Below are 56,068 nucleotides of genomic sequence, written 5' to 3'. Positions count from 1 at the left end.
CGGCGTCACCGACGACCCGATGATCGCATCGACATGATCCTCGTCGATCAGCTTGTGGGTGTTCTGCACCGCCTTGCTGGTATCCGAAGCGTCGTCGAGCACGATGTACTGCACGCTCTTGCCGCCGATCTCCTTGGGCAGCAGCGCAATGGTGTTCTTCTCCGGAATGCCGAGCGACGCCGCCGGCCCCGTCGCCGACAGCGTCACGCCGATCTTCACCTGCGCGGCGGCCACGCCCGCCATGCTCATCAAGGCCGCTGCGAGTCCGGCATTGAGCGCTGTCACCGACCACTTCTTCATCGCGAGTTTCGTTTTCATTGCGCGTCTCCAAACGCTTTGTCTGCGTGTCGATATTTGTTGTGCCGCCGTCGTGCCGCGATGCCTTTCAACCTGCCCGCCGCCGCGCCGGCCTTTGAGTGTAGTAAGGGGGATCGCGCGTGTGACGCATGGTTTTCCCTGCCTGCGGCACTGCACAAGCCGCGGCGCGATCCGGCCGTTCTACTGCTTCGTCACTGCTGCCCTACTGCGCTGCTCTGCCTGCTTCACACTCCCGCGCATCGTTGCGACAGCAACAAAAAAGGCACGTCCCTAGGGAGCGTGCCTTTTGATGTCGAGTGCGATGGGTGTGCGTTCCTCGTGAAACTCAATCGCCAGCCAGCTTCCACTTGCCGCCGACGATCTGCACCATCACGCGCGCCCGCTGATCGAGGCCCGCATGATCGGTTGCGCTCATATTGAAGATGCCATGCGCGCCGGCCACATCGTGCGTGCCTTCGAGCGCCTTGCGCAGCGCCTCGCGGAACGCCTGAGTGCCCGGTTGCCCCGCCTTGAGCGCGACGGGAATCGCATGCTGCAGCAACAGCCCCGCGTCCCACGCGTGACCGCCGAAGGTGGAGATGGTGCCTGCGCCATACGCCTTCTCATAGGCGGCCTTGTAGGCGAGCGCGGATTGCTTCACGGGATTCGAGTCGGGCAATTGATCGGCGACCAGCAGCGGACCGGCGGGCAGATACGTGCCCTCGCAATCCTTGCCGCACACGCGCAGGAAGTCGTTGTTGGCGACGCCGTGCGTCTGATAGTACTTGCCCGCGTAGCCGCGCTCCTTGAGCGTTTTCTGCGGCAGTGCGGCGGGCGTGCCGGCGCCTGCGATCAGCACGGCATCCGGATGCTGCGAAATCATCTTCAGCACCTGACCGGTGACAGACGCATCATTGCGCGCGAAGCGCTCATTGGCGACCAGCTTGATGCCCTGCTTCGCGGCAGCGGCGCTGAACTCTCTGTACCAGCTCTCGCCGTAGGCATCCGCGAAACCGATGAAGGCCACCGTCTTCACGCCATGCGCGGCCATGTGTTGCGCAATCGCGCCGGCCATCAGCTGGTCGTTCTGCGGCGTCTTGAAAACCCAGGCGCGCTTCGCGTCCATCGGCTCGACGATCGAGGCGGCGGCGGCCATCGAGATCATCGGCGTGGAGGTTTCGGCGGCGACGTCGATCATCGCCAGCGAATTCGGAACGACCGTCGAGCCGAGCAAGGCGTCGACGTGATCTTCGCTGGTGAGCTTGCGTGCGTTCTTGACGGCCTGGGTGGAATCGGTGGCGTCATCGAGGACGATGTAATCGACCTTCTGACCCGCAATCTCCTTCGGCAGCAGCGCGACGGTATTTTTCTCGGGAATGCCCAGCGAAGCCGCCGGGCCGGTGGCGGACAGCGTCACGCCAATCTTCACGTCTGCGTGCGCCGCGCCGGCCATGGCGGCAAGCATCCCCGTCGCGGCAACGGCCGCGCCCATCCAACGCCAGACCAACTGCATCTCCACTCCTTCGATCGTCGTTTTCTTTATTGCGCCGGAAACGTGACAGTTTCCGGGTTCGAATCAGGCAGGGTTCACGCGCCGATGCGCCAGTCAGCGCAGGTCGTTAATGCTGACCGCATGGTCGGCGAATGGCGAGTGTAACGGAGCGATGTTTCGCGGAGCAAGCGCTTTCCAGCGGCTTACAGCGTGGATGCAACGGTGAGGAAAAACGATGATTGGCGAGTGCCGGAGAACTACGGAAGGGGTGTAGCGGAGAAAAACAGCGAAGGGATAAAACGGGGATGGAGAACGAGGTGTCCGGCGATATAAGCCGAAGCAGAATATTAAAAGCGCAGTTGGATTCTCATCCAACTGCGCTTCCTTGTCCGGGCACTTTGTGCCTCAGTTGTCTCCTCGTTCTCCACCTGCAAATTCGGTGCATCAGAACTAGGTGAAACTTTAACTTTCGCACCCCCGACGGGCAACTAGCATTTACCCTAGTGGTGCAGCGCGGCACCGATTTGGGGCGCACTGACACAGCTTTGTCGCATTTCTCAATCGTCCGACAAGCCGCGTGGGGAGCCGTGTGGATCGCACACGAAGGCACTTATTCTCACGCGAATTTCCACGTGAAGCAAGCTCGCCGCAGCATAAATTCACGCGCGCAGCGGCCGCACCCGCGCCACGATCTCGCCGACAATCCCGCGCCGGAACGCCAGCACGCAAGCGATAAAAATCAGCCCCGTGACGATGGTTGCCGACTCGCCCAGCGAGCGGAACCAGTCCACGCCCGTCACCGACGCCAGTGCGCTGCCGATATCGCCCAGCCGGTCTTCCAGCGCGACGATCAGCGCCGCGCCCAGCAGCGGCCCGAACAGCGTGCCCATGCCGCCCACCAGCGTCATCAGGATCACGAGGCCGGACATGGTCCAGTAGGCGTCGCCGAGCGTCTCGAAGCCCAGCACCAGCACCTTGAGCGACCCGGCCAGCCCCGCGAGCCCGGCGGACAGCACGAAGGCGAGCAGCTTGAAGCGGTCGGTGTCGTAGCCGAGCGAAATTGCGCGCGGCTCGTTCTCCTTGATCGCCACCAGCACCTGGCCAAACGGCGAATGCACGATGCGCACGATCAGCATGAACGCCAGCACCATCACCACCAGCACGACGTAATAGAGCGAGAGATCCGAATCGAGCGACAGCACGCCGAACAGCTTGCCGCGCGGCACGGCTTGCAACCCGTCCTCGCCGTGCGTGAACGGCGCCTGCAGGAACACGAAGTAGACCATCTGCGCGAGCGCGAGCGTGACCATCGAGAAGTAGATGCCCTGCCGACGAATCGCGAAGATGCCGACGATCATGCCGAGCGCCGTCGCCACCGCCGTGCCGATCAACACCCCCAGCTCCGGCGTGAAACCCAGCGTCTGCACCGCGTAGCCGGTGGTGTAGCCCGCGCTCGCCAGAAACATCGCATGCCCGAACGACAGCAGCCCCGTATAGCCGATCAGCAGATTGAAGGCCGCGGCGAACAGCGCGAAACACAGCACCTTCATCACGAAGAGCGGATAAGCGCCCGCGAAAGGCGCCACGATCAGCGCGATCAGCAGCAGCGCATAGAGCACTTTTCTTTGCATCACCGTTCCTTGCCGAAAAGGCCGGCGGGGCGCACCAGCAGCACGATCGCCATGATGACGAACACCACGGTCGCGGACGCCTCCGGCCAGAACACGCGCGTGAAGCCCTCGATCACGCCGAGCAGCAGCCCCGTGAGGATCGAGCCCATGATCGAACCCATGCCGCCGATCACGACCACGGCGAACACCGTGATGATCATCGGCTGGCCCATCAGCGGCGACACCTGGATCACGGGCGCGGCCAGCACGCCGGCGAACGCCGCGAGCGCCACGCCAAAACCGTAGGTCAGCGTGATCATGAGCGGCACGTTGATGCCGAACGCCTCGACCATCTTGGGGTTTTCCGTGCCCGCGCGCAGATAGGCGCCCAGACGCGTTTTCTCGATCACGAACCAGGTGGCGAAGCACACAGTCAGCGACGCCACCACGACCCACGCGCGGTAGTTGGGCAGATACATGAAGCCGAGATTGGTTGCGCCCGCAAGCAGATCGGGCACATCGTATGGTTGCCCGGACGCGCCATAGATCGAGCGGAACACGCCCTCCACCACCAGCGTCAAACCGAAAGTCAGCAGGAGTCCATACAAATGATCGAGCCGATACAGCCAGCGCAGCATCGAACGCTCGATCAATACGCCGATCAGCCCCACCAGCAGCGGCGCGACGAAAATCATCACCCAGTAGGGCAGATTGAAGTAAGCGAGGCCCATCCACGTGAGCATCGCGCCCAGCATGAACAACGCGCCGTGTGCAAAGTTGATCACGTTGAGCATGCCGAAGATCACCGCGAGGCCCAGGCTCAGGATCGCGTAGAACGACCCGTTCACGAGCCCGAGCAACAACTGGCTCAGCATTGCCGGAAGCGGAATGCCAAAGATCATCATGAAAACCGCCTTTAACGGCACGGGTTAATGGTTGACCCGCAGGTTGACGCGCGGCGCTCAGGCGCGCCGCGCGCTTCAGACCTCGCTGGCGACTACTTCCACAGCGCGCACTTCGATTCCGCCTTCGACGTGTAGGCCTGCTCGCCCGGAATCGTCTGCACGACCTTGTAGAGATCCCACGGCCCCTTCGACTCGGACGGCTTCTTCACTTCGACCAGATACATGTCGTGAATCAGCACGCCGTCCTGGCGGATATAACCGTTGCTGGTGTAGAAGTCGTTGATCTTCGTCTTCTTGAGCTGCGCCATGACCTTGTCGGAATCGGTCGACCCCACGGCCTGGACCGCCTTGAGGTAGTTCATCACCACCGAGTAGTCGGCGGCCTGCAGCTCGGACGGCATCTTCTTCGTCTGCTCGTAATAGCGCTGCGCCCACTTGCGCGTTGCGTCGTTCTGGTCCCAGTACCAGCCGCTCGTCAGCACGAGGCCCTGCGTGGTGTCGAGTCCCAGGCTCTTCACGTCGGGCAGGAACATCAGCAGCGCGGCGATCTTCATGGTCTTGGTGATGCCGAATTCCTTCGACGCCTTGATCGCATTGACCGAATCGCCGCCCGCGTTCGCGAGACCCAGCACCTGCGCCTTCGAGGCCTGCGCCTGCAACAGGAACGACGAGAAGTCCGACGCTGACAGCGGATGACGCACTTCGCCCAGCACCTGGCCGCCGTTGGCCTTCACCACGTCCGCGGTATTCTTTTCGAGCGACTTGCCGAACGCGTAATCGGCGGTCAGGAAGAACCACGACTTACCGCCCTGCTTGAGCACTGCGAGGCCCGTGCCCCTGGCGAGCGCGACCGTGTCGTAGCCGTAGTGCACCGTGTACGGCGTGCACTGCTCGTTGGTGAGCGCATCGGTGCCCGCGCCGGTGTTGAAGTAGACGCGCTTCTTCTCCTGCGCAACCTGATTCATCGCCAGTGCCGTCGCCGAATTGGTGCCGCCGAGCAGCATGTCGATGCCGTCACGGTCCATCCATTCACGTGCCTTCGATGCGGCGATATCGGCCTTGTTCTGGTGATCGGCGTACACGATCTCGATCGGCTTGCCATTCACCTTGCCGCCAAAGTCCGCGATGGCCATCTTGATCGCGGTGAGGCCGCCCTGGCCGTCATCGTCCGCGTACAGCCCCGACATGTCCGTGATGAAGCCGATCTTCACCGCGTCGTTCGCGGCCTGCGCGTTCCCCGCGCAAAGCGCCGTAGCTGCTGCCGTGGCGGCTACATAAGCCGCGAGCCGCGCGAACGTGGTCTTCTTCATTGCTGTCTCCTTTCACTGGTGGCGTGGTGATGCGCGTTGTTATTCAGCGTTTTTCAGGCAAGGCAAAACAGGACGGCTCATGCGGCGCAACGATGCCCGCACGCAAAACCGATACGAAAACTAGACCCCAAGCAGATCGTGCAGCACCGGCATCTTCCCCTCGAGCTCGGCGATGCCGAAACGCTCGACGATGCGTCCGTGCTCCATCACGTAGAAGCGGTCGGCGAGCGGCGCGGCAAAACGGAAGTTCTGCTCGACCATAACGATGGTGTAGCCGCGCGACTTGAGCGTGACGATCATGCGCGCAAGCGTCTGCACGATGACGGGCGCGAGGCCCTCGGAAATCTCGTCGAGCAGCAGCAGATTCGCGCCCGTGCGCAGGATGCGCGCAACGGCCAGCATCTGCTGCTCGCCGCCTGACAGACGTGTGCCCTGGCTATGCCGACGTTCGGCGAGATTGGGAAACAGCGTGTAGATCTCGTCGATCGACATGCCTTGCGCGCCCGCTTTTACTCCTATCGCGGGCGGCAACAGCAGGTTCTCTTCGCACGACAGGCTGGCAAAAATGCCGCGCTCTTCCGGGCAATAGCCCACGCCGCAATGCGCGATGCGATAAGTCGGCATCTGGATGGTTTCGCGCGCACCGATGCGGATCGATCCCGTGCGCCGCCCCGTGAGACCCATGATCGCGCGCAGCGTGGTGGTGCGGCCCGCGCCGTTGCGCCCGAGCAGCGTGACGACCTCGCCGCGCTTCACCGATAGATCGACGCCATGCAGGATGTGCGATTCGCCGTACCACGCCTGCAGGCCCGCGATCTCCAGCGCGCTTTCGCCCTCGCCCGCCGCCGCTTGCTGTTCCCCGTGCTGTTCCGTCACCGTGCTCATGCGTGCGCCCCTGCGAGCGCGGCGTCGGCGCTGCCCATATAGGCTTCGGCGACGAGCGGATTCTTCGAGACTTCGGCGTAGGTGCCTTCGGCGAGCACTTCGCCGCGTTGCAGGACCGTGATGGTGTCGGAGATGCCCGCGATCACGTTCATGTTGTGCTCGACCATCAGGATGGTGCGCCCCGTCGATACCTTTTTGATGAGCGCCGTCACGCGGTCCACATCTTCGTGCCCCATGCCTTGCGTGGGTTCGTCGAGCAGCATCAGTTCGGGCTCCATCGCCAGCGTGGTGGCGATTTCGAGCGCGCGCTTGCGTCCGTAGGCCAGTTCGACGGTAGGCACATCGGCGAAATCGGTGAGGCCCACCTGCGTGAGCAGATCCATCGCACGGTCGTTGAGTTCGGCCAGCGTGCGCTCGCTTTTCCAGAAGTGATAGGCGGTGCCCAGTTGCCGTTGCAGGCCGATGCGCACGTTCTGCAAGGCAGTCAAATGCGGAAACACCGCCGAAATCTGGAACGAACGAATGATGCCGCGCCGCGCGATCTGCGCGGGCCGCTCGTTGGTGATGTCGATGCCGTTGAAGACGATGCGCCCGGCGCTCGGCACGAGAAATTTAGTCAGGAGATTGAAGCAAGTCGTCTTGCCCGCGCCATTGGGTCCAATGAGCGCGTGTATCGAACCACGGCACACGCGCAGGTTCACGCCGTTCACGGCGGTGAAGCCCTTGAACTGTTTCGTGAGGCCGCGCGTTTCCAGAATCGTGTCGCCGAGAATCATGTTCCCTTCCACGCGAAGTAAAGGCTGATGCTTCGACTGGCTTCGTTGGGTTCGCGCTCACCTACGCACGACAATGCATGGCGCACTGGCGCATGCCTCCCCCGCTCTTTTCATTCCGCGCCATTGTCTCGCCATTGATGCAGCGCAATCATTGGGATTTGCACTTACGGGTGACTGTCAATTTTTGTTCGAATCGACAAGAATCTTTAGGCGCAGATAAGCACGCAATCGCAGCATGATGGCGACACGTTAAATACATTGCAGCAGACTCGCAGACGTGCAAAAGCACACGCGCCGCATTCACGGCGCATGTCCTGGATAGTGGTCCGAAACACTGCTTTGCTGCGCCTCGCTCAGCGTGCGTCGACGCGGAGCGCTCAGTTAAGCCCTCAGTTAAGCGCTCAGTTAAGCGCGCGCTTCAACCTACGGGCACCGACGCCACCGCTTCGGTGCACACGGTAGCGGCCGATCCCGCGCGGCGATCCTCGCGCATCATCTGCGCCGCACGCTCGGCGATCATCAGCGTGGGCGAATTCGTGTTGCCCGACGTGATGAACGGCATCACCGATGCATCCACCACACGCAAGCCCTCCACGCCACGCACGCGCAGGCGCGCATCCACGACGGCGTCGGCATCGTCGGCGCGGCCCATGCGGCAGGTGCCCACCGGATGGAAGATCGTCGTGCCGATATTGCCCGCCGCCTCGCGCAATTCGCTTTCGCTCTGGAACGCCAGGCCCGGCAGGATTTCGTGCGGCTGATAGCGCGCGAGCGCCGCCGAAGCGGCAATGCGACGCGTCAGACGCAAGGCATTGGCGGCCACGCGCAGATCGTGCTCGGTCGAGAGGTAATTCGGCGCGATTGCGGGCGCGTCTTCTGCTCGCGCGGAAACCGCATGAATACTGCCGCGCGAGGCGGGACGCAGATTGCACACCGACGCCGTAAAAGCATTGAAGCGATGCAGCGGCTCGCCAAAGCGATCGAGCGACAGCGGCTGCACGTGATACTGCAGATCGGGGCGCGTGAGGCCCGGATCGCTCGCATCGGATTTCGCGAACGCGCCCAGTTGCGAAGGCGCCATCGACATCGGGCCGCTTTGCATCAGCGCGTATTCCATGCCGATCAGCAGTTTGCCCCACCAATGCGCCGACGCCGTATTCAACGTGCGCACGCCATTCACGCGAAACGCCATGCGCAGTTGCAGATGGTCCTGCAGGTTCTCGCCCACGCCGCGCAGATCGTTCACGACGTCCACGCCGATTCCGGCCAGACGCGCCGCATCGCCGATGCCGGAGCGCTCCAGCAATTGCGGCGAATTCACCGCGCCCGCGCTCAGAATCACCTCGCAACGCGCGCGCGCGCGGTAGGGCACATCGCCGCGATAATCCACGCCCACACAACGCTTGCCTTCGAAAATCACACGCTCGGTGAGCGCACCCGTGACGACGGTGAGATTGGGCCGTTTCATCGCCGTGCGCAAAAACGCCTTCGACGCATTCCAGCGCACGCCGCGCTTCTGGTTCACATCGAAATAACCGACGCCTTCGTTATTGCCGCGATTGAAGTCGCTGGTCGCCGGAATGCCCTGCTCCTGCGCGGCCTGCGCGAAGGTTTCGAGGATCTGCCATTTGAGGCGCTGCTTTTCCACGCGCCATTCGCCGCCCGCGCCGTGAAACTCGTTCGCGCCGCCGTGATAGTCCTCGCTGCGTTTGAACACCGGCAGCACCGATTCCCACGACCAGCCCGAATCGCCCGTCGCGCGCGCCCAGTTGTCGTAATCCTCGCGCTGGCCGCGCATATAGATCATGCCGTTGATCGACGACGATCCGCCCAGCACGCGCCCGCGCGGATACGACAGCGCGCGCCCGTTGAGGCCTTTTTCCTCGGCGGTTTTATATAGCCAGTCCGTGCGCGGATTGCCGATGCAATGCAAATAGCCGACCGGAATATGAATCCAGTGATAGTCATCCTTGCCGCCCGCTTCGAGCAGCAGCACGGTGACGTCCGGGTCCTGCGTGAGGCGGTTGGCGAGCACGCAGCCCGCCGTGCCCGCACCAACGATCACGTAATCGAATGCGCCTTCGATACGGCGCGCGTTTGCTGTGTCGCTCATGAGGCGCCCCGCTTACTTCGCCACCGGCATGGTGAATTCCGCGCCCTTGGCGATGCTGTCCGGCCAGCGCTGCATGATGCTCTTGTAACGCGTATAGAAGCGCACGCCCTCTTCGCCATAGGCGTGATGATCGCCGAACAGCGAGCGCTTCCAGCCGCCGAACGAATGCCACGCCATCGGCACCGGAATCGGTACGTTGATGCCGACCATGCCCACCTTGATCTGCCGCGAGAACGCGCGCGCCACGCCGCCATCGGACGTAAAGCACGCGACGCCATTGGCGAATTCGTGCTTGTTGATCAACTCGACCGCACTGGCGAAATCGGGCACGCGCACGACCGACAGCACCGGCCCGAAAATCTCCTCGCGATAGATCGACATATCGGTTTTCACATCGTCGAACAGCGTGCCGCCGAGGAAGAAGCCGTCCTCGCGCCCGACGACCGTATGGCCGCGGCCATCCACCACGAGCTTCGCGCCGGAAGCGATGCCGGCGTCGATATAACCCTGCACCTTCGTGCGATGCGCCGCCGTCACGAGCGGCCCCATTTCGGAGGCCTCGTTCATGCCGTCGCCGATATTGAGCGCCTTCACGCGCGGCGTGAGGCGCTCGATCAGTTCATCGGCGATATGGCCGACAGCCACCGCCACCGAGATCGCCATGCAGCGCTCGCCCGCCGATCCATAGGCCGCGCCGATCAGCGCATCGACGGCCTGATCGAGATCGGCGTCGGGCATCACCACCAGATGATTTTTCGCGCCGCCCAGCGCCTGCACGCGCTTGCCGTGTTTCGTGCCTTCCGTGTAGATGTATTCGGCGATCGGCGTGGAGCCGACGAACGACAGCGCAGCGATATCCGGATGCGCGAGCAGCGCGTCCACCGCCACCTTGTCGCCATGCACGACGTTGAAGACGCCATCGGGCAAACCGGCTTCCTTGAGCAGTTCGGCCAGGCGCAGCGACGCCGAAGGATCGCGTTCCGAAGGCTTCAGCACAAAGGTGTTTCCGCACGCCAGAGCGACGGGGAACATCCAGCACGGCACCATCATCGGGAAATTGAACGGCGTGACGCCCGCCACCACGCCGAGCGGCTGGCGCAGATTCCAGTTGTCGATACCGCCGCCAATCTGATCGGTGAAATCGGTCTTGAGCAGATTGGGAATGCCGCAGGCAAATTCGACGATTTCGATGCCGCGCATCACCTCGCCTTTGGCATCGGAAAAGACCTTGCCGTGCTCGCGCGTGACGAGTTCTGCCAACTCGTCGTGGTGACGGTCGAGCAGTTCCTTGAACTTGAAGAGCACGCGCGCACGCTTGATGGGCGGCGTCTCGCTCCAGGCGGGAAACGCGGCTTGCGCGGCGGCGACAGCCGCATCGACTTCGGCAACGCTTGCGAGCGGCACGCGTGCGCTGACTGCACCAGTGGCAGGATTGAAGACGTCGGCGAAACGGCCGCTGGTTGCTTCCAGCGCCTGGCCGTTGATGAAATGCGTCAGATCCGCAACGGCGCGCTCGGGCGCCTCGCTACGATGTGTCTCGCTCATGTTTCCCTCTTCAGTGGAGGTTTCTTATGCTCGCGCCAGGTTGCGCAGAGTCGACCTAGCGTAATCGCACGACGCCGCGCCGATCCAATGATTAATCCTCAAATGCGATATAAGGCGCGTTAATATCAGCGCATGGACCTGACCTTGTTGCGGGCGTTCGTCACGGTCGCGCGCGAGGGCAATCTCACGCGCGCGGCCACGCATCTGCATCTCACGCAGCCCGCCGTGAGCCTGCAGATCAAGCATCTGCAGGAGACGCTGGGCGTCACGCTGTTCACGCGCACCTCCCACGGACTCACGCTCACGCGCGACGGCCAGGCGCTGCTGCCGCATGCAGAGCGCGCGCTCGCGGCCGCGGGCGACGTGCAGCGCGCCGCTGCTGCGCTGCGTCATGAAGTGCGCGGGAAATTGCGCATCGGCACGATTCTCGATCCGGCGTTTCTGCGGCTGGGCGGCTTTTTGCGCCAGCTGGTGGAGACCTGGCCGCAGATCGAAACGGCACTGCGGCACGGCATGTCGGGCTGGGTGCTCGATCAGGTGCGCGCGAGCGAACTCGACGTGGGCTACTACATCGGCCAGCCCGGCCCCGATCCCGATACCTTCCACACCCTCACGCTCACGCGTTTCCAGTACCGCGTGCTCGCGCCAGCAGGCTGGAAGGACCGCGTGAAGGGCGCGCACGACTGGCGGGCGCTGGCCGCGCTGCCGTGGATCTGGACGCCGCCTGCGTCCGCGCATAACCGGCTGCTATCGGGCCTGTTCGAAGCGGCGGGCGCGAAGCCGAACAAGGTGGCGGAAGTGGATCAGGAGCCGTCGATGCTCGATCTGGTGAAATCGGGCGTGGGCCTCACGCTCGCACGCGACGCCACGGCCATTGCGGAGGCGCACGCGCACGCCCTCACTATCGTAGAAGGCGTGACGGTGCCCACCGAGCTCACCTTCATCACGCTCGCGGCGCGGCGCGACGAGCCCGCCATTGCGGCCGCGCTCAAAGCCATCGAAACACAGTGGACGATATGAGCCGCGCTCATGACCCGTCCGCACGCTCGCATTACGTCTGACCTTATCCGCCTCGCATCGACAATCGATGAAACTCTCATCGGTGTAACAGCGCGGTCACGCAAGTTTTGCTAGATTCGGAATTCGCGCCGCGTTTTTCGCATGCTCCTTGCGTGGGGTTCGCAGCGGCGCGTTCGAGCCTCGCCCATCGTTCCCTCGTTCCAACAGGAGCTTGCATGGCCCGCAACATCGAAATCAAAGCCCGCGCCCGTCAGTTCGACGCCCTGCGCGAGCGCGCCGCCCAGCTCGCAACCGAAGCGCCGCTGATCTTTCGCCAGCAGGACTTCTTCTACGATGTACCGCGCGGCCGCCTGAAGCTGCGTCAATTCGACGACGGCACGCCGCCCGAACTGATCTTCTACCAGCGCGACGACCGCGACGGCCCCAAGGCCTCGTACTACACGCGCAGCCCCGTCACCAACGCCGAAGCGATGCACTCGCTGCTGGCCACCGCCCTCACCACGCGCGGCATCGTCTCGAAGGAGCGCCACGTCTATCTGGCGGGCCGCACGCGCATCCACCTGGATCGCGTGGACGGTTTGGGCGATTTCGTCGAACTGGAAGTGGTGCTCGCCCCCGATGACGACGAGCAAGGCGGCGAAGCGGAAGCCGCCGCCGTGTTCAAGAAGCTGGGCGTGGACGAAAGCGATCTGGTGGCCGTCGCTTACGTCGATCTGCTCAATGCGCCGGCTCAGGCGGCCTGAACCGCGCACGCAGCCAAACCGCGCGGCACGCCCTTAAAGCGGCGCCGCGCCGGGTTCCAGATGCCCGAGCGGCAGCGGACCGTTGCGCTTGAAGGTGGTCAACACGATGTTCGAGCGCACGCTGTCCACACCTGGCACCCGCATCAGCTTCTTCATCACGAACGACGACAGCGCGTTCAGATCCGGCGCCACGATGCGCAGCAGATAGTCGGCGTCGCCCACCACGGCATGACATTCGAGCACTTCCGGCAGCACGTCGATCTGCTGCTGGAACTGCTCGATGATCGAATCGCCGTGGTGCTTCAACTTCAGGCTCGTGAACGCCGTGACGCCCAGGCCCAGTTTTTCGGGCCGCAGCACCACGCGATAGCCGTCGATCACGCCCGACGCCTCCAGACGCTGCAAACGCCGGCCGATCTGCGACGGCGAGAGCGGAACCTGTTCGCCCAGTTGCTGGTGCGTGGCGCGGCCAAAGCGCTGCAATACGTCGAGCAGCGCGAGATCGAAGTGATCCAGTTCGAGCATGAAAATATCCTGCATTGAATAGCGTAACGATGCACGATTATCGCATGCATGCGGCAATCAACACCCAAAACGCGCACTTTCCGCGCGCACTCCGCTTTACACTTTCCTGTCAGGAAATGTCAGCAAGTGCTTTAGTGGAGCATCACGAATATGGCCATCGCCGCCACCGCCAAACTGCAGGAACAATTCGACGCGGGCCTGGAAACCCGTGCGGATTTCACCATCGACCAGCCGCGTGAACGTTACAACGCGGTCGACCACGCGGTTTGGGACCAGCTCTACCGTCGGCAGATGGCGCTGCTCGAAGGGCGCGCTTGCGAAGCCTTTATCGAGGGCGCACAGCGCATTGGCCTGAACGTCGCCCATGTGCCCGATTTCGAAGCCGTGAGCGAGCGCCTGATGGCCGCCACGGGCTGGCGCATCGTCGCTGTGCCGGGTCTCGTGCCCGACCGCATCTTTTTCGAGCATCTGGCCAACCGGCGCTTTCCGGTGACCTGGTGGATGCGCCGCCCGGATCAACTGGACTATCTCCAGGAACCGGACGGCTTCCACGACCTGTTCGGCCACGTGCCGCTGCTGACCGACCCCGTTTTCGCCGATGCGATCCACGCCTACGGCCGCGCGGCGCTGGCCGTCGAGGAACGCGCCATGCCGCTGCTCGCGCGGCTCTACTGGTACACGGTGGAGTTCGGCCTGATGCGCGACGCGAGCGCTGGGACGGGCGTGAAGATCTACGGCGCAGGCATCGTGTCGAGCAAGGGCGAATCGCTCTACAGCGTGGAAAGCGCCGCGCCCAATCGTCTCGCGTTCGATCTCGACCGTGTGCTGCGCACGCGCTACCGCATCGACACGTTCCAGAAGACCTACTTCGTGATCGACTCGTTCGCGCAGTTGTTCGACGCGCTGGGCGCGGGCATTGCGGCACGCCTGAGCGACCCCGCGCCGCTTATCGCCGTCGAGCCGCACGCCGCGGGCGACGTGCTGGCGAGCGACACGGTCTACACGCGCGGCACGCGCGAAGGCTGGCTCGCCGACGGCGACGTCTAGGCGTCATCAAAGCGATTGCGCTTGCGGCAACGCAATGCCGTCGCTGCCCCGACTGCGCCAATTGCCGCAGTCGGCCCGCCGTGCGCTCGCACGCACGAGCCATACGTGGAAGAATCAATCATCGTTGCGGCGTCGCATCGCGTGAATCGCGACGCATCGCCGGCGACGAAACATGAAACGCATAACGCATATAGCGCATACAGGTGCCAAGATGATCAACCGACTCACCTCCGAAGAGCGCGCCTCGCAGCTCGCCGGCCTGCATGGCTGGCAATCCGTCGCGGGCCGCGACGCCATCCAGCGTCATTTCCGTTTCGCCGATTTCAACGAAGCGTTTGGCTTCATGACGCGCGTGGCGATCAAGGCGCAGGAAATGAATCACCATCCCGAATGGTTCAACGTCTATAACCGCGTGGAAATCACGCTGTCGACGCACGAAGCGGACGGCCTCACGACGCGCGATGTCGAACTCGCGAGCTTTATCGATTCGATTGCGCCGGGTCCGCTTTCGACCTGATCGACGGATGGGGTAAAAACGCGCCTGGGTACGCGTTTGGGTAACTACGTAGGGCACGCGCGTAAGCGCAATGCATGGGTCGCGCGTTAGGCAAGGGTGCGCACGGCGCGCAACGGGCAAATGCGCTGCAATGAAAGCATAATGCAGGGTATCGGACGTCGAAACCTTCAGCTTTGAAGGCCTTTCTTGAGGGACACGTAAGACTCCCAGGCAATGCGTGCCTGAGGGTCCAAACGATCCGGTGAGAAGACGTTCTGACGCTGTACAATCAGCAGCGCATATGGCCTGGAGAGCGCACTTGCCTCCTGGCACAACGCGAGTTCGTCGCCGCTCGAAGGCGAGCGGTCGCGCCAGAAGTTGATCGCGGCTTCGAGTTCGGTGATGGAAATATCGGACATGTTGGTCGTGATCGTGCAACCGTTGCACGCGGCGCCGCTCAGTCGCAGCGCTGGCGCTTGAGTTTCACAGACAAGCGGCGCTTGCGAACTGCGTGCCTGAACGCTAAACCCATTGTACTTGAGCGAAATCCATGCGACTCCTTCTGATCGAAGACGACCGCCCCATCGCACGCGGCATCCAGTCCAGCCTCGAACAAGCCGGCTTCACGGTCGACATGGTCCACGACGGCATCTTCGCCGAACAGGCACTCACGCAGAACCGTCACGAGCTCGTGATCCTCGACCTCGGCCTGCCGGGTATCGACGGCATGACGCTGCTCTCGCGTTTCCGTCAAAGCAACCGTCATACGCCCGTGATCGTGCTGACCGCGCGCGACGAGTTGAACGACCGCGTGCAAGGCCTCAATTCGGGCGCCGACGACTACATGCTCAAGCCGTTCGAACCGGCCGAACTCGAAGCGCGCATCCGCGCCGTGATGCGCCGCAGCGGCCCGCACGGCGACGTGCCGCGTCCTGAAGTGTCGCTCGGCGGCGTGCGTCTGTCGGGCGTCGATCGTCGCATCTTCAACGACGACAAGCCGCTCGAACTCTCGCCGCGCGAATTCGCCGTGCTCGAAATGCTGCTGCTGCGTCATGGCCGCGTCGTGAGCAAGGCGCAACTGCAGGATCACCTCACGCATTTCGGCGGCGATCTCGGCGATACGGCCATCGAAGTTTATGTCCACCGCGTGCGCAAGAAACTCGAAAACTGCCGCGTCGAAATCGTCACGGTGCGCGGCTTCGGCTATCTGCTGCAGGAAATCCGCCAGGCTGCCTAAGCCTTAGCGCGGTATTTGAAGGCGTCTCGCATCCCCGCGGGACGCCCATCGCTCTCCCGTTCTACGCCACTGCCGCGCCGCGAGACCCCAGTCTCTGCCGCACGGGCTTGCACCCGCGTAAAATGATCCAGGCCTGCGTGGCCCGCCTGCTTTTCACGGCGCCGCGCCCACGTCTATCCTGAGCCTGAACCGATCATGTCCCTCCCGGCCGCAACGAGCCTGCGCCGTACGCTGCTGCGCCGCCTCGCCGCCCCACTATCGCTGCTCGCCTTGATGAGCGGCCTGATCGCCTATTGGCTCGCGTGGCAGTACACGCAGCACGTGGTCGATCGATCGCTGGCCGACCTGGCCACCGCCATCTCTAAACAGATCCAGATCGCCGGTCCCGACGCACCCGTCACCGTGCCGCCGCTCGCCCAGGCGATGTTCTCCGATCCGGTGGAGCATCTGGTCTACCGCATCAGCAACGGCGAAACCGAAATCGCCGGCGACCACGATCTGCCGCTGCAAGGCACCAACGTGCGCCGCATGCATTACGCGTATGTGTTCGAGACCGTTTATCAAGGCGTGAGCGTGCGCGTCGCCCAGGTGCGCGTGCCGCAGCCGCATGGCAATCCCATCGTCGTGGAAGTGGGTCAGCCGGTGCATCACCGTTTTCGCATCGCCGCCGAATTCCTCGTCGCGATCATGATGCCGCTGCTGCTTCTGCTGCTGGCAGGCTGGGTGATCGTGTGGCGCGTGGTGAACCAGCAGCTCAACCCGCTGACCGATCTCGCCGATTCGCTCAATCGCCAGACGCACACGTCGCTGGAGCCCGTCGACGAGACCTACGTGCCGGTGGAGATCCGACCGCTCACGGGCGCGCTCAACGCGCTGCTCGGGCGTCTGAAGACCGCGCTCGACGGCCAGCGCAAGTTCATCGCCGATGCCGCGCATCAGCTGCGCACGCCGCTCACCGCCGTCAAGCTGCACGCCGAACAAGCGGTCAACGCGCGCGAGCCGCAGAAGGTCAGCGACGCCGTGCGCGAACTGCGCGCCGCCGCTGACCGCGCCGTGCGACTCTCGAACCAGTTGCTGTCGCTCGCGCGCGCGGAGCCGGGTGAACAGGCCGCGCGTTTCGTCGATATCGACATGGCCGCCCTCGCGTTCGAGACCGGCGCGGAATGGGTGCCGCGCGCACTCGCCTGGCACGTCGATCTGGGTTTCCAGCGTCTGGACGATCCCGAAAACGACACGCCGCTGATGGTGCGCGGCAATCCCGTGCTGTTGCATGAGGTGATCGCCAACCTGCTCGACAACGCGCTCAAGTATCTGCCGCCCGCGCGCGCCGATGGCGGCCGCATCACCGTGACGGTTTCGCAGACGGTCGCCGATGGCATGCCGATGGCCGAAATCATCGTCGAAGATAATGGCCGCGGCGTGCCGCAAGGCCAGCAGGCCGATCTCTTCAAACGCTTCTTCCGCGGCGACGGCCAGAGCGAAAGCGGCGTCGATAGCGGCGCGGGCCTGGGCCTCGCCATCGTGCACGACATCATGACGCTGCATCGCGGCAGCGTGCATTACGAAGATGCGCCCGATGGCGGCGCGCGTTTCATCGTGCGCGTGCCGCTCAATACGAAGCGCCCGGGCGACCCCGTGAAGCGCAAGATCGTCGCATCGGACAGCACGCACGACGACGATCGCGAAGCCCCTCAACCCGCGAAGAAGCCTTCACATCAGGCGCCGATCGATCTCTGATCGCTCTTCGATCAAGCTGTGCTGACTGACAAAAAACATGGGCCGCAATTGCGGCCCATGTGCTTTTCAATCACGCGAAGCTTGAACGTCGGCGCTTCATTTCTTCTTCTTGCCCTTCTTCGCGCCTTTGTCCTTGCCCTTGCCTTCGCTGTCGTCAGGCGGCGCGAGCATGGTGCCGCGGCACTTGCGTGCGCCGCAACGGCATTCGTATTCGCGCTTGAGCTTCTTGGTCTGCTTCGCGTCGATCACGAGACCGTAGTCGTAGAACAGCTCCTCGCCTTGCGCGATGTCGCGCAGCGCGTGGATGTAGACGTGTCCTTCGATCTCTTCGGCTTCGCAATTGGGCGCGCACGAATGGTTGATCCAGCGCGCGCTGTTGCCCTTCACCTTGCCGTCGATCACGTCGCCGTCGTCGAGCGCGAAATAGAAGGTGTGATTCGGTTCGTCGGGATTATGCGGATGACGCCGCAATGCTTCCTTCCACGAGATGCGCTCGCCCTTGTATTCGATCAGCCGTTCGCCGGCCTCGATCGCATCGGCTGCAAATACGCCCTTGCCGTGTACGCCCGACTGGCGCACGACGATCCTGCGTACACTCATTGATGGAATCCTTGTGAAGTACTGGGACTGGGGAGATATTCCCGCTCGCGGCTCATGCACGTCGAGAACGCATGTTGCACACGCATGTCGCACGCGGTTCGCGATACGTTGCGCGCGTCGCGTCGTGCCGAAAATGCCGCGCCCTACGCAAACGCGGCGCCTTGTCGGCGCCGCGCTCGTGAACGTGCATGAACAATACGAGGCGCGCCACAACCGGCATCGTACACGCTCGCGCCTCTTTCGTTCAACCCGCTGCGCGCATCACACAACGGTCCTCAACCTCGGTCGCATACCGCGCATGCTTCTCGCACGCGCGCCAGGCGATGCGTGCGCTCAACGTTGCCCAATCGTGATATCGCCGAACAGCTTCTTTTGATCGCGTGGCTGCGAACGCCAGTACTGCGGCGGCGCGCTCACCGTCGCACCGAGTTGCGCGGCAGCGTGCCACGGCCAGCGCGGATCGTAGAGCATCGCGCGCGCCATCGCGATCATGTCGGCCTCGCCATCTTCGATGATCTGATTGGCCTGCAACGCATCAGTGATGAGGCCGACGGCAATCGTCGTCATGCCGGTTTCCTGCTTGACCTTGCGCGCGAACGGCACCTGATAGCCGGGTTCGAGCGGGATCTTCTGCAACGGCGACACGCCGCCCGAGGACACGTCGATCCAGTCCGCGCCGCGCGCCTTGAGCGCCTGCGCAAACACAACCGTGTCGTCCGGCGTCCAGCCGCCTTCGACCCAATCGGTGGCGGAAACGCGCACACCAACGGGTCGATCTTCAGGAAACTGCGCGCGCACGATGTCGTAGATTTCCAGCGGAAAGCGCATGCGGTTTTCCAGCGAACCACCGTATTCGTCAGTACGCTGATTGGCGATCGGCGAGAGAAATTGATGCAGCAGATAGCCGTGCGCGCAGTGGATTTCGAGCGCGTCGATACCCAGTCGCGCCGCGCGCCGCGCCGTCGCCGCGAACGCATTGCGGATGCGGTTGAGGCCCGCGGTGTCGAGCGCGAGCGGCGGCGTTTCGTCGTCCTTGTGCGGCAGCGCCGAGGGTGCGTGCGGCAGCCAGCCGCCATCGGCGACGCTGATCAGCTGACCGCCTTCCCAGGGCACCGCGCTCGATGCCTTGCGGCCCGCGTGCGAAATCTGCATGGCGACGCGGATCGGCGAATGACGGCGGATGGCGGCGATCACGGGTTCGAGCGCGGCTTCGGTCGCGTCGTCCCAGAGTCCGAGACAGCCGGGCGTGATGCGGCCATCGGGCTCGACCGCCGTGGCTTCGATGCACAGCATCGCCGCGCCGGAAAGCGCAAGACTGCCGAGGTGAATCATGTGCCAGTCGTTGGCTTCGCCGCGCTCGGCCGAATACTGGCACATCGGCGAAACGACAATGCGATTGGCGAGCGTCATGCCGCGCAGCGCGAGCGGAGTGAAGAGCTTGCTCATGGGGAGAAAGTGCGGACGGTGGTGGGGAGCGTCCGAGAATAGCACGCGCTTTTGACACGCGCTTTCAAGGCAAAACGCGTGAGCGCCGCGCTCGCGCGCGTATGAAAACAAACCAGCCGATGACAGCTTGAGCGCTGCGCTATGCCTGATTCAAGGCTGCTTTGCAGCCGCACTCGCGGCCTGGTTGTCGAGCGCTTCGAGCCATTCGTGCAACATCAGGCTCGCCTGGGTTTCCAGACGCGGCGCATGCTGGGCCGTTTCAGCGCGCAGCGCATTGATGTCGATACCCGCGGCGTCCAGTTCGCCCGCATTGCCGATCAGCCAGGGCTCGAAACGGTCGGCGCGCACTTCAGGATGGCATTGCAGCCCGAGCACGTTATCGCCCCACGCAAACGCCTGGTTTTCGCACAGCGGCGTGGATGCCAGCCGCGTGGCGCCCGCGGGCAAATCGAAGGTATCGCCGTGCCAGTGCAGCATCGAGGTCAACGCGCCGTCCAGATGGCGCAGCGGCGAAGCGCGGCCCGCATCGGTGAGCGTAAGCGGCGACCAGCCGATTTCCTTGTGAGCCGCCGCATAAACGCGCGCGCCGAGCACGCGCGCAATCAGCTGCGCACCAAGGCAAATGCCGAGCGTGGGCAGTCCCGCCGCGATACGCTTTTCGATCAGCGCGGCAATGGGTGCGAGTGTGGGATAGCGAGCATCGTCGCAGGCATTGATGGGACCGCCAAGGATCACCATCAGCGACGCAGAGGTGGGATTGAGTGCGCCGACACGCGCAAAGCCGACATCGACATAGCGAACCGGCCGCCCGCGATCGCCGAGCACGCGCTCGAAACTGCCGAGGTCCTCGAAATATACGTGGCGAACGGCCAATACTTCGCGATTCATCGGCAAATCCCTGGGTCAGCTACACAATTCGACGCGCGGCGCCGGCGCCTTGCCAGACGCGCATCGGGTACACATGACAAAGCACGCTTGAAAGCACGCATGGCACGCTTGCGGCAGCCTGCCGCAGGACGCCTCGCCTGCCCTTGCCCGCGCCGCGAAGCCGTTCAGACCGCCACAGCGCCCGACCGTCCGGAAAGACGACGCGGCGCTGCGGGTGAGCGGCGGGTTTCGTGGGCGCTGCGCGTGCCACTGAGTGAGATCAGGCTGCGAAGATCTTCCAGTTTTTCTTCTGGGTCGTCGCGTCAGCCTGTTCGTACACCGAGCAATCGAGACGCAGATCGTTGTCGGACATCTGGATGCCCAGCAGCGCGCACTTGTGCGGCGTCTTCTTCGGGGTCTTGCTCGGCTCGAAGTGCGAGCACGAGAGGCACATCCGGTGCTGCGGCATGGCTTCCTGCGACTCAAGCACATAGACCGTCTTGAGCAGCGTGCGGTAGAACGCCGATTGCTCGTCTGCGCGCAGCGTGTTGACGGCCTTCGAGAGGAAGTCAGGCCATTGCGCGGCCTTCTTCGCAGCCGTACGGCCACGTGCGGTCAAGCGCACTGCAAGCGCGCGGCCGTCGTCGAGCGCGCGGCGCTTTTCAACGAGGCCCTTGGTTTCGAGCGTGCTCACTGCATCGCTGGTCGTGGCGGCAGTCAGTGCCGTCTCGCGGGCGATCTCGCCGAGGCGCATCGGCCCCTTGCGCTGCATCAGCAGCACGAGAATTTCGCCCTGGGTCGGCGTGAGGCCTGCGCCTTCAGCCCAGTCCCATGCCTGGCTACGCATAGCCGTGCTGAGTCGCAGCAGGCTATGGGTCACCCGCCCGGCTGCCTGCTCTCCGTATACGCCTTCGCTCATAGTCTTTCGCTGGTTATTTGGCAGCTTGCGCTGCATCGTCAGCCGCCGCATGCGCCGACGGCTTTGTGGGAAACCTTGCGGACGATTTCAGCAAATCGCCCACACCATCTCAAAAAATTCCTGCTTCGCTCGCGCCGAAAACTGCCACAAACGCGGACTGCGACACGTAGGGCGAACAGTCATTTTTTCTCGCCTGGCAGGCCCGGTGCTTCCTTCGTAACCCCGTGCCTGCGCAGCAAACCGACATTCTATGCGAGAGTAGCAAATCGCACAGCTAACTTATCAAACGTGAATTGTGGATAACCCGTTGGTAAGTGCGCGAATGGTATGTGGACAGCTTCTTGACGATGCGCAATCTTCACGAAATCCTCATGCAGCCTGACGCGCATTTTGGCCTGCCAGGCAAGCGCGACCGACTCCTGAAAGCACAACGCAGGCCCTTGAGTTTTCAGGCATTTCAGCGGTTACCCACAGGTGTGCGCGGCCCCTGCTGCACACTATTGCCCATATCCGAGCAAAGATCAAAAAAATAAGAACCCCCTGGTATCTTGCCTGGGGCAAAAAAAACTTTGGGCGGCTCGCGCAAAACTGCATTGCGGGCTTCAGGAGGGCTTAAAGCGGGGTTTCGACAGCGCTTTCCCGCGATAAACACGCTCGCGACAAACAAAGAGGGCAGCCTCTGGCTGCCCTCTTTCACGGCTTTCGCACCGCAAATGCGCGGCTCGCGTAGTCGCGATGCTCAGCGCCCAAGCGGCGCACAAGCTGTCATGCGCGCCAGCGCAGACACTGCTGCCGCACCGCTTCGTGCAGCGATTTTTCGTCCGCGACCACGCTGCGCAGCCAGCTCGCGTCGTTGTTCTGCGAGCGCGCGATCGTGCCGATTTCGCTCAGCGCCCGCGTGGAACCCAGCACCTCGCCGTGCGGCGCGATTTTTTCAAGCGTGGCAAGAATGTCCTCGGAAATCGTGCGGCGCTCGCCGGTCTGCGGATCGACCACGGTGCCTGCCAGGCCAAAACGGCAGGCCTGGAAGCGGTTGAACGTGTAGACGAGGTAATCGTCCTCAAGCGGCTGGATCGGCCGGTCGATGAGCAGATGGCGCGCGAGCGTCTGGATATAGCAGGCGATCGCCGCGGCGCGCTCGACCGAAAGCGGCGTATCCATCACGCGTACTTCGATCGTGCCGAAACCGGGCTTCGGGCGGATGTCCCAGTAAAAGTCCTTCATGCTGTTGACGACGCCCGTATGGACCATCTTCGAGAAGTATTCCTTGAACTCCTCCCAGCTCAGCACGAACGGCGCGCGGCCCGACAGCGGGAACGCGAACACGGAATTTAGTCGTGCCGAATGAAATCCGGTGTCCACGCCCTGCACATAGGGCGACGATGCCGACAGCGCAATGAAATGAGGAATGAAGCGCGACAGCGAATGCAGCAAAAAGAGCGCGCTATCCGCATCCGGGCAGCCGATGTGCACGTGCTGGCCAAACACCGTGAACTGCTTGGCGAGATAACCGTACAGCTCCGAAAGGTACTGAAAGCGCGGTGTATCGACGATGCGCCGGTCGCTCCATTGCTGGAACGCATGCGTCCCTCCGCCGCACAGGCCGACGTTCAGACGGTCCGCCGCCGACACCAGCACATCGCGGATCTTGCGCAGATCGGCCACGGCCTGTTCGTGATGCGTGCAGATGCCGGTGGACAGTTCGATCATGCTTTCGGTGATTTCAGGCGTGATATTGCCGGGAATCTCCTGGTCCTTGATGAGGCGCATGAGATCGCTGCCCGCCTTGGTCAGATCGTAATCGTGCGTGTTGACGATCTGCATTTCGAGCTCGACGCCGAAGGTGAACGGCTTCGAATCGACAAAAGTTTCCAGTGACATGTCGTCCCCTCATTCGGCCGCGCCACGCGAGGCCAGCAGCGGCCGGCCGCGCGCGTGGCGGGCGGTGTTTCATGGCGGCACTCGGCCGCCGCGTTCATTCTTCGCCGCGTTCGCCAACCAGCGCCAGCGCGCGATACACGAGCCACGGACCGAGCAGCTGCAACACCACGATGGCACACATCATGATCGCGCGCAGACCCGGATCGAAGTTCGGATACAGATCGTAGGTGTCCTCCATGAGCAGCAGCGCCAGCGCCGACATCGGCGTCAGCGCCACGCCGAGCGCCACACCCTGCTTGAGTTCGAGCCCGCTCGGCCTGGCGAAGATCAGCACGCCGACGAGCTTCGCCACCAGCCGCGCGAGGATCAGCCCCGCTGCCGCCAGACCGCCGACGAGGATGTAGTGCCACTCGAACGTCGTCATGGTCAGCACGAACAGGATCACCGTGAGCAGCCATCCGGCCGTGCCGAAGTGCTGCGGCCAGAGCTGCGGGCGCACTTCCAGATTCTTCACGATGATGCCCGCGGCCAGCAGGCTCAGGATGGTCGACAGCTTGAGCAGATGCGCCACGGCGATCGCCAGCAGCACGAGACCGAACAGCGCCACGAACGAGTGCTCGTCCTGCGGGCTCAGACGCCGGTAGAACAAGGTGCAGGCGCGCGCGAGCACATAGGCAACCACGATAGAGCCGACCAGCAGATACAGCGGCTGCAGGATGGTGGCAAACACGTTGCCGTAGATTTCCTGATGCAGCCAGCTGGACGCGAGCTTTTCGATCACCACGGCGTACATGCTGTTGAGCGCCGTCAGCGTGATGAGACGCTGCGTGACCTGCCCTTCGGCGCGCAACTCGGTCTTGAGCTGGATGACCATGGCCGGAGACGTGGCCATGGAGATCGAAGCGACCACGATGGCGACCATCGCGGGCACCGACAGAAACAGCAGGACCCCGAGCACCAGTACGAACGTAAGCGAAGCTTCGGCGAGGCTCGACAGGATCAGCCAGGGATTACGGCGGATCCAGCGCAGATCGAGCCGGCTGCCGAGTTCGAACAGCAGCAGCCCAAGCGCGACGTCCAGCACCGGCCGGGCGGCATTGGCGGTGTCGATGTCGATGACGCCGAAGCCCGCCGAACCGGCAATCAGGCCAATGATCGCGTAGCCCGAAATGCGCGGCAGACGCCATGCGCGATAGCAGAGTTCGCCGCACAGACCGGCGGCGAGCAGCGCAAGGCCGGCCCAGAAAATACCGTCTGGCTGCAGCGGCCACGCGGGAAAGAACGAAAACGCCGACTTCATCGTGAAGGCTTCTCCTTGGCAACACCTTCGTGCAGGGGACCGGATGAGGCATTCAAGGCCCGCTCCGGCCGGCAGAAGACAAGTCCAGCTGTCCGACGTACGAGTACCGCTACGGCCCGGCTCATGGGCAAGCCGCGTGCCTCGCAGACATAACACATGCGTGGCGGATATGCGGCGAGCCGGGCGCGACGCTGTCTGCGGTATCCCGGCAGTATCCGCCGCCGACGCGCAAGCCCGCAGCCAGGGCTGGCAGCAGTCGACGTGCGGCGAAGGCACGGCTAATCACAGCGGGGAAACTCGCACCGGTGCCGCTTGCGCGGCGAACAGCCGGTCCAGGCGCGTTCTTGTCGAATGTCAGCGCCCGGGATGGGTGAACGAACGCTGCCGGCTGTCCTGAGCACTGAGATCCAGTTCAGGCGGCATCCGTTCCGTGGACGCGTCAGCCATTGGGTATCGCTTGTCTGGCGGACGACGCGGAAAAGAACGGCGATTGTGCCATAGCTTTTTTGCAATTGTCCCACTTGAACCGATGAAGCCAGGCGTTGCCGGTAATTGCGCCCGTTTTCGCTGACGATGTGGAAAAAATGACCGTTGCTACGTGAGTGGTGAGTGTGTATGGCCAAAACAGCGCGACAGCGCTCTCCAGCGTTTTCCTGCCGGGAGCGATAGCGCCAGCTTCAGGTTTACGGTTTACCGTATGTATACGTAGTAGAAGTTAACAAGGGCGGCACTTTCCTGTGGATAACCCCTGTATACGTATGTGAATCATCAGCTTGGCGATCGCACAACCCGTCGCACAGTGTGTGGTGTGTTGCCTGGCAATCAAGAATAACTTTTTCGGGGCGCAAAGCAGGTCGCGAGTTATCCCGTTTACGCCCACAACGCGCCCACACCAAACTTGTCCACAACTCACGCAGTTATCCACATGGGTACGAGGATAACTGTATTGGTGGCGTTGTAAGGTTTGCTGTAAGGTTCGTGCCGCAGGGTGCGGTTAGAGACTGCGCTGGCGCAGGGCGCGCTGCAGGAAACGGGCCGGATCGATCTGTTCAGCGAGTTCGCGCTCGATCGGCCAGGGCTCGCCTTCGAGCTGCGAGGCGATCAGCTCCGCGCCCAGCGAGGCCCACACCAGCCCGCGCGAGCCGAATGCGAACGCGCCAAAGAGTCCGGGCGCGCGCGGCAGATCCTGCGGCCACGCGCCCGAGAGACGCTGGGCGTCACGGCGGGCGGCGTCCTCGTCGCCGAGCTGGCCGAGCATCGGCATGCGATCGCTCGTCACGCAGCGCAGCGCCACGCGGCCGCGCCAGCCGGTTTGGGGTTCGCGCGACTGCGCCAGTTCCGGCAGCATCAACGCGACGCGTTCGAGGTTCTCTACGTGGCCCGGCGCGCGCAGGTCGAGATTCGTATCGTCGACTTCGTAGGTTGCGCCTGCGAGCGTCACGCCGCCGTCGAGCGGCACCGCGTAGCCGTCGCCGATCACGGGCACGCGCAGCGCCGCGAGCGGGCTGTCGTCGATCAGCGTGAGCTGGCCGCGCACGCTGCGCGTGGGCGCGAAGTCGAGCGCCGCGGCGCGCGCGGCGTCGTGTGCATTGGCGAAGATCACCGCGCCCGCCTGCGCGATCAATGCTCCGTCATCGTCAAATACCTGCCACGACTCGCCCGCCCGCGCGATGCGCCCGACCTGCACGCCATAGCGCACGTCCACCTGCGCGCCGCTGTACGCGCTGGCCGCAGCGATCTGCGCCCGGCACAGCGAGGCCGGGTCGATTGCGCCGCCGCGCGGATACAGCCAGCCGCCCTGAGCGAGCGCAACGCCCGCAATTCGCTGGGCTTCTTCGCGATCGACAGCGCGTACGAATTCATCGGGATAACCAAACGATGCGAGCGCTTGCGCCACGGCGCGCGATTCATCGTCGGTGGCCAGGTGCAGCAGTCCGGCATGACTGCGCGTGGGCGCGTGACCCAGCGCATCGAGTGCGGCCCAGCGGCGCAGCGCGTAAAGAAAACCCGCGCGCGTGATGCGCGAAGCGTTGCTGTCATCGCGCGAAATCAGCGGATGGAACACGCCAGCGGGATTGCCTGACGCCTCGCACGCGGGCGCGGGATGGCGTTCCAGCAAGCTGACGCGCCAGCCGCGCGCGGCCAGCCGCTCGACCAGCGCACTACCCGCGAGTCCCGCGCCGATCACCACGGCGTGCCGTTCGGTAAGCGTCATCGGTAGCGGCGGCTCGTAGCGGCGCACGCGCCAGCGCGGCGCGAAGCGTCCGGTCAGCATCGCCCATTTGCCGCCGAAGCCAGGCGTCTTGCGAAACTCGAAACCCTGCTGTTCGAGCGCGCGCTTGACGTCGCCCGCGCTGCTCCAGGTGGCGAAGGTCGCCTCCTCGCCCGCGACGCGCGCGAGCGCCTTGAAGATGGACGGCGACCAGAGTTCGGGATTTTTCGCGGGCGCGAATCCATCGAGGTAAATCGCGTCGGCGCGTAACCACATTTTGGGAAGCGCTTCGACGGCGTCGCCAAACACCAGCGTGAGCGTCACGCGTCCGCCCTCGAATTCCAGCCGATGGGTGCCCGGCACCAGCATCGGCCAGGCGTCGACCAGTTCGCGCGCAAGCGTCGCAAGCTCGCCGTTGGGCGCGTGGGCGACGACTGTGTCGAGCACGGCGCGCAGGTCCTCGCGCGCAAACGGATGCTTTTCTACCGAGACAAAATGCAGGCGCTCGCAACGAGCAGGGTCCTCGCGCCACGCGTTCCAGGTCGCGAGGAAATTCACGCCCATGCCGAAACCGGTTTCCAGCACGGTAAAAATGCGCCGGTTTTGCCAGCGCTGCGGCAGGCCGTTGCCTTTTAGAAAGACGAAATCGGACTGCGCAAAAGCGCCCGAAGGACTGTGATAGACGTCGCCGAAATGCGGCGAAAACGGCGTGCCATCTTCGCGAAAGGCGAGCGTGGCGGGAATCAGGGTGGCGGTCATGACTAACGCGAGGGCCGGGAAAGTGGGGAAATGCCCGTGGGGTCTGGGTTTGCGGCCGCAAAGCGTTGGCGGAAAGCAACGCGCGACAGTGAAATCGATGCGCGCCGACTGCGTTTTGCGCGCGGCGCACATCAAAAACGCGAGCACGCGCAGAAAAACCCGCGCGGACCCCTCGAAATCTTCGAAACCCTTGTCGTTATTGGGTTTGCGCTGCGCTATCATAGCAAGCGCCGCCCAGGGAAGCGGCAGCACGGACGTCGCGGGAAGGTGCTGGCTCTGTTTAGCGCTTCACGCCGCGACGCAAATCCCCGGGGTGCTCCGGGTCCGCGCTGCTCGACGGCGCGGCACGCGTCCGTATAATCGGCGCGTTCGCGCTGTTCGTGTCAACCTAAACACAGAAAGGAATATCTCAATGAATAAACAGGAACTGATCGACGCCGTCGCAGCACAGACGGGCGCTAGCAAGGCTCAAACCGGTGAAACGCTGGATACGCTCCTCGAAGTGGTCAAGAAGGCCGTGTCGAAAGGCGACGCTGTCCAGCTGATCGGCTTCGGCAGCTTCGGCTCGGGCAAGCGCGCGGCACGTACGGGCCGTAACCCGAAGACCGGCGAGACCATCAAGATTCCGGCAGCCAAGACCGTCAAGTTCACGGCTGGCAAGGCGTTCAAGGACGCCGTCAACAAGCGTTAAAGCAAGTCAAAGCAATACCGCTTTAAGTTGACACCCGCCCCTGGCGGGTTTTTTTTCGCCTGCAGTTTGCCGCTCGATGCAAAAAAGCCGCCTTTTCAGGCGGCTTTTTCATCGTCGATCAGTCGTGACGATGGACGATTTCGCCTTCGCCATCGTGGTCATGATCGTCTTCGTCGTCGAAATCCCATTGCGGGAATGGGTCGGCGTAGGCCTGCCAGGCGTCGGGGCCGGCAGCGAATTCGGCATCCGTGACGAGGCAGGCGTCGAGCTTCGCGCGCCACGCCGCATGATCCAGATTCACACCGATCATCACCAGTTCCTGACGACGATCGCCGATGCGCGTGTCATTGGCGTCGCCAAACCAGTCGCGGGCGATTTCCTGTTCCAGCTCGGCGTCCTGCGGCCATTCCTCGCGTGGCTGCGCGGCCCACCAGGTGCCCGCCGGGCCGTGGCGGCACACGCCGCCTGCCTGCGAGAGCTGACCGGCCACATCGTTGCGCGTGGCGAGCCAGAAAAAACCTTTCGAGCGCAGCACGCCGGTCCATTCCTGATTGAGCAGCGCCCACAGACGCTCGGGATGGAAGGGTTTGCGTGCGCGATAGACGAAGTTGCCGATGCCGTAGGTATCCGCTTCGCTGCGATGCTGATGATCCGGATGGCTGCAATGCGCGCCGCAGGCGTCGTCGCCGTGAGCGTGGTCGTGTCCATGCACGTGGTCATGGTCATGCGCGTGTTCGTCTTCGTGCAGCGATGCCAGCCAGCCAGGCGCGCTTGCGGCCGCATCGAAATCGAAGCGCCCCGTGTTGAGCACGGCGTCGAGCGGCACCTCGCCAAAGCGGCTCACCACCTGCACCGCGCGCGGATTGATGCGCGCAAGAATCTGCTGCAGTTGCGCGAGGTCGTCGGCGCTGACGAGATCGGCCTTGTTGAGCACCAGCACGTCGCAGAACTCCACCTGCTCGATCAGCAATTCGACGATGGTGCGGTCGTCGCCCTCGCCCACGGTCATGCCGCGCTCGGCGAGCGGATCGGCGCTGGCGTAGTCGCGCAGGAAATTGAAGGCGTCCACCACGGTGACCATGGTGTCCAGGCGCGCGAGATCGGCCAGCGAAGCGCCGTCTTCGTCGGTGAACGTGAAGGTTTCGGCCACCGGCATGGGTTCGGCCACGCCGGTCGATTCGATCAGGATGGCGTCGAAACGCTGGCCCGCCTGGGCCGGATCGGCCAGACGGCGGATTTCGGTGAGCAGGTCGTCGCGCAGCGTGCAGCAGATGCAGCCGTTGGACAGTTCGACGAGTCGCTCTTCGACGCGCGCGAGCGCGGAGGCGTCACGCACGAGCGCCGCGTCGATATTGACGGCGGCCAGGTCGTTGACGATCACGGCTACGCGCAGACCGGCGCGGTTCGCGAGGACGTGACTGAGCAATGTGGTCTTGCCCGCGCCCAGAAAGCCGGAGAGCACGGTGACGGGCAGTGGCGTCGGGTTCATCGCAGTGTGCAGTAAGAAAACAGGAGGAAAAAGCGGCAGAAAACCGGGTCACACAGGCGACCCGGAAGACGCAAACCTGCATTTTGCACCATGCGCGGGCGCCACGCTGACAGCGTTAGCCGTCTGGCCAGGTCAACCGGCGCGCAATGCCTTGCGCGGGCCCGTCAGGGCATCAGCTTCCATTTACGCAGGATGGCGGCGATCTGCTGGGCGTACTGATCGCGCAGCGTGGGCGTTTCGGAGTGGTATGCGCCCACCGCTGCCCAGGTGTTGCCGTATTTGTTCATCTTCTGGCGCAGATGCCAGGCGGCAATATAGACGTTCTTGCACGGCTCCATCAGCGTGCTTTGCGAGATGCCGTACTGGGCGAGCGCGGGCAGATGAATCGAATTGATCTGCATCACGCCGTAATCGGTCGAACCGTTCGCATTCCTGTGCAGTGCGTCAGGCGTGTTGTGCGACTCCTGCCAGGCAATCGCGCGCAGGATCAGCGGATTGACCTTCTGGTAGTGCGCGGCCTCGTCGAAACAATCGGCGCGCGCCGGCGTACTTGCCACAGCGGCAAGCATGACGAAAGCGGAGATCGTGGCGGACGCAACCTTTTTCATTGCAACGTCGAGTGGAGTGCGAAACAGTCCTGGCGAGGATCGATACGGGTATTGCCTGATCCGTACCGGATCCTTGCGGTATCGGGAAAACCCGCGTCTTTCAGGCGCAACGTGCGCGCAAGCCGTGAATCCACAGGCATCGCGCCGCCCGTATGATACCGGCAGTCCATGACGCTTCAAACTGCCCGAACGGCTGATACGCGAAGCCCATCGGACGGCGCAACGTCGCCGGGGCACGTCCTTGATGCGCGTCGATCCTTACAAATTCCTTTTGCGGCGTCCAAAGCTTTAGAAGAAATCCCCAGACGTTTTGCCTTTGTGACAAATTCGACACGAAAAACTGCTACTGTTGCTCTTTTTGGTGAGCATCGGTTGCCGGGGGAGGAGCGTCGGCAGTCTGCGGCGGTTGGGAGGCCGGCGGGTGCGTTGCATGCATCCAGCGGGTCGTTCGCACGGGCACGATGCGCACTGAGCACGATAAGTACGGATAAGTACGACTGGCCGGCGGTGTCCGCTGCCGGCTTCGACAAGACACCCATGAGAAGAAATCGTATGGCTTTGCGTCGCCTCGCCACGGCGCTGCTCGTGAGCGGACTGATGACGGCGCAGCTCGCGCATGCCCAGGTCACCCTCAACTTCGTCAACGCCGATATCGATCAGGTCGCGAAGGCCATCGGCGCGGCCACCGGCAAAACGATCATCGTCGATCCGCGCGTGAAGGGGCAGCTCAATCTCGTCTCCGAGAACCCCGTTCCCGAGGATCAGGCGCTCAAGACGCTGCAATCGGCGCTGCGCATGCAGGGTTTCTCGCTGGTTCAGGATCACGGCGTCCTCAAGGTGGTGCCCGAGGCCGACGCCAAGCTCCAGGGTGTGCCCACCTATGTAGGCAACGCGCCCGGCGCGCGTGGCGACCAGGTCATCACCCAGGTATTCCAGCTGCGCAATGAGTCGGCCAACAATCTGTTGCCGGTGCTGCGTCCGCTCATTTCGCCGAACAACACCATCGCGGCCTATCCGGGCAACAACGCGCTCGTCGTGACCGATTACGCCGACAACGTGCGGCGTATCGCGGCGATCATCGCGGGCGTGGATACGGCAGCCGGCCAGCAGGTGCAGGTCGTGCCGCTGCGCAACGCCAATGCGCTCGACATCGCGCCCACGCTGCAGAAAATGCTCGATCCGGGCGCGATCGGCGGCTCCGATCCCACGCTCAAGGTCACGGTGCTGGCCGATTCGCGCACCAACTCGATCATGCTGCGCGCCTCGAATGCGCAGCGTCTCGCAGCGGCCAGACAGCTTGCGAAAGAGCTGGACGCGCCCACCAGCATGCCGGGCAATATGCACGTGGTGTCGCTGCGCAACGCCGACGCTGTGCAACTGGCCAAGACCCTGCGCGGCATGATGGGCAAGGGCGGCAACGATTCGTCGTCGTCCGGCGGCAATGCGAATTCGTTCAACCAGAACAGCAACGGCAATGGCGGCGGCGGTATCGGCGGCAGCAACTCGACCGGTATGTCGGGCACGCCGCCGTTGCCCAGCTCGCTGGGCGGCAGCGGCTCGTCGAACAATCCGATGTCGGGCGGCTCGTCCTCCGGCGGCAACAGCGACTTCCTCGGCGACAACGGCAAGGACAAGAGCGACGACAACGCGTCGGGCGGCGGCATGATCCAGGCCGATGCGGCCACCAATTCGCTCATCATTACCGCGCCGGATCCTCTCTACCGCAACCTGCGCACCGTGATCGACCAGCTCGACGCGCGCCGCGCCCAGGTCTATATCGAAGCGCTGATCGTCGAGCTGAACTCGAACACCAACGCCAATCTGGGCATCCAGTGGCAGATCGGCAGCGGCAATGTGCTGGCTGGCACCAACCTGTCGACCGGCAGCAGCAACAGCATCATCAACCTGACGGCCAACGCGGTGACGGGCGGCGGTCTCGTGAGTTCGCTGGCAGGCCTCCAGCAGGGCCTGAACGTGGGCTGGGTGCACAACCTGTTCGGCGTGCAGGGACTGGGCGCGCTGCTGCAGGCGCTGTCGCAGACTTCGGACGCCAATGTGCTGTCCACGCCTAACCTGATCACGCTCGACAACCAGGAAGCGAAGATCGTGGTGGGCACCAACGTGCCGATCCAGACCGGTTCGTATTCGAACCTCACGAGCGGATCCACGAGTTCGGCGTTCAACACCTATGACCGCGTCGATGTCGGTCTGACGCTGCACATCAAGCCGCAGATCACCGAAGGCGGCGTGCTCAAGCTTCAGCTTTACACCGAAGATTCGGCGATCGTGAACGGCACGACCAGTGTGGCGACCAATCCGGCCGGCCCGGATTTCACCAAGCGTTCGATCCAGTCGACCGTGCTGGCCGATAACGGCGAAATCATCGTGCTCGGCGGCCTGATGCAGGACAACTACCAGGTCAGCAACAGCAAGGTGCCGCTGCTCGGCGATATTCCGTGGATCGGCCAGCTGTTCCGTTCGGAAAACAAGACGCGTCAGAAGACCAATCTGATGGTGTTCCTGCGCCCCGTGATCATCAGCGACCGCGATACGGCGCAGGCCGTGACGTCGAACCGCTACGACTACATCCAGGGCGTGACGGGCGCGTACAAGACCGACAACAACCTGATGCGCGACAAGGACGATCCGGTCGTGCCGCCGATGCCGCTTGGCCCGGCCGAAGGTGGTTCCGCAGTGAATCTGTTCGACCTCGACCGCATGCGGCGCGATCAGATCGTGCGCTCGCTGCCGGCCAATGCTACGCAGCCTGCACCGGTCCAGACCGCGCCCGTGCAGACCGCGCCGGTGCAAACGTCGCCCGTGCCAGTGCAAGGCGCGCCGTTGCAGGTCGCGCCTGCCGACCCGACGCAGCAACAACCCCTCACGACCTCGCCGAGGGTGCAGCCTTGAGCACCGCAGAAACACCGCGCCAGTCCTTAACGGCGCCCTCGCCGCTGGCCGCACGGCTCGTGCCGTACGGCTTCGCGCGCAGCGGTCAGATTCTGGTCGCGCAGCAACACGCCGACGGGCTCGAAGTGTGGATCAGCGATCGCACCTCGCAGGCGGCGATCGCGGAAGTCGCCCGCAATTTCGGCGCATTGACGCTCGTGCGCGTGGCCGCCGACGAGCTGGTCCAGGCGATCAACCAGGCCTACGCGCGCCAGGACGGCAGCGCGGCGCAGGTGGTGGGTGAAGTGGAAGGCGAAGTCGATCTTTCGCGCCTCATGCAGGACATTCCCGAAGTGGAAGACCTGCTGGAGTCCGAAGACGACGCACCGATCATCCGCATGATCAACGCGCTGCTCACGCAGGCGGCGCGCGAGCAGGCTTCGGATATTCACATCGAGCCGTTCGAAAACGCCTCCGTCGTGCGCTTTCGTGTCGATGGCACGTTGCGCGACGTGGTGCGCCCGAAGAAGGCGCTGCATGGCGCGCTGATCTCGCGTATCAAGATCATGGCGCAGCTCGACATCGCCGAAAAACGTCTGCCGCAGGACGGCCGCATCACGCTGCGCGTGGGCGGACGGCCGGTGGACGTGCGCGTCTCCACCCTGCCGACCGGCCATGGCGAGCGCGCCGTGCTGCGTCTGCTGGAAAAGGACGCGCAGCGCCTGAATCTGGAAGCGCTCGGCATGGCGTCCGATACGCTCGGCCAGTTCGACCAGCTGATCGCCAGGCCGCACGGCATCGTGCTCGTGACCGGCCCGACCGGCTCCGGCAAGACGACCACGCTGTATGCGTCAATGTCGCGGCTGGAAACCGCCACGACCAACATCATGACCGTGGAAGACCCGATCGAGTACGACCTCTCGGGCATCGGTCAGACCCAGGTGAACGAGCGCATCGGCATGACCTTCGCGCGGGCGCTGCGCTCGATCCTGCGCCAGGATCCGGACATCATCATGATCGGCGAAATCCGCGATCTGGAGACCGCGCAGATTGCCGTGCAGGCCTCGCTCACGGGCCACCTCGTGCTCGCCACGCTGCACACCAACGATGCGGCTTCCGCCGTCACGCGTCTGACCGATATGGGTGTCGAGCCGTATCTGCTGGCGTCGTCGCTGCTGGGCGTGCTGGCGCAGCGTCTGGTGCGCCAGTTGTGTCCGCACTGCAAGGAAGCGCGCGTGGAAGAAGACGGCCGCACGCGCTATCACCCGGTGGGCTGCGAGCGTTGTGGCAACTCGGGCTACTCGGGCCGACGCGGCGTGTATGAACTGCTGGTGATGGACGAGCCGATCCGCGCCCTGATCCACCGCAACGCCGCCGATGCCGAAATCTTCGCCGCCAGCCGCGCGCAAGGCATGCGCACGCTGCGCGAAGACGGCGAGCGCTGGCTCGACGCGGGCAGGACTTCGCTTGAAGAAGTGCTGCGCGTGACAGGCGGCGCTTAAGGCGACGGGAGGCGAACCAGCACCATGCCGGCATTCCGTTTCGAAGCCATCGACGCCGCGGGTAAAGCGCAAAAAGGCGTGCTCGACGCCGACAGCGCACGCGGCGCCCGTCAGCAGTTGCGCGGCCAGGGGCTGACGCCGCTCGTCGTCGAACCCGCTGCAACCCGCACGCGTGGCGCGCGTCAGCAACGGCTGGCGCTTGGGCGCAAGCTCTCGCAGCGCGAACAGGCGATTCTCACGCGCCAGCTCGCGAGTCTGCTGATCGCGGGCCTGCCGCTGGGCGAGGCGCTCGCCGTGCTCACCGAGCAGTCCGAACGCGATTACATCCGCGAGCTGATGGCCGCGATCCGCGCCGAAGTGCTCGGCGGTCATTCGCTCGCCAATGCGCTCGCGCAGCATCCGCGCGATTTTCCCGATATTTACCGCGCGCTGGTCGCGGCGGGCGAGCACACCGGCAAGCTCGGCATCGTGCTGTCGCGCCTGGCCGACTACATCGAGCAGCGCAACGCGCTCAAGCAGAAGATCGTGCTGGCCTTCACCTACCCGACGATCGTCACGATCATCGCGTTCGGCATCGTCACGTTCCTGCTGAGCTATGTGGTGCCGCAGGTCGTCAACGTGTTCGCGAGCACCAAGCAGCAGTTGCCGTTTCTGACCATTGTGATGATGGCGCTGTCGTCCTTCGTGCGGCAATGGTGGTGGGCCGTGCTGATCGTCGTGGCGCTCGTTGCGTGGATGGTGCGGGCGACCTTGCGCCGTCCCGGGCCGCGTCTTTCGTTCGACCGCTGGCTGCTCACCGCGCCGCTCGCGGGCAAGCTCGTGCGCGGCTACAACACGGTGCGCTTCGCCAGCACGCTGGGCATTCTGAGCGCGGCGGGCGTGCCGATCCTGCGCGCGTTGCAGGCGGCCGGCGAAACGCTCTCGAACAAGGCCATGCGCAACAACATCGACGACGCCATCGTGCGCGTGCGTGAAGGCACGTCGCTCTCGCGTGCGCTAGGAAATACGAAGACGTTTCCGCCCGTGCTGGTGCACCTGATCCGCTCGGGCGAGGCGACCGGCGACGTCACCACCATGCTCGACCGCGCCGCCGAAGGCGAGGCGCGCGAACTGGAGCGGCGCACGATGTTCCTCACCAGCCTGCTGGAGCCGCTGCTGATTCTGGCGATGGGGGGCGTGGTGCTGGTGATCGTGCTCGCGGTGATGCTGCCGATCATCGAATTGAACAACCTCGTGCAGTGATGCAATCAGCATGCACCGCACGAGGCGGGTCTGACGGTTGCGCCTGGGTTCAGCGCACGTAGATGGTGGGACCGCCGGGGTTGGCGGGCAGGAAGATTTCGGAATGCACGCCGTGACGGTCGATCACGATCGAACGGGCGCGCACTTCGGCGAGCTTCGAATCCTGGCCGATCGCTCCGCCCAGCGCGATGGCGTGAGCCGGTTCGCCGCCGATGCTGACGATAGCCGCCGCGCCTTGCGTAAGCGCGAGGATGCCGAACAGATGAATGTCCTGCGCGACGTTGTGATCGAGCTTGCCGCCGAACAGCACGCCGGCCTGATCGAGCGAGACGGGCGGCTGGGCCGCGGCGGCCTGCACGGGCGCGGCGCGCGAGGCGGCGATTTCGAGCGTCCACCACGCGGCCGTGGCGCAAAACACCGCGAAGGCAGCGAGTGACAGAAGACGGATTTGCAGTGGGTTCATGCGGGCCATTGTACGGAGTTATGTGTACGTTTTGATGGCAGCGAAGGCCCCGGCAGCGCTAGTAGAAGTACGTATCGGGTTCAGACTCAGAATCAGACTCGAAAGAGGGTCGCAAAGGCGTCATCGTGTGACATTACAATGACCCGTCACAGACGCGGCGCAAGTTACGCCGCAGCAACAGGCAACGATCATCATCAGGAGGGAAGTCCGTTATGTCCATGTGGGCCAAATACCGTGGGCAAATCAGCCGCGACGTCATCGAGGGGCGCACGCGCCGTCAACGCGGCTTCACGCTGATCGAAATCATGGTCGTGATCGCGATCCTCGGCATTCTCGCCGCGCTGATCGTGCCGAAGATCATGAGCCGTCCCGACGAAGCGCGCCGCGTGGCGGCCAAGCAGGACATCGGCACGATCATGCAGGCCATGAAGCTGTATCGCCTCGATAACGGCCGCTATCCGGCCCAGGATCAGGGTCTGCAGGCGCTGGTCCAGAAGCCGACCACCGACCCGGTGCCGAACAACTGGAAGGACGGCGGCTATCTGGAGCGCCTGCCCAACGATCCGTGGGGCAATCCGTACCAGTATCTGAACCCGGGCGTGCATGGCGAGATCGACGTCTTCAGCTATGGCGCCGACGGCAAACCGGGCGGCGAAGGCAACGACGCCGATATCGGTTCCTGGCAGTAGCCTTCATTCACTCGCGATAACTTGCGCGGCGCGGCCCAGTCGAAATATTCAGCTTCCTTTCGACCGCCGTGCCGCGATGTTGCGCCCCGAACGCCCCGCACTACGCCCTTCAGACCATGCGTTCCCGCCCTGTCCGCATTGCGCGCCGCCGTGACCGCGCGCCGACGCCTGCGCGTTCGGCCGGCTTCACGCTGCTGGAAATGCTCGTGGTGCTGCTGATCGCAGGGCTGCTGGTGTCGCTCGTCTCGCTGTCGCTCACGCGCAATCCGCGCACCGATCTCAACGAAGAAGCGCAGCGTCTCGCGCTGCTGTTCGAATCGGCGGGCGACGAGGCGCAGGTGCGCGCGCGACCGATCGCGTGGCAGCCGCTCGCGGGCGGCTTTCGCTTCGAAGTGCGTACCGAGGACGGCTGGCGTCCGCTGCGCGACGACCTGCTCGGCCCACGCGGGTGGGAAGGCGGCGTGACCGGCGTGTCGATCACCTACCCCGGCAGCGACGACGATTACCACGCGAACCGGCTCATCTTCGGCACCGAAGCCGTCGAGCAACCCGTCGAGATCACGCTCTTTTCGGCGGCGGGACGCGCCACCATCGTCGGCACCGGCACGGGCCGGTATGAGGTTCGCTGAGATGCGCGAGCGCTCTTCTTTCTGCACTTCACCGCGTCATGCCGCGGGCCGGACCGCGCGCGGTTTCACTATGATCGAGGTGCTGGTGGCGCTCGCCATCGTGGCGATTGCGCTGGCCGCGTCGCTGCGCGCGGTCGGCAGTCTCGCCACCAGCGAAGCCGAACTGCACGACCGCCTGCTCGCGGGCTGGAGCGCCGACAACGCGCTCGCCCAGTTGCGCCTCGCGCATGCGTGGCCGGACGTTGGCGAGCGCAGCTTCGACTGCTCGCAGGGCAATCTGCGGCTGACCTGCACGCAGCATGTTGCCGCTACGCCCAATCCGATTTTTCGCCGCGTGGAGGTGTCGGTGACGATGCCGGGCCGCGACGGCATTCTTGCGCAACTTGTCACGGTGCTCGGCAATGAGACGAACCGGTCACTGTGATCATCCCATGCGCATAACACCTTCAACACGACGCAAACCAGGACGCGAACGCGGCTTCACGCTGATCGAGCTGCTGGTTGCCATCGCCATCATGGCCGTGGTGGCGATCCTGTCGTGGCGCGGTCTCGACCAGATCGTGCGCGGGCGCAACATCATCACGCAATCGATGGCCGAAGAGCGCGTCTTCGCTCAGATGTTCGACCAGATGCGCATCGACACGCGCCAGGCCGTAAGCGACGACGAAGCGGGTTCGCCCGCCATCGCCGTCGACGGCGGCGCGCTGCAGATCGTGCGCGCGTTCCCGGTGCCGCCGGGTTCCGCGCCGCGTCTGCAGGTGGTGCGTTACCGCGTGACCAACGGGCAGATCGTGCGTTACGCCTCGCCGCCGCTTGCGCATATCGGCGAGTTGCGCAGCGCGCTGCGCGGCGGTGAAACCGACGTCTGGAGCGCCTTGCCGATGATGCAGGGCGTCACCTCGATCAATGCGCGCCTCTACGTGCCGAAGGTCGGCTGGACCTCGGACATGGGCGACGTGCGTTCGCAGCTCAACGCCAACAACAACGGCGTAAAGGTGCCGCAGCTCGGCAACGCGCCGGTGCCGCGCGCGGTGACGGGGCTGGAAGTGCGCGTGGGCGCCCGCTCGCTCGCGCTGCCGGTGACGCGCGTCTTCATGGTGGGGGAATGAGCATGCTGTCGACATTCTCCCGGCGCATGCGGGCCAGCTCCGCGAAACAACGCGGCGCGGCGATCATCAGCGCGCTGATGGTGGTGGCGCTGTCGGCGATTCTTGTCTCGGGCATGCTCTGGCGCCAGCAGGTGCAGATACGCCGCATCGAGAACCAGCGCCTGATCGCCCAGGCGCAGTGGATCTCGCGCGCCTCGCTCGACTGGACCCGACTGATCCTGCGCTCGGAAGCCGATACGTCGGCGGGCGTCACCTATCTGGGCGGCGCGTGGGGCATGCCGGTGGCGCGCACGCGGCTGTCCGACTTTCTCGGCCAGATCGGCGAAGCGCGCGCCGAACAGGGCGCCGATACCTGGCTGTCCGGCTCGATCGAGGACGCCCAGGCGCGCTTCAATCTGCGCAATCTGGTGACGGCTTCCGCGCCCGGTGCGCTGCAACTGAACCTCACGCAGATCCAGGCGTTCGCGCGCCTGCTGCAACTGCTCGGTATCGACGGCCAGCTCGCGAAGAATGCAGCGGTCTATCTGCGCTCGGGGCTGGCGTATTCGGTCACGCGTTTCCAGACCGCGTCCGCGGGCGTGACGGCCAGCGGCACGCCCGCCACGCAGCAGATCGGCGGCGGCATGGGCGGCGGCGCAAATTTCACCAACAATCCCGGCATCAGCGACGGCGGCGGCGACAGCGGCAACGCGCCGATCCTCATGACGAGCGTCGACGGTTTGCTCGACGTGCCCGGTTTCACGCCCGACATCGTCGCGCGGCTGCGGCCCTTCGTGACGATCCTGCCGACCACCACGCCCGTCAACATGAACACCGCCCCCGCCGAAGTGATCGCCTCGATCGTGCAGGGTATGAGCCTGTCGAGCGCGCAGGCCTTCGTGTCGCGGCGTCAGACGGTGTTTTTCCGCAACCTGAGTGACGTGCAACTGGCGCTGACCGGCGCGGGCACGCCGCAGACGAGCATCGATTCCACGCTCTGCGACGTCAATACGAGCTATTTTCTGGTGCATGGGCGCGTGCAGCACGAGCGCGCCGTCGTAGACCGGACCACGCTCGTGTGGCGCGACTCTCTCACCCATACGACGCGCATCGTGCGCGTCTGGGACGAATCCTGAAGCGAATCATGAAGCCGTACCAGTCCAACATCGAAAAGAGGTGCGTGTGAGCACGCTGATCGTCCTGATGCCGCCCCGTGACCCGGCGGTTCACTCGCAGGAATGGCAGTTGCCGGAACTGCCCTTCGTGCTGCTCGACAAAACGGGCCACACGCAGCGCGCGGGCCGCGCCGCGCTGGGCCTGTTGCCGAAAGCGTCGGCGACCGTGCTGCTGATCGCCGCGCGCGACCTGCTGATGGTGTCGGCCACCGTGCCGCCGCTCAAGGGGCCGCGGCTGCGCCAGGCGCTGCCGAACGTGGTCGAGGATCACCTGATCCAGGACCCGCAGACCTGCCATCTCGCGCTCGATCCCGCACGCCTGCCCGATGGCCGGCAGACCGTGGCGGCGGTCGATCGCGGCTGGTTCCGCTTTATCGTCGAGGGCTTCACGGGTGCGGGTCACCGCAACCTGCGCGCGGTGCCGGTGGCGCGCTGCCTGCCGGTTGCGCTGAACGTCGCGTCACCGGTTGTCGAACCCGTGGCCGCAGGCGAGCACGAAAGGGCTGAAACGCCAGCCGATGCCGCGCCGCGCGAAGCCGTGACGGCCTGCGTGCTCGGCCATGTGATGGCGACTGCGCCCGCGCTGCTGCCCGACATGGCGGCGGCCCCCGCCACGTCCGCTGCGCTGCTCGAACTCGCCATCGTGCGCGGCGCCGCCGCTGAAGGCTTTGCCGTACCGGCTGCAAGCGTCGCCGCTACGGTCGCCGCGCTTGCAGGCGACGCCGATGTGACCCGCTACGTCCTCACCGGCCTGCCCGGCGAGCCCACCAGCGCCGCCGACAAGGCCACCCTCGCCGCCGCGCTGCCCGGCGCCCAGCCGCTCTCCTTCGAGGCGCTCGCCAAGCGCGCGCTCGCCTGCAAGTTCGATCTCTGCCAGTTCGAGTTCGCCGCCCAGCCGTGGCGGCTCGATCGCGCCACGCTGCGCCGGCTGCGCGTGCCGATCGTGCTGGTGGTCGCCTCGCTGGTGGTGGCGATCATCGGCGCGAACGTGCAATGGCTGATGCTCTCGCGCCAGCGCGACGCCATGAACACGCAGATGACGGAACTGCTGCTCAACGCCTTCCCCAAGACCACCGTGGTGCTCGACCCGGCCGGCCAGATGGCGCGTCAGCTTTCGCAACTGCGCGTGGCCGCCGGCGAGCCGTCGCCCGACGACTTCCTCGCACTCGCCGACGGCACCGCGCGCTCGCTTGGGCCGGTGCCCGCCAACGCGATTGCGGCGCTCGACTATCACGACCGGCGTCTGGACGTGACTTTCAAGCCGGGCGTCAACGTCGATAGCGGCCTCACCCAGCGCCTCGCGCGCAACGGCCTTACCGGCACGCAGGACAGCAGCAGCGGCAAATGGACCATCAGGAGCGCGTCATGAAGACATCGGCAACGGGCGGCGCGTTCGCCGAGGCCTTGCAGGAGCAGTGGACCAACTTCTGGGAAGCGCGCACGGCGCGCGAAAAGACCCTGCTGACGTGGGGCGGCGCGGTGCTGGCCATCGCCATCGGCTATTCGGTGCTGTGGCAGCCGGCGGCGGACGGCCGCGCGAAGCTGCGCGAAAGCCTGCCCGCCTTGCAGCGTGAGCTGTCGCTGATGACGGCACAGGCCGACGAGGCGCGCGCGCTGTCGGGCGCGGCGGCGAGCGTCGCGCCGGGCGGTCAGGCGCTCAAGGATGCGCTGACGGCTTCGCTGGCCGATCACGGCATGCCGGGCGCGCAGGTGCAGATGATCGGCACGGCGGCGCAGGTGCAGATGAAAAACGCGTCGTTTCCGGTCTGGACGGCCTGGCTCGACGACGTGCGCAAGCAGTTCAAGGTGCAGGTGGTCGAAGCGCATATCACCGCGCTCAAGGCCGACGGTCAGGTCGATCTGACCGCGTCGCTGCAAAGCGCGAACGCGCGCTGATATAGCCAGAGGTCGATCGTATGTCTTACTGGATGCGGCGCGCGCGCGCCGCGCTGCCCTGGCTGCTGGTCGCTGTGCTCTCGGTGGGCACGGTGCTGCTGGTGCGTCTGCCCGCCGCTTGGATTGCGCCGCAGTTCGCGCGCGCGACCCAGGGGCACGTCAATCTCGTCGATCCGCAGGGTTCGCTCTGGCACGGCTCGGCCACGCTCATGCTGGCGGCCGGCCACGATGTGCAGGGCGCAACGCTGCTGCCGGGGCGCATCGAGTGGCGTGCGTCGTTCTGGGCGCTGTTCACGGGGCGCGTACGCCTGCAGATGCGTCAGACCGAAGCGATGCCCGACCCCATCGACGTCGATGCGACGCCACGCGGCGCAACCATCACGGCGGGCGCGATTGCGGTGCCCGCCTCGCTGCTTGCGGGCCTCGGCGCGCCGTTCAATACGCTCGATCTGGACGGCAACGTGCGCCTCGCGTGGAGCCCGTGGCGCGTGTTCGGCACCGATGCGTTCGGGCGTCTCACGGTCACGCTCGGCGATATGAGTTCGCGGGTGTCGCTGGTGAAGCCGCTGGGATCGTATGAAGCGGTGCTGCAGGCGCAGGGCGCGTCGTCGACGCTCGATCTGAGCACGCAGAAAGGACCGCTGATGCTGGATGGCCACGGCACGTTTTCGCGCACCATGGCGATGTTCAACGGCACCGCGAGCGCCACGCCCGATCAGCGCGACAATCTCGCGGGCCTGCTGAATCTGCTGGGACGGCCGATTGGCCCCGGACAGGTCGCCCTGACCTTCATGCACTGACGGCGTTGCGCCGTCGTGCTGTTCACGCTTATTGCGCCCGAACGTTTTGATTCGTTGCGGCGGCCGTGCTGGCCGCAGCACCCGATGCGCCGGACGCGGGCGCGGCCACACTGCCGCTCTCGCGATCCATCTGCGCGGTATCCCAGCCGCCGCCGAGCGCCTTTACCAGCCCCACCGACGACACCATGCGCTGCCCCGCGATGCTGGCGAGCTTCTGCTGCGCCGTGAACGCCGTGGTCTGCGCTGACAGCACATTCTGATAATCGATCGTGCCGGCCTTGTACTCGTTCGTGACGATCTGCAGCGCATGTTGCGCCGATTCCACCGCCTGCTGCTGCACGACGATCTCCTGCGCGAGGATGCGCTGCGAGGCGAGGTTGTCCTCGACGTCCTGGAACGCGGCCAGCACGGTCTGGCGATAGGTCGCGACCTGCTGGTCGTAGGCGGCGCGCGCGGCTTCGGTCTGCGCGCGGCGCAGACCCGCATCGAACACCGTGGCGGCCAGCGAAGGCCCGAGCGTCCAGAAACGCGACGGCATCTGCAACAACTGCGAGAACACCGAGCTTTCGAAACCGCCGCTTGCGGACAGCGTGAGCGTCGGGAAGAACGCCGAGATTGCCACGCCGATCTGCTCGTTGGCGGCGGCTGCCTTGCGTTCGGCCGAAGCGATATCCGGACGCCGTTCGAGCAGCGCCGACGGCATCGTGAGCGGCACGACCGGCGGCGTGGCCGTGAGCGGTGAGGCTGGAATCGCGAACGACGAAGCCGGCTGCCCGACCAGCACGGCAATCGCGTGCTCGTCCTGCGCGCGCGCCACGCCGTTATCGATGGCGGCGGCCTGGGCGGATTGCAGTTGCGTCTGCGCCTGAACCACATCCGCGCGGCCCGCCACGCCCTGGGCGTACTGGTTCTGCGTGAGCGTCAGCGACTTCTGATAGGCGGCCACCGTGTCGTCGAGCAGCTTCTGCTGGGCGTCGAGCGCGCGCAGCGTGAAATACGTCTGCGCAAGCGTGGCCTGGGCGGACAGGCGCGCGTTGGCCAGATCGGCGGCGGCGCCCTGCTGGCCCGCTTCCTCGGCGCTCACGGTGCGGCTCACCTTGCCCCAGAGATCAGGCTCCCAGGTGGCGTCGAGGCCCAGATTCACGTTGTTGCTGATACTGCCGCCGCCGCTCGAAAAGCTGCTGCTCGAACTCGATACGCGCGAAGGCGTGCGCGAACGCGTGCCCGAAAACGACGCGCTGACCACCGGGAAATACGCTGCGCGCGCCTCGCCGACCAGTGCGCGCGCCTGGCGATAAGCGGCCGCGTACTGGGCGACGGTCTGGTTGTTCGTATCGAGCTGATCCATCAGCCCGTTGAGCTGGGCGTCGTCATAGATGAGCCACCAGCTGCCGCGATCCGCCGTATCGGCCGGTTGCGCCACCTTGAAACCTTCCGGCGCTTCCTTATATGCCGCGGGCACTGCCGTGTCGGGCCGATGATAGTCGGGGCCGACCGCGCAGCCGCTCAACTGGAACGCGAGTGCGGCCGCCGCGCCGATCAGCGCGAGCGTGGGCGCGCGACGGCGCTGCAAAGCGGAAAGGCGACCGGGAACTACGAGACGGCGGGACATGCGGGAAATTCCTGTCGATGCGGCTGGCGAGAGATGAGGCGACGTCGGCGCTGCGGTACAGGGCGGCAGCGAGGGCGGCAGCGCCGGGTGCGGCAATGGTAACGCACGCGCATTACAGCGCGGGCAATCCGAAAGGTTAAGCCGGGAACGGGGACGGATGTGTTACGGCGCGTAAGGTGGAGATTACGCGTTGTTACCGCGCCAGCGGCGCAGTGCATGGAGGGCGTCTTGAGCGCGCCCGCGCGCGCTATGGGCGACGCCCGTGCAGGCGGTCTTTGCCGCGACGGCCGGATTGATCGTCGGATGGATGGCCGTGGCCGGGAGCGTGTCCGCGGCGATGTTTGCGCTTTGTGCGCCGCGTTGCGAGCGGCGACGGTCAGCCCACAGCATCAGCACGACGGCGATCGAGCCGCCGGGCAGCACGAACATGGCCGCATAGAGCCCGATCTTGCGCCAACGCGCTGCCCCGCCGGCATGCGCGAAGGCATGACGTGCTGTGCAGGTGACCGAGCGGCCAATGCCGCCGAGCGCGTTTTTGAGGTACAGCATGGCGCGACCAGAGAAGAAATTCGGGAATCCGATGAGTTTAAGTGCTTGCCTGTAATAATATTGACTATGCAATCAAATCACAACATACTTTGCGCTGCATCAATTCCTGTGTTGTTTTTACGCCGCGATAGCGACAGATCGATGAACGCGGCGACAACACCGTCCTGGCGGGAACACCCGTCCCGCCACCTTGATTCCGAATATTTTTTCCCTGCCCAGGCAGAAAAATAACCGGCTAGAATGCGCGTGTTTCCGTAATGGATGAAAACGTCTTTGCCATGAGTGACGGCCCCTACGTGCCGGATGTGCCGGGCAAGGTCGGCGTCGTGCCGAGCCTCGGTTATTTCCTTTCGACTGCCCGTAACGTGCTGGCCACGCGCATGGATCGCGCGGTCGCGCCGCTTGGGCTGACGTCGTCGCAGATCGGCGTCATCATGCTGCTCTGGTTCGAGCGCGCCCGTACGCCCAACGAGATGTCGCGGGTGCTGTCGTACGACACCGGCTCGATGACGCGAATGCTCGATCGGCTGGAGAAAAAGGGCTTTATCGAGCGCCAGCGCAGTCATGTCGATCGTCGCGTCGTGGAGCTTGAACTCACATCGCTTGGACGCGACGCAGCGCAGCAATTGCCCGATGTGATCGCCTCGGTGATGAACGAGCAATTGCACGGCTTCAGCGCCGATGAAGTCACGACGCTCATCAGCCTTCTGCAACGCTTCATCGCCAACGATGCGCAGACGCAGGCAGTATGCGGTCATACGGAAAGCACGGCGCACGCGCTGACGGATTCACCTGAATAATTTCGCGGGTTCCTCGCCATTGGTCTGCACTAGGGGCTGATGGCACATTGACGAGGGCCGCATTGCATCGAAATAACTGTCTGGGCAGACAATGCCCTGGCATATAAATACGCACGACCGTTCGCTCAGTGTTCATTGCAATGGCAACGGTCTGCATGCAGGTCAAAGCAAGCCAGGCAACAAGCAACAAGAAAAACCCGACCAACGATCCTGAATAAGGACCCGAAGATGGACGCCTCAACCGCCGCGCCCGACTCTGCCCCGGCCAGCGCCGAACCCAAGCCCCTCACCGGCGGCACGCTCGCGCTGCTGACCGTGGGTCTCGCGCTCGGCACGTTCATGGAGGTGCTAGACACCTCGATCGCCAACGTCGCCGTGCCGACCATTTCCGGCAACCTGGGCGTGGCGAACAGCGAAGGCACCTGGGTCATCTCCTCGTATTCGGTGGCCTCGGCGATTGCCGTGCCGCTCACGGGCTGGCTCGCGCGCCGCGTGGGCGAGGTGCGGCTTTTCACGCTTTCGGTGATTCTGTTCACGATTGCGTCGGCGGCCTGCGGTTTCGCTTCGAACTTCGAAACGCTGATCGCGTTCCGGCTAGTGCAAGGTCTCGTGTCCGGCCCGATGGTGCCGCTTTCGCAGACCATCCTCATGCGTTCCTATCCGCCCGAGAAGCGCGGCCTCGCGCTCGGCCTCTGGGCGATGACGGTGATCGTCGCGCCGATCTTCGGCCCCGTGATGGGCGGCTACATCACCGACAACTACACCTGGCCGTGGATCTTCTACATCAACGTGCCGATTGGTCTCTTTTCCGGCGTGTGCGCGTATTTGCTGCTGCGCGGCCGCGAAACGAAGATCACGAAGCAGCGCATCGACGCCGTGGGCCTTGCGCTGCTGGTGATCGGCGTGTCGTGCCTGCAGATGATGCTGGACCTGGGCAAGGACCGCGACTGGTTCAGCTCGAAGTTCATCGTCGCGCTGGCGATCATCGCGGCGGTGTCGCTTGCCTTCATGCTGGCGTGGGAAGCCACCGAAAAAGAGCCGGTCGTCGATCTTTCGCTGTTCCGCGACCGCAACTTCGCGCTCGGGGCGTTGATCATCTCGTTCGGCTTTATGGCGTTCTTCGGCTCGGTGGTGATTTTCCCGCTCTGGCTGCAGACGGTGATGGGCTACACGGCCGGCATTGCGGGCCTGGCGACCGCGCCGGTTGGTCTGCTGGCGCTCGTGCTTTCGCCCTTGATCGGACGCAATATGCACAGGCTCGATCTGCGCCTGGTGGCGAGCCTGGCGTTTCTGGTGTTCGCGTTCGTGTCGATCTGGAATTCCACCTTCACGCTCGACGTGCCGTTCAGTCAGGTGATCCTGCCGCGACTCGTGCAGGGTATCGGCGTAGCAGGTTTCTTCGTGCCGATGACGACCATCACGCTGTCGAGTATTTCCGATGAGCGTCTGGCTAGCGCGTCGGGTTTGTCGAACTTCCTGCGTACGCTGTCTGGCGCGATTGGCACGGCCATCAGCACGACGTTCTGGGAAGACGATGCGATCTATCACCATGCGGTGCTGACGGAATCGGTGAACGTGTATTCGCCGAATACCACGGCGTATCAGGACGCACTGGCGAATATCGGCTACGCGGGTCAAAGCATGACCGCCAAGATCAACGACGTGGTGACGTCGCAGGGCTACATGATGGCGACCAACGACTTCTTCCGCATTTCCTGCGTGGTGTTTCTCGTGCTGGCAGCGCTGGTCTGGATCACGAAGCCCCGAAAAGGCGCGGGGCCGTCTCTGGGTCACTGACGACCCGAGGACGGCCCCACAACGCTTCGTTGCGCGCTTGCGCGGGCTTAGCGAGCCGTTACGCCGTTAGTCTGGATTTCGACGCGGCGGTTTTGCGCGCGGCCTTCCGAGGTGGCGTTCGACGCAACAGGCTTCGATGCGCCGTAGCCATGCACTTCGAACTGGCCGGCGCGCAGGCCATGCGACTGCAGATAGTTGCGCACGGTTTGCGCGCGCTGCAGCGAGAGGCGGTCGTTCAGCGCCTTCGAACCCGTTGAGTCGGTATGACCGTCGATGATGACCGTGCCGATACTCGCGCCGTCGCTATCCGCGATGAACTTGTCGAGCGCTTCCTTGCCCGGCTGCAGCAGATCGTACTTGTTCACCTTGAAGTTGGCGTCCGCATTCAGCGTGATCGTGCGCGGCTGCTGGACAACGGGCGGCGGAGGCGGCGGGGGGGCCGGTTGCGGCTGCACGACCGGCTGCGGCGCCTGGCAGACGAACATGATCTCGCGCGGATCGTTTTCGGGCTGGAAGCCCGAGGCGGCGCGATCAACTGACGAAACGCGCATGGGTTGCTTGTCGCCGCAGATCTCGTTGACCTTCGCCATGCACGCCTTGGAGCTTTCGAGCAGCCCCTGACATTGCACGCGATAGGCTTGCGTACCGTTGGCAAGCGTCACGACGTCGAGATTGTGCATGGGCCCCGACGCGGTAGTGCAACCAGCGGCGACGACGATCAGGAAACCCAGCACACTGACTGGTAGAAGTCGCATTTTCATTGTTGGATTCGGATGATAGAAGAGGAATGAAACCGTCCGGCGCACGCCGAAGCACGGCCAAGATACGTTTCCTCGGCAAATCGCCCAATCAGAAAATGCTTAAATCCTCAATCGAATTGATTCGATTCGGAGTGCTTCTTAAGTTTATTGTTTAACTTTAAGAGAAATCGCAGGACATAATGCGAGCGCCCCGGAATGACCGGGGCGCGCTGCGGCAAACAATGCCTCAGACAGGCATCAAGGCGAAGAAGCGGAAGCCGTCGGCGCCGCGGCGGAGGCCGGCAGAGGCGCCGCACCCGTGTCGCTCGTATCGCCTGCGCCGTTGCCGCCGGGGATCGACTGTTCGATGCCGGTTCGCACGTACTGCTTGAACGCCGCACCCGCCGCCCACGGATCGGGCTTGCAGCCAATCGAGCTGTCGCAATGCGCCGCGAAACCAATGGTGGTGGTGCCGTCGCCGTTCGAGGTTTTGGTGATCTCGTAGGCGAGCGCGCGTTTGCCGCCGCCGGGGCCGGCAGTCTGGATCAGCGAATCGGTGACGGTCTGCACTTCATACATCGAGTGGCCGCGCACCCAGTCCTGGGCGCGTTGCCACCAGATGTCGCACTGCGGCTTGTCGCTGCAGGTGAGCGGCGCAGTGGCGATCTGCATGACGTCGGGGTTGACCTGGCCGCGCGGCGCGCAGGCTGCCAGCGCCGCGCAGAGCAGGATCGGCAGGGTTCGTTTCATCGCGTGGGTTCCTCCCTTTAAGGGCGCGCGTGCCGCGCGGCCCGTCCATTTTGTCGATTGCATCGATTGCGTGACTCGTTGGAGTCCCAGCATGACTATAAGGGATGGAACGAGGGATTGAAGCGCAGCAGGCGCAGCGCAGCGATGGTTGCCGCAAGTGCAATGCCCGCTGCGCTGAAGCCGGCGTCGGAAAAACCCGCGCTCAGACGCTGAAGCGATTGAGCGTATAGGCGCGATAAGCCGCGACAAAGGCGTCGAACGAGCCCACTTCTTCGCGTTCGAGCTTGTCCTGCTCGTCGAGCGATTCACGGGCGAGCTTGTCGAAGTGCGCCGTGGTCTGGGCGTCGAGCGGGCGCGCGAGAAAATCCGCCGCATGACGTTCGCTTTGCGCGAGCGCAAATTGCAGGAAGCTTTGCTGCTGGTCGCGCATCGTTTGCAGCACGCGTGCGGAAGGCGTGAGCGACGCATCGGCAAGCTTGGCGCGCTGGGCCGCGAGGGCGCGCGCGTGCTCGTCGCCGCCGTGCAGCGCGTCGAGCGCCGCCGCCGTGCGTTCGATCTTCTCGAACAGTTCCGCCGCCCAATCCTGCATGGCAACCGGCTGGCCGTCGCGCGTGAGCGCGAGACCCGGCTTGCGACCTTCCTTGGTGACGAGGCCGAAGTTCTCGTTGGCTTCCGCGTAATCGGCTTCGGGCAGCAGCGGGCTGTCGTCGAGCGCGCAGGCCAGCAGATAGGCGTCCAGAAAACGCGCAGCTTCCAGCGAGATGCCGGTGGGCTCGAACGGGTCGATGTCCATGCAACGCACTTCGACGTACTGCACGCCGCGGGCGGCGAGCGCGTGCAACGGCCGCTCGCCGGGCCAGGTCACGCGTTTCGGGCGGATGGTCGAGTAGAACTCGTTTTCGATCTGCAGGATGTTGGTGTTGATCTGCACCCACTCGCCGTCGCGATGCGTGCCGATCGCCTCGTACGGCGGGTACGGCTGGCTCACGGCCTGCGCAAGCGCGTCGAGATAACCCGGCAGCGTGTTGTAGTCGGCGTGCAGCGCCGATTGACCCGTCGTGTTCGAATAGCCGAGGTCGCTCATGCGCAGGCTCGTTGCGTACGGCAGATAGAGCGTGTCGGCGTCGAGGCTTTGCAGCGTGTGCAGGCGACCGCGCAGAAAACGCGCGTCGAGCGCGGGCGAAGCGCCGAACAGATACATCAGCAGCCAGCTCGTGCGACGGAAATTGCGGATCAGCGCGAGATAGCGTTCGGACTGGTAATCGGTTTGCGTAGCCGTCGATTGATCGTGTGCATGCAGCACGCGCCACACTTCTTCGTTGAGCGAATAGTTGTAGTGGATGCCCGCGATGCACTGCATGGTGCGGCCGTAGCGCAGCGCGAGACCCATGCGGTAGACGTACTTCAGCTTGCCGATATTCGAGCTGCCGTAGCGCGCGATGGGAATGCCATCGTCGCTGGCAGGCAAGAGGCCCGGCATCGATTCGTTCCAGAGCATCTCGCCGTCGCGCGCGAGCACGCTATAGACGTAGCGATGCAGCTCGTCGAGCTTCTCTAGCGTGATCGAGGCGTCCTGTTCGGCGGGCGTGATGATCTCGATCAACGCTTCCGAATAGTCGGTCGTGAGCGACGGATGCGTGAGCGCCGAACCCAACGCCGCCGAGTGCGGCGTCATGGCGATCTGGCCGTCGCGCGTGACCCGCAGGCTTTCCTTTTCGATGCCGCGCAGACCGCGCGTGAGCGCGTCGCGATGCGGCCCGGCGCTCAGCACGGAAAGGCGCTGCGTGAGAACGTCGTTCGTGCGTGTAGAGGTCGTGTCTGGCATTGAGGGCAGGTCGGGCACTGGCCGGCGGCGGCGTCGCTTTTGCACGCTGTTGCGTGCACGTTCGCGCCGCTGGCAGGGAATTTTTCGGTAGCGGGCACTTTAACATCTCGCCGAAAGACCTGCTTGAGGCCACTTCGGGCCTGCCTTTTCGGCCAGATTGACGTCGCCGCAAGCCAATGCTGGCGGGGGTTTGCGCGCTTTGAGCCGGTCTGTGACCAGGCGGCCGACGCTACGTTGTCGAAGCCGGCGCTCTAACGTGGACAGCGGTGTGTTGCTACACATCGCCGCTCGCGTCAGCCGCCGCGCGCCGCCCCTGCACGATCGGCGATTTCGTTCCAGAGATGCATCGCCGCGTAGGCTCGCCACGGACGCCAGGCGTCGGTGCGCGCGCGCTGTTGCGTCGCGCGCACGAGCGCAGGATCGCGGGCCGTGATGGTTTGCATCAGCACGAGATCGGTGGCGGGCCAGGCATCGGCGTCGCGCCAGGCGCGCATCGCCACGTATTCGACCGTCCACGGGCCGATGCCCGGCAGCGCCAGCAGCGCCGCGCGCATGGCGTCGAGCGTGGCGCTCCCGGCGGCGGCGTCCTGACGTTCGATAGCGACTTCGCCGCTCGCCACGGCGGCCGCGAAACCCTGCAAGGCGGCGATGCGCTTGCCCGGCATGCCGATGCCGGTGAGATCCGCCGCGGCCAGATCCGCAGGCGTGGGAAAACGCCACGCCGTGCGCGCATGCGGGTGGCCTTCGATAGGCTTGCCGACGCGCTCGACCAGCCGACCGACGATCGTGGTCGCGGCTTTCACGCTGACCTGCTGGCCGACGATCGCGCGGATCACCAGTTCGAACCCGGACCACGCGCCCGGCACGCGCAGACCCGGCGCGGCGGCCACGAGCGGTCCGAGCCAGGGATCGGCGCCCAGTCCTTCGGCAATTGCCGCCGGATTCGCGTGGATGTCGAACACGCGACCGAGCGGCGCGGCGAGCGCGGCCGCATGCTGGCTCACCGGTCCGTCGATCTGCGCGACGAGGCAGCGCTTGCGCGCATGGCGACGCACGGCGAGCGTGCCGCTCGCGCCATTGAAGTCGATGGCGCGCAGCCACGCGCCGTCCTCGACCGCTTCGACTCCGGGCGTCGCGCGGCCCGCCAGGAAGCGCAGCATGCGCGGCCAGTCGTAGGGCGCGCGAAACGGCAGTTCGAGCGTGGCGCTCGCGCCTTCGGCGGGTTCGGGGATTTCGTCGGTTTGCGGGACAGCGCTCAAGCAGTGGTCTCCGGCGTGTTGCTGGTTCGGTCGCTGGTTCGGTCGCGCCGTTCCAGGCGCGTGCTGGGTTGCACGGTTTCCATTGTCACGTGGACTTCGCCCGCGCGTGCTTCGGCGTCGATCAGCGCGGCCTTGCGCGCGAGACCCCAGCGATAGCCCGCGAGCGAGCCGCCCTTTTGCACCACACGATGACAGGGAATCGCCAGCGCCACGGGATTCGAGGCGCACGCGCTCGCCACGGCGCGCACCGCGCGCGGCGAGCCCACGGTTTCGGCGATGTCGGTGTAGCTGCGCGTTTCGCCGTACGGAATGCGCTGGAGCGCGTCCCAGACGCGCTGCTGGAACGCCGTCGCGGCGATGTCGAGCGGCAGTTCGATGCGTTCGCTGCGGCCTTGCAGATAGGCGTCGATCTGCGCGACGAAGGGCGCGAGACCTGCGGCGTCCTCGACGCAGCTGGCGTTTTCGAAATCAGCGCGCAGGCTGTCGGTCAATGCGAGTGCGTTGTCGCCGAACGCGATGCGGCAGATGCCTTTGTCCGTCGCTGCAACGAGCACGCGCCCAAGCGGCGTGGCCGCGCCCGCATAACGGATCGTGAGGCCCGCGCCCTTGCGCCGGAACGCCGAGGGCGCCATGCCCAGTTCGCCCGCGACGCTCTCGTAGAGCCGCGACGACGAGTTGAAGCCCGCATCGGCGCTGGCGCGCGTGACATCGGCACCTTGCGCGAGCGCGTCGCGCAGCACCGCGCCTCGCCGGGCCGCCTGATACTGACGCGGCGAAACGCCCAGCACGCGCTTGAAGAGGCGTTGCAGGTGGAACGGGCTCAGATGCACCGCTTCGCCTAGCTGGGCGAGCGTGAGGCGCTCCTGCGGATCGGCGTCGAGAGCGGCGCAGGCGCGGCGCACGATCTCCAGTTCGCGCGGCAGGCCGCCGGGACGGCAGCGTTTGCATTCGCGATAGCCGGCGGCGCGGGCGCTATCCGCATCGGCGAAGAATTCGACGTTTTCGCGGCGCGGCAGGCGCGATGCGCAGGAGGGGCGGCAGAACACACCGGTGGTGCGCACGCCGTAGAAGAACTGGCCGTCGGCGCGGGCGTCGCGGGCCGCGATGGCGGCCCAGCGCCCGGCGTCGTCGGCGATATTGGCGATGTCGGCGTGGTCGAGGATTGCTGAAGCGGTGGACTGGACGGCGTTCATGTCAGGACTCCCGGTGAGAGCGAATTCGATGGTCCCACTGTAGTTGCCCGCCCGCGCGCGCACGCGCCGGATCTTGCGCTGTCGTTCGGCGCTCGGCCTCTATTTTGCGCTTTAACCTCACGCCGACGAGAGCGCGAAACTGCCCCTTTCAAGGGCGCCGCGTGCACACAATGGGGGACCTGCGACAATTTGGCACCATTGCGGGTTTTCCCTTAAAAACTTGTTGCAACGCGTCAGACCGCTGTGTATAGTGGTTCTTGTCTCCTCCATGTCTCCTCCTGATATGGATTAAGCCCGCTCACAGCAGCGGGCTTTTTTTCGTCCAGCGTTTTTATACGCTCCGCGCCCGCGTTCCTCCTACACTGCCTCGATGCGCCCCGAACTGCCGGGCAAGTGCCGGAGGACATCATGCAGATCCAGATTCGCGAAATCGACCATGTGGTGATCCGCGCGGCCGACCCCACGGCCATGACGCGTTTTTACTGTGAGGTTCTGGGTTGCCGCGTCGAGCGCGAGGAGCGCGAACTGGGTCTGGTGCAATTGCGCGCGGGGCGCTCGCTGGTCGATCTGATTACGGTGGGCGGCCCGCTCGACCGTCACGCCGAAGGCGGCACGGGCCGCAACATGGATCATCTCTGCCTGCGCGTGGAGCCGTTCGACGGCGAAGCGCTCAGGGCCTGGCTGGCGCAGGCCGGAGCGCGCCCCGGCGAAGTAGTCGCGCGCTATGGCGCGGAAGGCCTGGGGCCGTCGCTCTATCTGTTCGATCCGGAGGGCAACATGGTCGAGCTGAAAGGGCCGCCTGCTGCCTGATCGTCCGATAACCATCCGGCAACGCCGCGCTGTCGTCAGACGTTCTCGGGCGCCTTGAAAACGGTCCATTCGACGGCCACCGGCTCGCTTTTCTCGCTGCCGATCCATGCCGCGCCATCCTGAACCGTGCATTGCAGCCGCATGCTGCGCTCCGCGAGCTTGCCCAGCGAGGCCGCCACGCCCTCGCCCAGCGACCAGACGGTCACATTGCGCAGGCGCTCGACCTTACTGCGCACGCCTTGCCACCAGATGTCCGAAGTGCGGCCGCCATACGCGATCACGATGACCTCTTCGGAACGGCCGCTGGCCTTGGCGATGCGGCGCTCGTCCGGCTGGCCGACTTCGATCCAGGTCTGGATCGCGCCCGTGTAATCCTTGCTCCAGAGATCCGGCTCGTCGGTATCGGACAGGCCTTTGCAGAATTCCAGACGCTCGCCCGCGAACAGCGCAAAGGCGGCGATCCGCACCATCATCCGGTCGTCGGTTTCCGAGGGATGGCAGGCGATCGTCAGCGCATGGTCGGCGTAGTAATGCCGGTCCATGTCCGCAATCTGTAGCTCTGCCTTGAAGATGGTCGATTTGAGTGCCATGCCGAATCCCGCGCCGCGCAAAAGCCGCACATGATAGCGAGTTCCAGCACGTCCTGTGCCGCATTCGTCGGACGGCAACGCGCCGGATCATCCGGCATGATCTGGCGCGAAAATGACGATGCCGTGACGACTTCGCGTCAGATCCGTGTTTTGTCCGCGGCCGTTATTGCCTGATGAAGCGGTCGCTGGTCCAGAGACCTTGATCGTCGGCATTGGCGGCGTTCACGAATTCGATGTCGTGTCCGTCCACGCGCACGACGCGAAACGTCTGGTTGTCCGGCGTGGTAAGACAGCGGAAATCGGCGAAATATTCCTGCATCTGCTGATGTTCGCCAGCCTGTTCATGGAGGGTGACGGCGTCGAGTTTGTCTTTGGAAAGGCAACCGTACGCGCCGGGTTTGAGCTGCACCGTTTGCTGCGGCTTGACCGTGACGTCCTGCGCCTGCGAAGAAACGGCGCAAAGCAGACCGGCGCCGATCAGGATCAGGGTGGATCGAATTTTCATGTTTTGCCTCCTCGACTGCGTCACGTCTGGCGCGCGCGGATTTTTATTCAGCTTAGCGATGTATTTAACTGCTGGATCCAGGCCAACCTTCTGAAGGTAGAGGACGGTAAGCGCAGCGCAAGGAAATCTTGTGTGCGGGCGCAGCACGTTCGCGCTTTCCGCAAGCGCGTACGCGGCCCCTTGCACTGACGAAAACTTCGTGGATAAATCGGATCACCCCAACGATATCAAGACCCGGAGACTGTCATGACGCTTGCCCACTGGCTGCCGTTTGCGATTGCATCGGCCATCCTCGTCGCCATTCCAGGACCGACTGTGCTGCTCGTCGTGTCCTATGCGCTCGGCCACGGCCGCCGCTACGCGCTCGCAACCACGGCCGGCGTGGCGCTGGGCGACTTCACCGCCATGACGGCGTCGATGCTTGGACTCGGCGTCATCCTTGCCGCGTCCGCGACGCTGTTCTCGATGCTCAAGTGGGTCGGCGCGGCCTATCTGATTTACCTCGGCATCAAGCTCTGGCGCGCGCCGGTCATGACAGCCGATTCCGCCGATACCTCCGAAACACGCACCGGCCGCATCTTCGCGCACGCCTACGCCGTCACCGCCCTCAATCCGAAGAGCCTGATTTTCTTCGTCGCCTTCGTGCCGCAGTTCATCGACCCGCACGCCGCTGCGCTGCCGCAGATCGTCATCTTCGAAGCGACTTTCCTCGTGCTCGCCACGCTCAATGCATTCGGCTACGCCCTGCTTGCGGC

General features: G+C 64.5%; 52 protein-coding genes (2 of these 52 cut by a window edge). 22 read left to right on the top strand and 30 right to left on the bottom strand.

The genetic code is table 11. From position 1 onward, the window contains the following. From F3J17_RS22070 to F3J17_RS22030, 9 genes are all read right to left on the bottom strand, one after another. On the bottom strand, positions 1 to 300 hold the 5' end (the start) of the coding sequence (locus F3J17_RS22070; RefSeq protein ID WP_240161114.1) for an ABC transporter substrate-binding protein. Its footprint begins 864 nt before the window's first position; 300 of the gene's 1,164 nt are visible here — the first part of the coding sequence; it begins with the start codon at positions 298 to 300; its stop codon lies beyond the left edge, outside the window. A 343-nt stretch (positions 301 to 643) separates the two neighbouring features. Continuing rightward, positions 644 to 1,810 carry an ABC transporter substrate-binding protein gene (locus F3J17_RS22065; protein ID WP_167063687.1) on the bottom strand — a complete coding sequence of 389 codons (1,167 nt, stop codon included), beginning with the start codon at positions 1,808 to 1,810 and terminating at the stop codon, positions 644 to 646. A gap of 638 nt (positions 1,811 to 2,448) precedes the next feature. Next, positions 2,449 to 3,420, bottom strand: coding sequence for a branched-chain amino acid ABC transporter permease (locus F3J17_RS22060; RefSeq protein ID WP_167063684.1), 972 nt, complete (start codon positions 3,418 to 3,420; stop codon positions 2,449 to 2,451). Beyond that, on the bottom strand, positions 3,420 to 4,304 hold the full coding sequence (locus F3J17_RS22055; protein WP_167063681.1) for a branched-chain amino acid ABC transporter permease: 885 nt from the start codon (positions 4,302 to 4,304) through the stop codon (positions 3,420 to 3,422). Before F3J17_RS22055 ends, F3J17_RS22060 begins: the two co-directional genes overlap by 1 nt. 92 nt (positions 4,305 to 4,396) lie before the next feature. Next, positions 4,397 to 5,614 (bottom strand): ABC transporter substrate-binding protein, encoded by a 1,218-nt coding sequence (locus F3J17_RS22050; protein WP_167063678.1) that lies wholly within the window; start codon positions 5,612 to 5,614, stop codon positions 4,397 to 4,399. Between the two features lie 120 nt (positions 5,615 to 5,734). After that, positions 5,735 to 6,499: an ABC transporter ATP-binding protein gene (locus tag F3J17_RS22045; RefSeq protein ID WP_167063675.1), complete on the bottom strand. Its 765-nt coding sequence runs from the start codon at positions 6,497 to 6,499 to the stop codon at positions 5,735 to 5,737. After that, positions 6,496 to 7,275, bottom strand: a complete 780-nt coding sequence (locus F3J17_RS22040; protein WP_167063672.1) for an ABC transporter ATP-binding protein — start codon at positions 7,273 to 7,275, stop codon at positions 6,496 to 6,498. Before F3J17_RS22040 ends, F3J17_RS22045 begins: the two co-directional genes overlap by 4 nt. Positions 7,276 to 7,693: 418 nt before the next feature. After that, entirely contained in the window at positions 7,694 to 9,388 is a 1,695-nt protein-coding gene (locus tag F3J17_RS22035) for a GMC family oxidoreductase N-terminal domain-containing protein (RefSeq protein WP_167063669.1), read from the bottom strand. Between the two features lie 12 nt (positions 9,389 to 9,400). Continuing rightward, on the bottom strand, positions 9,401 to 10,933 hold the full coding sequence (locus F3J17_RS22030; protein WP_167063666.1) for a CoA-acylating methylmalonate-semialdehyde dehydrogenase: 1,533 nt from the start codon (positions 10,931 to 10,933) through the stop codon (positions 9,401 to 9,403). A 132-nt stretch (positions 10,934 to 11,065) separates the two neighbouring features. Between F3J17_RS22030 and F3J17_RS22025 the strand changes: the two genes are divergently transcribed. Next, complete coding sequence (locus F3J17_RS22025) at positions 11,066 to 11,953, top strand: LysR family transcriptional regulator (RefSeq protein ID WP_167063663.1); 888 nt, start codon at positions 11,066 to 11,068, stop codon at positions 11,951 to 11,953. Positions 11,954 to 12,168: 215 nt separating this feature from the next. Next, entirely contained in the window at positions 12,169 to 12,696 is a 528-nt protein-coding gene (locus F3J17_RS22020) for a class IV adenylate cyclase (protein WP_167063660.1), read from the top strand. A gap of 33 nt (positions 12,697 to 12,729) precedes the next feature. On the opposite strand, the gene F3J17_RS22015 is transcribed toward F3J17_RS22020, so the two are convergent. Further along, the gene (locus tag F3J17_RS22015; RefSeq protein WP_027815978.1) at positions 12,730 to 13,221 is read right to left on the bottom strand and encodes an Lrp/AsnC family transcriptional regulator; all 492 of its coding nucleotides are present in this window, start codon (positions 13,219 to 13,221) and stop codon (positions 12,730 to 12,732) included. A gap of 150 nt (positions 13,222 to 13,371) precedes the next feature. Here F3J17_RS22015 and phhA point away from each other — a divergent pair, with 150 nt between their 5' ends. Together phhA and F3J17_RS22005 are read left to right on the top strand one after the other, a co-directional pair. Beyond that, entirely contained in the window at positions 13,372 to 14,268 is an 897-nt protein-coding gene (gene phhA, locus F3J17_RS22010) for a phenylalanine 4-monooxygenase (protein ID WP_167063657.1), read from the top strand. A 172-nt stretch (positions 14,269 to 14,440) separates the two neighbouring features. Then, the gene (locus F3J17_RS22005) at positions 14,441 to 14,785 is read left to right on the top strand and encodes a 4a-hydroxytetrahydrobiopterin dehydratase (RefSeq protein ID WP_275692916.1); all 345 of its coding nucleotides are present in this window, start codon (positions 14,441 to 14,443) and stop codon (positions 14,783 to 14,785) included. A gap of 167 nt (positions 14,786 to 14,952) precedes the next feature. On the opposite strand, the gene F3J17_RS22000 is transcribed toward F3J17_RS22005, so the two are convergent. Continuing rightward, the gene (locus tag F3J17_RS22000; protein ID WP_167063651.1) at positions 14,953 to 15,183 is read right to left on the bottom strand and encodes a DUF3717 domain-containing protein; all 231 of its coding nucleotides are present in this window, start codon (positions 15,181 to 15,183) and stop codon (positions 14,953 to 14,955) included. A 131-nt stretch (positions 15,184 to 15,314) separates the two neighbouring features. On the opposite strand from F3J17_RS22000, the gene F3J17_RS21995 reads away from it, so the two are divergent. Then, entirely contained in the window at positions 15,315 to 16,001 is a 687-nt protein-coding gene (locus F3J17_RS21995) for a response regulator transcription factor (protein WP_027815974.1), read from the top strand. Positions 16,002 to 16,196: 195 nt separating this feature from the next. Then, on the top strand, positions 16,197 to 17,738 hold the full coding sequence (locus F3J17_RS21990) for a sensor histidine kinase (protein ID WP_167063648.1): 1,542 nt from the start codon (positions 16,197 to 16,199) through the stop codon (positions 17,736 to 17,738). 96 nt (positions 17,739 to 17,834) lie between these two features. Here the strand turns inward: F3J17_RS21990 and F3J17_RS21985 are convergent, their stop codons facing one another. From F3J17_RS21985 to mnmC, 7 genes are all read right to left on the bottom strand, one after another. Further along, positions 17,835 to 18,338 (bottom strand): SET domain-containing protein-lysine N-methyltransferase, encoded by a 504-nt coding sequence (locus tag F3J17_RS21985; RefSeq protein ID WP_167063645.1) that lies wholly within the window; start codon positions 18,336 to 18,338, stop codon positions 17,835 to 17,837. A 333-nt stretch (positions 18,339 to 18,671) separates the two neighbouring features. Next, positions 18,672 to 19,784 carry an NADH:flavin oxidoreductase/NADH oxidase gene (locus tag F3J17_RS21980; RefSeq protein WP_167063642.1) on the bottom strand — a complete coding sequence of 371 codons (1,113 nt, stop codon included), beginning with the start codon at positions 19,782 to 19,784 and terminating at the stop codon, positions 18,672 to 18,674. 150 nt (positions 19,785 to 19,934) lie between these two features. Then, complete coding sequence (locus tag F3J17_RS21975; protein ID WP_167063639.1) at positions 19,935 to 20,672, bottom strand: glutamine amidotransferase; 738 nt, start codon at positions 20,670 to 20,672, stop codon at positions 19,935 to 19,937. A 259-nt stretch (positions 20,673 to 20,931) separates the two neighbouring features. Next, complete coding sequence (locus tag F3J17_RS21970) at positions 20,932 to 21,570, bottom strand: MarR family winged helix-turn-helix transcriptional regulator (RefSeq protein WP_167063636.1); 639 nt, start codon at positions 21,568 to 21,570, stop codon at positions 20,932 to 20,934. A 765-nt stretch (positions 21,571 to 22,335) separates the two neighbouring features. Then, entirely contained in the window at positions 22,336 to 23,451 is a 1,116-nt protein-coding gene (locus F3J17_RS21965; protein WP_167063633.1) for a YbdK family carboxylate-amine ligase, read from the bottom strand. 94 nt (positions 23,452 to 23,545) lie between these two features. Then, positions 23,546 to 24,751: a cation:proton antiporter gene (locus F3J17_RS21960; protein ID WP_167063630.1), complete on the bottom strand. Its 1,206-nt coding sequence runs from the start codon at positions 24,749 to 24,751 to the stop codon at positions 23,546 to 23,548. A 994-nt stretch (positions 24,752 to 25,745) separates the two neighbouring features. Then, entirely contained in the window at positions 25,746 to 27,722 is a 1,977-nt protein-coding gene (gene mnmC, locus F3J17_RS21955; RefSeq protein ID WP_167063627.1) for a bifunctional tRNA (5-methylaminomethyl-2-thiouridine)(34)-methyltransferase MnmD/FAD-dependent 5-carboxymethylaminomethyl-2-thiouridine(34) oxidoreductase MnmC, read from the bottom strand. 412 nt (positions 27,723 to 28,134) lie between these two features. Between mnmC and F3J17_RS21950 the strand changes: the two genes are divergently transcribed. Then, positions 28,135 to 28,413: an HU family DNA-binding protein gene (locus tag F3J17_RS21950; protein ID WP_027815965.1), complete on the top strand. Its 279-nt coding sequence runs from the start codon at positions 28,135 to 28,137 to the stop codon at positions 28,411 to 28,413. A 118-nt stretch (positions 28,414 to 28,531) separates the two neighbouring features. On the opposite strand, the gene F3J17_RS21945 is transcribed toward F3J17_RS21950, so the two are convergent. Continuing rightward, entirely contained in the window at positions 28,532 to 29,902 is a 1,371-nt protein-coding gene (locus F3J17_RS21945) for a GTP-binding protein (protein ID WP_167063624.1), read from the bottom strand. 164 nt (positions 29,903 to 30,066) lie between these two features. Continuing rightward, positions 30,067 to 30,471: a lytic transglycosylase domain-containing protein gene (locus F3J17_RS21940; RefSeq protein ID WP_240161113.1), complete on the bottom strand. Its 405-nt coding sequence runs from the start codon at positions 30,469 to 30,471 to the stop codon at positions 30,067 to 30,069. Between the two features lie 591 nt (positions 30,472 to 31,062). On the opposite strand from F3J17_RS21940, the gene gspD reads away from it, so the two are divergent. From gspD to gspF, 3 genes are read left to right on the top strand one after another with little or no spacing between them, the layout of a single operon-like run. Beyond that, a complete protein-coding gene (gspD, locus tag F3J17_RS21935) occupies positions 31,063 to 33,420 on the top strand; it encodes a type II secretion system secretin GspD (protein WP_167063617.1) in 2,358 nt (785 codons plus the stop codon). Next, complete coding sequence (gene gspE, locus F3J17_RS21930; protein ID WP_167063614.1) at positions 33,417 to 34,901, top strand: type II secretion system ATPase GspE; 1,485 nt, start codon at positions 33,417 to 33,419, stop codon at positions 34,899 to 34,901. Before gspD ends, gspE begins: the two co-directional genes overlap by 4 nt. A 24-nt stretch (positions 34,902 to 34,925) precedes the next feature. After that, on the top strand, positions 34,926 to 36,143 hold the full coding sequence (gene gspF / locus F3J17_RS21925) for a type II secretion system inner membrane protein GspF (RefSeq protein WP_167063610.1): 1,218 nt from the start codon (positions 34,926 to 34,928) through the stop codon (positions 36,141 to 36,143). Positions 36,144 to 36,192: 49 nt separating this feature from the next. Here the strand turns inward: gspF and F3J17_RS21920 are convergent, their stop codons facing one another. Next, the gene (locus tag F3J17_RS21920; protein WP_167063607.1) at positions 36,193 to 36,606 is read right to left on the bottom strand and encodes a general secretion pathway protein GspC; all 414 of its coding nucleotides are present in this window, start codon (positions 36,604 to 36,606) and stop codon (positions 36,193 to 36,195) included. A 218-nt stretch (positions 36,607 to 36,824) separates the two neighbouring features. On the opposite strand from F3J17_RS21920, the gene gspG reads away from it, so the two are divergent. The 8 genes from gspG to F3J17_RS21880 all read left to right on the top strand — a co-directional run bounded on the left by gspG (position 36,825) and on the right by F3J17_RS21880 (position 42,883). Next, positions 36,825 to 37,295 carry a type II secretion system major pseudopilin GspG gene (gene gspG / locus F3J17_RS21915; protein ID WP_167063886.1) on the top strand — a complete coding sequence of 157 codons (471 nt, stop codon included), beginning with the start codon at positions 36,825 to 36,827 and terminating at the stop codon, positions 37,293 to 37,295. Positions 37,296 to 37,411: 116 nt separating this feature from the next. Beyond that, entirely contained in the window at positions 37,412 to 37,924 is a 513-nt protein-coding gene (locus F3J17_RS21910; RefSeq protein ID WP_167063605.1) for a GspH/FimT family pseudopilin, read from the top strand. Position 37,925: 1 nt separating this feature from the next. Further along, the gene (gene gspI / locus F3J17_RS21905) at positions 37,926 to 38,348 is read left to right on the top strand and encodes a type II secretion system minor pseudopilin GspI (RefSeq protein WP_167063883.1); all 423 of its coding nucleotides are present in this window, start codon (positions 37,926 to 37,928) and stop codon (positions 38,346 to 38,348) included. Between the two features lie 7 nt (positions 38,349 to 38,355). Further along, positions 38,356 to 39,033: a prepilin-type N-terminal cleavage/methylation domain-containing protein gene (locus F3J17_RS21900; RefSeq protein ID WP_167063602.1), complete on the top strand. Its 678-nt coding sequence runs from the start codon at positions 38,356 to 38,358 to the stop codon at positions 39,031 to 39,033. Between the two features lie 2 nt (positions 39,034 to 39,035). Then, the gene (gspK, locus tag F3J17_RS21895) at positions 39,036 to 40,148 is read left to right on the top strand and encodes a type II secretion system minor pseudopilin GspK (protein ID WP_240161109.1); all 1,113 of its coding nucleotides are present in this window, start codon (positions 39,036 to 39,038) and stop codon (positions 40,146 to 40,148) included. A 46-nt stretch (positions 40,149 to 40,194) separates the two neighbouring features. Beyond that, positions 40,195 to 41,556, top strand: a complete 1,362-nt coding sequence (gene gspL / locus F3J17_RS21890) for a type II secretion system protein GspL (RefSeq protein WP_167063596.1) — start codon at positions 40,195 to 40,197, stop codon at positions 41,554 to 41,556. After that, entirely contained in the window at positions 41,553 to 42,083 is a 531-nt protein-coding gene (locus F3J17_RS21885) for a type II secretion system protein M (RefSeq protein ID WP_240161108.1), read from the top strand. The genes gspL and F3J17_RS21885 overlap by 4 nt, the downstream gene beginning before the upstream one ends. Positions 42,084 to 42,103: 20 nt before the next feature. Beyond that, positions 42,104 to 42,883 carry a type II secretion system protein N gene (locus F3J17_RS21880; protein WP_167063590.1) on the top strand — a complete coding sequence of 260 codons (780 nt, stop codon included), beginning with the start codon at positions 42,104 to 42,106 and terminating at the stop codon, positions 42,881 to 42,883. A 28-nt stretch (positions 42,884 to 42,911) separates the two neighbouring features. Here F3J17_RS21880 and F3J17_RS21875 read toward each other — a convergent pair whose 3' ends face one another. After that, a complete protein-coding gene (locus F3J17_RS21875) occupies positions 42,912 to 44,495 on the bottom strand; it encodes an efflux transporter outer membrane subunit (RefSeq protein ID WP_167063587.1) in 1,584 nt (527 codons plus the stop codon). A 183-nt stretch (positions 44,496 to 44,678) separates the two neighbouring features. Then, positions 44,679 to 45,044 carry a hypothetical protein gene (locus F3J17_RS21870; protein ID WP_167063584.1) on the bottom strand — a complete coding sequence of 122 codons (366 nt, stop codon included), beginning with the start codon at positions 45,042 to 45,044 and terminating at the stop codon, positions 44,679 to 44,681. 278 nt (positions 45,045 to 45,322) lie between these two features. Here F3J17_RS21870 and F3J17_RS21865 point away from each other — a divergent pair, with 278 nt between their 5' ends. After that, positions 45,323 to 45,844: a MarR family transcriptional regulator gene (locus F3J17_RS21865; protein WP_167063581.1), complete on the top strand. Its 522-nt coding sequence runs from the start codon at positions 45,323 to 45,325 to the stop codon at positions 45,842 to 45,844. 228 nt (positions 45,845 to 46,072) lie between these two features. Then, the gene (locus tag F3J17_RS21860; protein WP_167063578.1) at positions 46,073 to 47,641 is read left to right on the top strand and encodes a DHA2 family efflux MFS transporter permease subunit; all 1,569 of its coding nucleotides are present in this window, start codon (positions 46,073 to 46,075) and stop codon (positions 47,639 to 47,641) included. Between the two features lie 47 nt (positions 47,642 to 47,688). Here the strand turns inward: F3J17_RS21860 and F3J17_RS21855 are convergent, their stop codons facing one another. From F3J17_RS21855 to ada, 5 genes are all read right to left on the bottom strand, one after another. After that, positions 47,689 to 48,321 (bottom strand): OmpA family protein, encoded by a 633-nt coding sequence (locus tag F3J17_RS21855; protein WP_240161107.1) that lies wholly within the window; start codon positions 48,319 to 48,321, stop codon positions 47,689 to 47,691. A gap of 318 nt (positions 48,322 to 48,639) precedes the next feature. Then, positions 48,640 to 49,131 carry a hypothetical protein gene (locus F3J17_RS21850; protein WP_167063572.1) on the bottom strand — a complete coding sequence of 164 codons (492 nt, stop codon included), beginning with the start codon at positions 49,129 to 49,131 and terminating at the stop codon, positions 48,640 to 48,642. Positions 49,132 to 49,333: 202 nt separating this feature from the next. Continuing rightward, on the bottom strand, positions 49,334 to 50,956 hold the full coding sequence (gene gshA, locus F3J17_RS21845; protein WP_167063569.1) for a glutamate--cysteine ligase: 1,623 nt from the start codon (positions 50,954 to 50,956) through the stop codon (positions 49,334 to 49,336). A gap of 293 nt (positions 50,957 to 51,249) precedes the next feature. Next, on the bottom strand, positions 51,250 to 52,188 hold the full coding sequence (locus tag F3J17_RS21840; protein WP_345891231.1) for a DNA-3-methyladenine glycosylase: 939 nt from the start codon (positions 52,186 to 52,188) through the stop codon (positions 51,250 to 51,252). A 23-nt stretch (positions 52,189 to 52,211) separates the two neighbouring features. Beyond that, complete coding sequence (ada, locus tag F3J17_RS21835) at positions 52,212 to 53,408, bottom strand: bifunctional DNA-binding transcriptional regulator/O6-methylguanine-DNA methyltransferase Ada (protein ID WP_167063566.1); 1,197 nt, start codon at positions 53,406 to 53,408, stop codon at positions 52,212 to 52,214. A gap of 408 nt (positions 53,409 to 53,816) precedes the next feature. On the opposite strand from ada, the gene F3J17_RS21830 reads away from it, so the two are divergent. Beyond that, positions 53,817 to 54,218, top strand: a complete 402-nt coding sequence (locus F3J17_RS21830; RefSeq protein ID WP_167063563.1) for a VOC family protein — start codon at positions 53,817 to 53,819, stop codon at positions 54,216 to 54,218. Positions 54,219 to 54,253: 35 nt separating this feature from the next. Here F3J17_RS21830 and F3J17_RS21825 read toward each other — a convergent pair whose 3' ends face one another. Next, positions 54,254 to 54,808 carry a YaeQ family protein gene (locus tag F3J17_RS21825; protein WP_167063560.1) on the bottom strand — a complete coding sequence of 185 codons (555 nt, stop codon included), beginning with the start codon at positions 54,806 to 54,808 and terminating at the stop codon, positions 54,254 to 54,256. 163 nt (positions 54,809 to 54,971) lie between these two features. Continuing rightward, positions 54,972 to 55,313 carry a hypothetical protein gene (locus tag F3J17_RS21820; protein ID WP_167063557.1) on the bottom strand — a complete coding sequence of 114 codons (342 nt, stop codon included), beginning with the start codon at positions 55,311 to 55,313 and terminating at the stop codon, positions 54,972 to 54,974. Between the two features lie 246 nt (positions 55,314 to 55,559). On the opposite strand from F3J17_RS21820, the gene F3J17_RS21815 reads away from it, so the two are divergent. Continuing rightward, positions 55,560 to 56,068: the 5' portion of a LysE family translocator gene (locus tag F3J17_RS21815; RefSeq protein ID WP_167063554.1), read on the top strand. Its footprint extends 118 nt past the window's final position; the window shows 509 of its 627 coding nt (coding positions 1-509); its start codon is at positions 55,560 to 55,562; its stop codon lies beyond the right edge, outside the window.

Source organism: Burkholderia sp. Ax-1719, assembly GCF_011753055.1.
Classification (GTDB): Bacteria; Pseudomonadota; Gammaproteobacteria; order Burkholderiales; family Burkholderiaceae; genus Paraburkholderia.
Note: the sequence above shows the minus strand (reverse complement) of the source record. Positions and strands in the feature narration are given on the sequence as shown.

What these genes read in the sequence shown, in the direction of transcription:
- F3J17_RS22065 (WP_167063687.1), bottom strand. Translation starts at nt 1,810, where the DNA reads ATGCAGTTGGTCTGGCGTTGGATGGGCGCGGCCGTTGCCGCGACGGGG.
- F3J17_RS22060 (WP_167063684.1), bottom strand. Translation starts at nt 3,420, where the DNA reads ATGCAAAGAAAAGTGCTCTATGCGCTGCTGCTGATCGCGCTGATCGTG.
- F3J17_RS22055 (WP_167063681.1), bottom strand. Translation starts at nt 4,304, where the DNA reads ATGATGATCTTTGGCATTCCGCTTCCGGCAATGCTGAGCCAGTTGTTG.
- F3J17_RS22050 (WP_167063678.1), bottom strand. Translation starts at nt 5,614, where the DNA reads ATGAAGAAGACCACGTTCGCGCGGCTCGCGGCTTATGTAGCCGCCACG.
- F3J17_RS22045 (WP_167063675.1), bottom strand. Translation starts at nt 6,499, where the DNA reads ATGAGCACGGTGACGGAACAGCACGGGGAACAGCAAGCGGCGGCGGGC.
- F3J17_RS22040 (WP_167063672.1), bottom strand. Translation starts at nt 7,275, where the DNA reads ATGATTCTCGGCGACACGATTCTGGAAACGCGCGGCCTCACGAAACAG.
- F3J17_RS22035 (WP_167063669.1), bottom strand. Translation starts at nt 9,388, where the DNA reads ATGAGCGACACAGCAAACGCGCGCCGTATCGAAGGCGCATTCGATTAC.
- F3J17_RS22030 (WP_167063666.1), bottom strand. Translation starts at nt 10,933, where the DNA reads ATGAGCGAGACACATCGTAGCGAGGCGCCCGAGCGCGCCGTTGCGGAT.
- F3J17_RS22025 (WP_167063663.1), top strand. Translation starts at nt 11,066, where the DNA reads ATGGACCTGACCTTGTTGCGGGCGTTCGTCACGGTCGCGCGCGAGGGC.
- F3J17_RS22020 (WP_167063660.1), top strand. Translation starts at nt 12,169, where the DNA reads ATGGCCCGCAACATCGAAATCAAAGCCCGCGCCCGTCAGTTCGACGCC.
- F3J17_RS22015 (WP_027815978.1), bottom strand. Translation starts at nt 13,221, where the DNA reads ATGCTCGAACTGGATCACTTCGATCTCGCGCTGCTCGACGTATTGCAG.
- phhA (WP_167063657.1), top strand. Translation starts at nt 13,372, where the DNA reads ATGGCCATCGCCGCCACCGCCAAACTGCAGGAACAATTCGACGCGGGC.
- F3J17_RS22005 (WP_275692916.1), top strand. Translation starts at nt 14,441, where the DNA reads ATGAAACGCATAACGCATATAGCGCATACAGGTGCCAAGATGATCAAC.
- F3J17_RS22000 (WP_167063651.1), bottom strand. Translation starts at nt 15,183, where the DNA reads ATGTCCGATATTTCCATCACCGAACTCGAAGCCGCGATCAACTTCTGG.
- F3J17_RS21995 (WP_027815974.1), top strand. Translation starts at nt 15,315, where the DNA reads ATGCGACTCCTTCTGATCGAAGACGACCGCCCCATCGCACGCGGCATC.
- F3J17_RS21990 (WP_167063648.1), top strand. Translation starts at nt 16,197, where the DNA reads ATGTCCCTCCCGGCCGCAACGAGCCTGCGCCGTACGCTGCTGCGCCGC.
- F3J17_RS21985 (WP_167063645.1), bottom strand. Translation starts at nt 18,338, where the DNA reads ATGAGTGTACGCAGGATCGTCGTGCGCCAGTCGGGCGTACACGGCAAG.
- F3J17_RS21980 (WP_167063642.1), bottom strand. Translation starts at nt 19,784, where the DNA reads ATGAGCAAGCTCTTCACTCCGCTCGCGCTGCGCGGCATGACGCTCGCC.
- F3J17_RS21975 (WP_167063639.1), bottom strand. Translation starts at nt 20,672, where the DNA reads ATGAATCGCGAAGTATTGGCCGTTCGCCACGTATATTTCGAGGACCTC.
- F3J17_RS21970 (WP_167063636.1), bottom strand. Translation starts at nt 21,570, where the DNA reads ATGAGCGAAGGCGTATACGGAGAGCAGGCAGCCGGGCGGGTGACCCAT.
- F3J17_RS21965 (WP_167063633.1), bottom strand. Translation starts at nt 23,451, where the DNA reads ATGTCACTGGAAACTTTTGTCGATTCGAAGCCGTTCACCTTCGGCGTC.
- F3J17_RS21960 (WP_167063630.1), bottom strand. Translation starts at nt 24,751, where the DNA reads ATGAAGTCGGCGTTTTCGTTCTTTCCCGCGTGGCCGCTGCAGCCAGAC.
- mnmC (WP_167063627.1), bottom strand. Translation starts at nt 27,722, where the DNA reads ATGACCGCCACCCTGATTCCCGCCACGCTCGCCTTTCGCGAAGATGGC.
- F3J17_RS21950 (WP_027815965.1), top strand. Translation starts at nt 28,135, where the DNA reads ATGAATAAACAGGAACTGATCGACGCCGTCGCAGCACAGACGGGCGCT.
- F3J17_RS21945 (WP_167063624.1), bottom strand. Translation starts at nt 29,902, where the DNA reads ATGAACCCGACGCCACTGCCCGTCACCGTGCTCTCCGGCTTTCTGGGC.
- F3J17_RS21940 (WP_240161113.1), bottom strand. Translation starts at nt 30,471, where the DNA reads ATGCTTGCCGCTGTGGCAAGTACGCCGGCGCGCGCCGATTGTTTCGAC.
- gspD (WP_167063617.1), top strand. Translation starts at nt 31,063, where the DNA reads ATGGCTTTGCGTCGCCTCGCCACGGCGCTGCTCGTGAGCGGACTGATG.
- gspF (WP_167063610.1), top strand. Translation starts at nt 34,926, where the DNA reads ATGCCGGCATTCCGTTTCGAAGCCATCGACGCCGCGGGTAAAGCGCAA.
- F3J17_RS21920 (WP_167063607.1), bottom strand. Translation starts at nt 36,606, where the DNA reads ATGAACCCACTGCAAATCCGTCTTCTGTCACTCGCTGCCTTCGCGGTG.
- gspG (WP_167063886.1), top strand. Translation starts at nt 36,825, where the DNA reads ATGTGGGCCAAATACCGTGGGCAAATCAGCCGCGACGTCATCGAGGGG.
- F3J17_RS21910 (WP_167063605.1), top strand. Translation starts at nt 37,412, where the DNA reads ATGCGTTCCCGCCCTGTCCGCATTGCGCGCCGCCGTGACCGCGCGCCG.
- gspI (WP_167063883.1), top strand. Translation starts at nt 37,926, where the DNA reads ATGCGCGAGCGCTCTTCTTTCTGCACTTCACCGCGTCATGCCGCGGGC.
- F3J17_RS21900 (WP_167063602.1), top strand. Translation starts at nt 38,356, where the DNA reads ATGCGCATAACACCTTCAACACGACGCAAACCAGGACGCGAACGCGGC.
- gspK (WP_240161109.1), top strand. Translation starts at nt 39,036, where the DNA reads ATGCTGTCGACATTCTCCCGGCGCATGCGGGCCAGCTCCGCGAAACAA.
- F3J17_RS21885 (WP_240161108.1), top strand. Translation starts at nt 41,553, where the DNA reads ATGAAGACATCGGCAACGGGCGGCGCGTTCGCCGAGGCCTTGCAGGAG.
- F3J17_RS21880 (WP_167063590.1), top strand. Translation starts at nt 42,104, where the DNA reads ATGTCTTACTGGATGCGGCGCGCGCGCGCCGCGCTGCCCTGGCTGCTG.
- F3J17_RS21875 (WP_167063587.1), bottom strand. Translation starts at nt 44,495, where the DNA reads ATGTCCCGCCGTCTCGTAGTTCCCGGTCGCCTTTCCGCTTTGCAGCGC.
- F3J17_RS21870 (WP_167063584.1), bottom strand. Translation starts at nt 45,044, where the DNA reads ATGCTGTACCTCAAAAACGCGCTCGGCGGCATTGGCCGCTCGGTCACC.
- F3J17_RS21865 (WP_167063581.1), top strand. Translation starts at nt 45,323, where the DNA reads ATGAGTGACGGCCCCTACGTGCCGGATGTGCCGGGCAAGGTCGGCGTC.
- F3J17_RS21860 (WP_167063578.1), top strand. Translation starts at nt 46,073, where the DNA reads ATGGACGCCTCAACCGCCGCGCCCGACTCTGCCCCGGCCAGCGCCGAA.
- F3J17_RS21855 (WP_240161107.1), bottom strand. Translation starts at nt 48,321, where the DNA reads ATGCACAATCTCGACGTCGTGACGCTTGCCAACGGTACGCAAGCCTAT.
- F3J17_RS21850 (WP_167063572.1), bottom strand. Translation starts at nt 49,131, where the DNA reads ATGAAACGAACCCTGCCGATCCTGCTCTGCGCGGCGCTGGCAGCCTGC.
- gshA (WP_167063569.1), bottom strand. Translation starts at nt 50,956, where the DNA reads ATGCCAGACACGACCTCTACACGCACGAACGACGTTCTCACGCAGCGC.
- ada (WP_167063566.1), bottom strand. Translation starts at nt 53,408, where the DNA reads ATGAACGCCGTCCAGTCCACCGCTTCAGCAATCCTCGACCACGCCGAC.
- F3J17_RS21830 (WP_167063563.1), top strand. Translation starts at nt 53,817, where the DNA reads ATGCAGATCCAGATTCGCGAAATCGACCATGTGGTGATCCGCGCGGCC.
- F3J17_RS21825 (WP_167063560.1), bottom strand. Translation starts at nt 54,808, where the DNA reads ATGGCACTCAAATCGACCATCTTCAAGGCAGAGCTACAGATTGCGGAC.
- F3J17_RS21820 (WP_167063557.1), bottom strand. Translation starts at nt 55,313, where the DNA reads ATGAAAATTCGATCCACCCTGATCCTGATCGGCGCCGGTCTGCTTTGC.